Annotated in this window: 37 protein-coding genes, 2 tRNA genes and 1 pseudogene (2 of these 40 only partly in view); 21 read left to right on the top strand and 19 right to left on the bottom strand. The window is 52.5% G+C overall.

All coding sequences use genetic code 11. From position 1 onward, the window contains the following. Positions 1–457, bottom strand: partial view of a FadR/GntR family transcriptional regulator gene (locus E4Z61_RS04195; RefSeq protein WP_135321667.1) — the 5' portion only. The gene continues 269 nt to the left of window position 1, outside the view; the window shows 457 of its 726 coding nt (coding positions 1–457); the start codon lies at positions 455–457; its stop codon lies beyond the left edge, outside the window. A gap of 314 nt (positions 458–771) precedes the next feature. On the opposite strand from E4Z61_RS04195, the gene E4Z61_RS04200 reads away from it, so the two are divergent. The 4 genes from E4Z61_RS04200 (at position 772) to E4Z61_RS04215 (ending at position 5,875) form a co-directional block, all read left to right on the top strand. After that, positions 772–2,199 (top strand): gamma-aminobutyraldehyde dehydrogenase, encoded by a 1,428-nt coding sequence (locus tag E4Z61_RS04200; protein ID WP_135321668.1) that lies wholly within the window; start codon positions 772–774, stop codon positions 2,197–2,199. An 11-nt stretch (positions 2,200–2,210) separates the two neighbouring features. After that, positions 2,211–2,684, top strand: coding sequence for an ester cyclase (locus tag E4Z61_RS04205; RefSeq protein ID WP_135321669.1), 474 nt, complete (start codon positions 2,211–2,213; stop codon positions 2,682–2,684). Positions 2,685–2,767: 83 nt separating this feature from the next. Next, entirely contained in the window at positions 2,768–4,660 is a 1,893-nt protein-coding gene (locus E4Z61_RS04210) for an NAD(P)-binding protein (RefSeq protein WP_135321670.1), read from the top strand. A 3-nt stretch (positions 4,661–4,663) separates the two neighbouring features. Next, positions 4,664–5,875, top strand: coding sequence for a c-type cytochrome (locus E4Z61_RS04215; RefSeq protein WP_135321671.1), 1,212 nt, complete (start codon positions 4,664–4,666; stop codon positions 5,873–5,875). Positions 5,876–5,917: 42 nt separating this feature from the next. On the opposite strand, the gene pdxR is transcribed toward E4Z61_RS04215, so the two are convergent. Beyond that, entirely contained in the window at positions 5,918–7,393 is a 1,476-nt protein-coding gene (gene pdxR, locus E4Z61_RS04220; RefSeq protein WP_135321672.1) for a MocR-like pyridoxine biosynthesis transcription factor PdxR, read from the bottom strand. 107 nt (positions 7,394–7,500) lie between these two features. Between pdxR and puuE the strand changes: the two genes are divergently transcribed. The 4 genes from puuE to E4Z61_RS04240 all read left to right on the top strand — a co-directional run bounded on the left by puuE (position 7,501) and on the right by E4Z61_RS04240 (position 11,748). Continuing rightward, positions 7,501–8,766, top strand: a complete 1,266-nt coding sequence (gene puuE, locus E4Z61_RS04225) for a 4-aminobutyrate transaminase (protein ID WP_135321673.1) — start codon at positions 7,501–7,503, stop codon at positions 8,764–8,766. A 186-nt stretch (positions 8,767–8,952) separates the two neighbouring features. After that, a complete protein-coding gene (locus E4Z61_RS04230; protein WP_135321674.1) occupies positions 8,953–10,008 on the top strand; it encodes an ABC transporter substrate-binding protein in 1,056 nt (351 codons plus the stop codon). Positions 10,009–10,030: 22 nt separating this feature from the next. Further along, a complete protein-coding gene (locus E4Z61_RS04235) occupies positions 10,031–10,996 on the top strand; it encodes a FecCD family ABC transporter permease (protein ID WP_420808705.1) in 966 nt (321 codons plus the stop codon). Continuing rightward, positions 10,996–11,748 (top strand): ABC transporter ATP-binding protein, encoded by a 753-nt coding sequence (locus E4Z61_RS04240; protein ID WP_135324873.1) that lies wholly within the window; start codon positions 10,996–10,998, stop codon positions 11,746–11,748. Before E4Z61_RS04235 ends, E4Z61_RS04240 begins: the two co-directional genes overlap by 1 nt. On the opposite strand, the gene E4Z61_RS04245 is transcribed toward E4Z61_RS04240, so the two are convergent. Continuing rightward, positions 11,732–12,457: a substrate-binding domain-containing protein gene (locus E4Z61_RS04245; RefSeq protein WP_135321676.1), complete on the bottom strand. Its 726-nt coding sequence runs from the start codon at positions 12,455–12,457 to the stop codon at positions 11,732–11,734. The two genes, E4Z61_RS04240 and E4Z61_RS04245, sit on opposite strands and share 17 nt — an antisense overlap. Positions 12,458–12,746: 289 nt before the next feature. Further along, positions 12,747–14,312, bottom strand: coding sequence for an EAL domain-containing protein (locus E4Z61_RS04250; RefSeq protein WP_135321677.1), 1,566 nt, complete (start codon positions 14,310–14,312; stop codon positions 12,747–12,749). A gap of 468 nt (positions 14,313–14,780) precedes the next feature. Here E4Z61_RS04250 and E4Z61_RS24325 point away from each other — a divergent pair, with 468 nt between their 5' ends. The 5 genes from E4Z61_RS24325 (at position 14,781) to E4Z61_RS04275 (ending at position 36,151) form a co-directional block, all read left to right on the top strand. Then, a complete protein-coding gene (locus tag E4Z61_RS24325) occupies positions 14,781–15,071 on the top strand; it encodes a helix-turn-helix domain-containing protein (protein ID WP_420808706.1) in 291 nt (96 codons plus the stop codon). 99 nt (positions 15,072–15,170) lie between these two features. Then, a complete protein-coding gene (locus tag E4Z61_RS04260; protein WP_135321679.1) occupies positions 15,171–15,818 on the top strand; it encodes a response regulator transcription factor in 648 nt (215 codons plus the stop codon). A 169-nt stretch (positions 15,819–15,987) separates the two neighbouring features. Next, on the top strand, positions 15,988–34,824 hold the full coding sequence (locus E4Z61_RS04265; RefSeq protein WP_167817521.1) for an autotransporter-associated beta strand repeat-containing protein: 18,837 nt from the start codon (positions 15,988–15,990) through the stop codon (positions 34,822–34,824). Between the two features lie 235 nt (positions 34,825–35,059). Then, positions 35,060–35,638 (top strand): OmpH/Skp family outer membrane protein, encoded by a 579-nt coding sequence (locus tag E4Z61_RS04270; RefSeq protein WP_135321681.1) that lies wholly within the window; start codon positions 35,060–35,062, stop codon positions 35,636–35,638. Positions 35,639–35,695: 57 nt separating this feature from the next. Continuing rightward, on the top strand, positions 35,696–36,151 hold the full coding sequence (locus E4Z61_RS04275; protein WP_135321682.1) for an OmpH/Skp family outer membrane protein: 456 nt from the start codon (positions 35,696–35,698) through the stop codon (positions 36,149–36,151). Positions 36,152–36,405: 254 nt separating this feature from the next. On the opposite strand, the gene E4Z61_RS04280 is transcribed toward E4Z61_RS04275, so the two are convergent. From E4Z61_RS04280 to E4Z61_RS04295, 4 genes and pseudogenes are all read right to left on the bottom strand, one after another. Continuing rightward, a tRNA-Val gene (locus tag E4Z61_RS04280) sits at positions 36,406–36,482 on the bottom strand. 4 nt (positions 36,483–36,486) lie between these two features. Next, positions 36,487–36,563, bottom strand: a tRNA-Val gene (locus E4Z61_RS04285). A gap of 149 nt (positions 36,564–36,712) precedes the next feature. Next, positions 36,713–37,065, bottom strand: a pseudogene (locus E4Z61_RS24035) (site-specific integrase); the annotation flags it as partial. 361 nt (positions 37,066–37,426) lie between these two features. Next, positions 37,427–38,341, bottom strand: a complete 915-nt coding sequence (locus E4Z61_RS04295; protein ID WP_135321683.1) for a LysR family transcriptional regulator — start codon at positions 38,339–38,341, stop codon at positions 37,427–37,429. Positions 38,342–38,441: 100 nt separating this feature from the next. Between E4Z61_RS04295 and E4Z61_RS04300 the strand changes: the two genes are divergently transcribed. Both E4Z61_RS04300 and E4Z61_RS04305 read left to right on the top strand, forming a co-directional pair. Further along, complete coding sequence (locus E4Z61_RS04300) at positions 38,442–39,356, top strand: DMT family transporter (RefSeq protein WP_135321684.1); 915 nt, start codon at positions 38,442–38,444, stop codon at positions 39,354–39,356. A 233-nt stretch (positions 39,357–39,589) separates the two neighbouring features. Further along, complete coding sequence (locus E4Z61_RS04305; RefSeq protein ID WP_135321685.1) at positions 39,590–40,060, top strand: GNAT family N-acetyltransferase; 471 nt, start codon at positions 39,590–39,592, stop codon at positions 40,058–40,060. Positions 40,061–40,289: 229 nt separating this feature from the next. On the opposite strand, the gene E4Z61_RS04310 is transcribed toward E4Z61_RS04305, so the two are convergent. Beyond that, a complete protein-coding gene (locus E4Z61_RS04310; RefSeq protein WP_135321686.1) occupies positions 40,290–41,435 on the bottom strand; it encodes a multidrug effflux MFS transporter in 1,146 nt (381 codons plus the stop codon). A gap of 97 nt (positions 41,436–41,532) precedes the next feature. Between E4Z61_RS04310 and E4Z61_RS04315 the strand changes: the two genes are divergently transcribed. Both E4Z61_RS04315 and E4Z61_RS04320 read left to right on the top strand, forming a co-directional pair. Further along, positions 41,533–42,315, top strand: coding sequence for an AraC family transcriptional regulator (locus E4Z61_RS04315; protein WP_135321687.1), 783 nt, complete (start codon positions 41,533–41,535; stop codon positions 42,313–42,315). Between the two features lie 607 nt (positions 42,316–42,922). Next, on the top strand, positions 42,923–43,963 hold the full coding sequence (locus E4Z61_RS04320; protein ID WP_135321688.1) for a ParB/Srx family N-terminal domain-containing protein: 1,041 nt from the start codon (positions 42,923–42,925) through the stop codon (positions 43,961–43,963). A 78-nt stretch (positions 43,964–44,041) separates the two neighbouring features. Here the strand turns inward: E4Z61_RS04320 and E4Z61_RS04325 are convergent, their stop codons facing one another. After that, complete coding sequence (locus tag E4Z61_RS04325; protein ID WP_135321689.1) at positions 44,042–44,425, bottom strand: cupin domain-containing protein; 384 nt, start codon at positions 44,423–44,425, stop codon at positions 44,042–44,044. Positions 44,426–44,648: 223 nt separating this feature from the next. Here E4Z61_RS04325 and E4Z61_RS04330 point away from each other — a divergent pair, with 223 nt between their 5' ends. Next, entirely contained in the window at positions 44,649–44,834 is a 186-nt protein-coding gene (locus tag E4Z61_RS04330) for a hypothetical protein (protein WP_135321690.1), read from the top strand. On the opposite strand, the gene trpS is transcribed toward E4Z61_RS04330, so the two are convergent. From trpS to E4Z61_RS04350, 4 genes are all read right to left on the bottom strand, one after another. Continuing rightward, complete coding sequence (gene trpS / locus E4Z61_RS04335; protein WP_135321691.1) at positions 44,820–45,824, bottom strand: tryptophan--tRNA ligase; 1,005 nt, start codon at positions 45,822–45,824, stop codon at positions 44,820–44,822. The genes E4Z61_RS04330 and trpS overlap by 15 nt on opposite strands. 318 nt (positions 45,825–46,142) lie before the next feature. Beyond that, positions 46,143–47,927, bottom strand: coding sequence for a diguanylate cyclase (locus E4Z61_RS04340; RefSeq protein ID WP_135321692.1), 1,785 nt, complete (start codon positions 47,925–47,927; stop codon positions 46,143–46,145). Between the two features lie 118 nt (positions 47,928–48,045). Continuing rightward, positions 48,046–49,155: an AI-2E family transporter gene (locus E4Z61_RS04345; RefSeq protein WP_135321693.1), complete on the bottom strand. Its 1,110-nt coding sequence runs from the start codon at positions 49,153–49,155 to the stop codon at positions 48,046–48,048. Positions 49,156–49,288: 133 nt separating this feature from the next. Next, positions 49,289–50,179, bottom strand: coding sequence for an ABC transporter six-transmembrane domain-containing protein (locus E4Z61_RS04350; RefSeq protein ID WP_135321694.1), 891 nt, complete (start codon positions 50,177–50,179; stop codon positions 49,289–49,291). A 99-nt stretch (positions 50,180–50,278) separates the two neighbouring features. Here E4Z61_RS04350 and E4Z61_RS04355 point away from each other — a divergent pair, with 99 nt between their 5' ends. Beyond that, the gene (locus E4Z61_RS04355) at positions 50,279–50,851 is read left to right on the top strand and encodes a TetR/AcrR family transcriptional regulator (RefSeq protein WP_135321695.1); all 573 of its coding nucleotides are present in this window, start codon (positions 50,279–50,281) and stop codon (positions 50,849–50,851) included. A 16-nt stretch (positions 50,852–50,867) separates the two neighbouring features. Here E4Z61_RS04355 and E4Z61_RS04360 read toward each other — a convergent pair whose 3' ends face one another. From E4Z61_RS04360 to E4Z61_RS04375, 4 genes are all read right to left on the bottom strand, one after another. Next, positions 50,868–51,350, bottom strand: a complete 483-nt coding sequence (locus E4Z61_RS04360; RefSeq protein WP_135321696.1) for a glutathione peroxidase — start codon at positions 51,348–51,350, stop codon at positions 50,868–50,870. A 69-nt stretch (positions 51,351–51,419) separates the two neighbouring features. Beyond that, positions 51,420–53,384, bottom strand: coding sequence for a putative bifunctional diguanylate cyclase/phosphodiesterase (locus E4Z61_RS04365; protein WP_135321697.1), 1,965 nt, complete (start codon positions 53,382–53,384; stop codon positions 51,420–51,422). A 17-nt stretch (positions 53,385–53,401) separates the two neighbouring features. Beyond that, on the bottom strand, positions 53,402–53,896 hold the full coding sequence (locus E4Z61_RS04370) for a putative pterin-binding protein (protein ID WP_135321698.1): 495 nt from the start codon (positions 53,894–53,896) through the stop codon (positions 53,402–53,404). A 355-nt stretch (positions 53,897–54,251) separates the two neighbouring features. Further along, positions 54,252–54,560 (bottom strand): monooxygenase, encoded by a 309-nt coding sequence (locus tag E4Z61_RS04375; RefSeq protein WP_135321699.1) that lies wholly within the window; start codon positions 54,558–54,560, stop codon positions 54,252–54,254. A 143-nt stretch (positions 54,561–54,703) separates the two neighbouring features. On the opposite strand from E4Z61_RS04375, the gene E4Z61_RS04380 reads away from it, so the two are divergent. After that, on the top strand, positions 54,704–55,402 hold the full coding sequence (locus E4Z61_RS04380; RefSeq protein WP_135321700.1) for an RluA family pseudouridine synthase: 699 nt from the start codon (positions 54,704–54,706) through the stop codon (positions 55,400–55,402). 44 nt (positions 55,403–55,446) lie between these two features. On the opposite strand, the gene mdtK is transcribed toward E4Z61_RS04380, so the two are convergent. Next, positions 55,447–56,820: a multidrug efflux MATE transporter MdtK gene (gene mdtK, locus E4Z61_RS04385; protein ID WP_135321701.1), complete on the bottom strand. Its 1,374-nt coding sequence runs from the start codon at positions 56,818–56,820 to the stop codon at positions 55,447–55,449. Between the two features lie 217 nt (positions 56,821–57,037). Here mdtK and E4Z61_RS04390 point away from each other — a divergent pair, with 217 nt between their 5' ends. Further along, positions 57,038–57,671 carry the 5' portion of a riboflavin synthase subunit alpha gene (locus E4Z61_RS04390; RefSeq protein WP_135321702.1) on the top strand. The gene runs 14 nt beyond the window's last position, so only the first 634 of its 648 coding nucleotides appear in the window; it begins with the start codon at positions 57,038–57,040; its stop codon lies beyond the right edge, outside the window.

Below are 57,671 nucleotides of genomic sequence, written 5' to 3' on the forward strand. Positions count from 1 at the left end.
CGGCCTGGGTCATTAACTCTGGCGAATCAGCCTTTCTCAGCACCTCAACAAACTCGCGAAATTTGGCGATATCCGCGTTGGTCATACGACGAGAAGCCAGCCTGGCGCTATGGCTGATAATGGCGCAGTGCATTTCGCCTAAGTCGGAGAGGTAATCTGTACCGATTGATTTAAACGGGTGCAGGGCGCTATTTTTGCCATCAATGTTTTCGCAAACAAAGCTCCCGCCATTTCGACCTCGAACCGTATGGATAAGATTATTAGCCCGAAGCGTGTTGAGTGCTTCTCTGATTGTGATATGTGAGACACCCATCATCTTTGCGAGGTCGGTTTCGTTAGGCAGTTGCTCTTTTGGCTCGAGCAATCCCGTAATGATGGCGTTTGAAAGGCGCTGCACAATCTGGTCAGAACGACTGACCTGCCCGATAGGCGCAAATATGACTGCATGAGTAATCATAATCTTTTCTGCACTCAATTCCCTGAAACAACAACCCTTTCTAACACAAGCCCGCCAGGCAAGGAAGGTCAGAATAGTCGCGTTATTTTACATGCCTGCGCGCAATATCGTTGCCCAGACGGATGTGTGTTCCGATAGCGTGATTGTCTGCTGTGCACACCGCGTCAACGGCGATGAAAAACCCTATGCTTAAAATGTAAAATCTAAGTTAAAAATGCGAGGTTTATCATACTGTCAATGTTGCGTATTTGAAAAAATTTTACAATATATATATTACATAAGATTCTTTATGTATTAGTGGGCAGGAGACAGTCATGAAAACCCTGAAGCATTTTATCAACGGACAATATGTGGCGGGCAGCACTGAAGAGACTTTTGAACTGGTGAGCCCGGTAGAGGGGGAAACGTACGCTTTGTCGCCCAATGGGGGGAAAGCGGAAGTGGATCAGGCCTACTCGGCAGCCGCGGCAGCGTTCAATATCTGGAAAAAATCAACGCCCGCGCAGCGACAAAAGGCACTTCTGGCGCTGGCAGATGAAATCGAACGCAATGTAGAACGGTTGGTAAACGCCCAGAGTCAGGAGACCGGTCAGCTGCGCCATTTTATTGAGAAAGAGGAGATCGCGGCATCCTGCGATGCCATCCGCTTTTTTGCCGGTGCAGCGCGATGCCTTGAAGGGAAGGCCGCCGGTGAGTACTCCGCCGGGTTTACCTCAATCATTCGCCGTGAACCGCTGGGCATTGTGGGGCAAGTCACACCGTGGAATTACCCGTTTATGATGGCGGTGTGGAAGATTGCTCCCGCGCTGGCGGCAGGGAATACGGTGGTACTTAAACCGAGTGACACCACGCCGATCAGCACGCTGCTGCTGGCAGAGCTGGCCGCGCCGCTATTTCCGAGAGGGGCATTTAACGTGGTGCTGGGGAAAGCCAATACCGGTTCGCTGGTGGTATCAAACCCGGCAGCCTCGCTGGTTTCTATTACCGGCTCGGTACGCGCCGGCCTGCAGGTGGCGGCTTCGGCGGCGGCAAACCTGACCAAAGCCCACCTGGAGTTGGGGGGCAAAGCACCCGCCGTGGTGTTTGCCGACGCGAATATGGATAAGGCGATTGAGACGATCACCAACGCAGGTTTTTTCAATGCCGGGCAGGACTGTACGGCCGCCACGCGAATTCTCGTGGAGCAGTCCGTTTATGCCGAGTTCCTGGAAAAACTGATCCAGAAAACGAAGAGCATCAAATTTGGTCCTCCGCAGGACCAGGATGCGTTGTACGGCGCGTTGAACAGCAGAAATCAACTTGAGCAGGTGCAAGGCTTTATTGCGCGTTTACCCGCGCATGCAAAAATTGAAACCGGCGGAAGAGCAGGATCTGGGCCAGGTTTCTACTTTGAGCCGACGGTAATCTCCGGCCTGCATCAACACGACGAAGCCATTCAGCATGAAGTGTTTGGCCCGGTGATGACCATTCAACCGTTTTCTACAGACGAAGAAGCGTTACACAAGGCTAATGACGTGGAATATGGCCTGGCGGCGAGCGTCTGGACCAGCAACCACAGCCGCGCGCAGCGCTTTTGCATTGACCTCGATTTTGGCACGGTGTGGATCAACAACCATATTCCACTGTGCGCTGAAATGCCGCATGGCGGCTTCAAAAAATCCGGCTACGGTAAAGATCTCTCCTCCTATTCACTCGATGAGTACACCCGAGTGAAACATATCATGTGCGACATTTCTGAATAGAGGGTAAGACGATGAAAGCATTAAAAATAGCCGCGCTGTCTCTGGTGATGTTCTCGGGACTTAGCCTGGCAGACAGTTCGCCGCTGACTACCGTCAATGAGTATATGGCGGCATGGAATGCGCATAACGCGCCGCTTGCCGCGCAGTATCTGGCAGAGGACGCGGTCTATTACGATGCCGCCGCCGGGGAACCGATAACCGGCAGAGAAAAAGCCGAGAAAGAAGTGATCGGCGCGTTTATTAAAGCGGTTCCGGATCTCAGCTGGAAAATGATCGGCAAACCCGTCTATGACGAGGATACGGTGGCATTTCGCTGGGAGTTTTCGGGTAAAAATAGCGGCGAATGGGCAGGCAGTCCGCCGACAAATAATCCGATCAAATTTGAAGGCGTCAGCTATATTCATGTTAAAGCAGGGAAAATCACCTGGCAGGGTGATTATTATGATTCTAAAAAACTGGATGCAGAGTTAAAGCCAGTGAAGTAGTCGGCGGTCCCCCTTGATGAGAGGGGGAACCTCTCATTTGTGCTGTGTTTAGGGCAGTGTGTGCGTGACAAAAGGACAAGTTAATGGCAATTACCCGACGTGATTTTCTCAACGGTGTGGCGGTCACCATCGCCGCGGGGCTGACCCCTCTGGATCTGGTCAGAGCGGCAGGAAAGGGGCACGAATTTATTGATGGAAGTTATTATCCGCCTGGTTTGACGGGGTTACGGGGTAACCATCCCGGATCGTTTGAAATGGCGCATGCGCTGGGTCGTGAACATAAAAAATTTGATTTAGCTGCGCTTCCCGTTGAGGAAGACTATGACCTGGTGATCGTCGGCGGGGGGATCAGCGGGCTGGCTGCCGGGTGCTTCTGGCGTCAACTCGCCGGGCAAAGCAGCAGGATTCTGATCCTCGACAACCATGACGATTTTGGCGGTCACGCCAAACGTAACGAATTTAGCGTCGCGGGTAAAAAACTGATCGGCTATGGCGGCAGTGAGTCGTTCCAATCTCCGGCGCACAATTTCAGCCCGGAAGTGCAAACGCTGATGGAAACACTCGGCGTCAGCGCTACCAAGCTGAAAGAGAGTTTTGACGTCAACTTCTATCCAGACTTGCAGCTTAGTCGCGGTGTCTTTTTCGACCAAAAGAATTTTGGCGAGACGAAAATAGTCAGCGGCGATCCGGGGCGCGCAGTCTCCGACGATATTCCACCGAACCGGCTCAATGGTCGTCATATCGAAGATTTTATTAATGACTTTCCGTTGAGCGAGGGCGATCGAAAAGCGCTTATCGATCTGCACGTGCGCCCTGGCGATTACCTTCCGGGTATGACGGTCGAGGAGAAAATCGACTGGCTGGATACCCACAGCTACAGTGAGTTCCTGGCGACGAAAGTCGGTTTAAGCAAAATGGCACTGCTCTATTTCCAGCAGCGTTCCAACGATTTCTTTGCTATCGGCATTGAAGGTATTTCCTGTAGTGATGCACGGGCGTGTGCGTTGCCGGGCATGGAGGCATTAGGGTTACCGCCGCTGGACGGCGAATCGCTGGCCGATCTCGAAGAGCCATATGTTTATCACTTCCCCGACGGCAACGCGGGCCTGGCGCGAATAATGGTCAGATATATGCTGCCGGATGCCTTGCCGGGCACCACAATGGAAGATTCCGTTCTTGCCAGACTGCATTACGAAAAATTGGATCTGCCGGAAAATACCACGCGTTTGCGCCTGAACAGTACCGTGATAAATGCGGCCAACATGCCGGATGGCGTGGCCGTTACCTACCTGCGCGATGGTAAAATGCATCGTGTACGCGCGAAAAATGCCATCATGGCGGGCTATAACATGATGATCCCATACCTTGTGCCGGAAACGCCGGAGCAACAGCAGGCGGATCTCAAGTTGAACGTGAAGGCGCCGCTGGTGTACACCAATGTGGTGGTGAAAAACTGGCAGGCGTTCAAGCAACTCGGCGTGCATGAGTTTTATTCACCGGCCGCGCCGTACAGCCGGATTAAGCTCGACTATCCGGTAAGCATTGGTGGGTATCAGCACCCGGCGACCCCGGACGATCCGATGGTCATTCATATGGTTTATGTGCCGACGTATCCGGGCAGTAATTTACCGGCGAGGGAGCAATTCCGCCTCGGACGTGCCTATCTGCTGGGGACGACGTTTGCCGCGCATGAAGAGATGATCCGCGGCCAATTGCAGGAGATGTTTGGCTCGACAGGTTTTGATAATCAACGGGATATCTCCGCCATTACGGTTAACCGCTGGGCGCATGGCTATGCCTATTACGCCAATCCGCTGTTTGACGATATGGACAAAATGGACAAAGTCGTCGAGCGGGCGCGTAAGCCAATAGGCCGAATTGCGATAGCTAACTCTGATGCCGACTGGAGCGCTTATGCGCATGCGGCTATTGATCAGGCATGGCGTGCGGTTAACGAACTCAAGGATATGGGGTGATCTATGCGTAATGTAACCGTTCTTATCGCCTGCTTGTTTAGCGCGACGGTTTCCGCCGCGGAATCTAACGGTGAGTACATCGCCAGAATTTCAGACTGCGTAGCCTGTCACACCGCCAAGGGTGGGGACGCTATGGCAGGAGGGAAAAAGTTTCCCACGCCGGTGGGGGATATTTTCTCGACGAATATTACCCCGGACAAAACCCACGGCATTGGTAACTATTCTTACGAGGATTTTGAAAAAGCGGTGCGTCAGGGCATTGCCAAAGATGGCCATCCGCTATACCCGGCGATGCCATATCCGTCTTACGCGAAGCTCTCCGACGAGGATGTTCAGGCGTTGTATCGCTATTTTATGCATGATGTCACTCCGTCGACGGCAGCGAATAAAGAGAATGATATTCCGTGGCTTTTCTCTGCCCGCTGGCCGCTGCATATCTGGAACTGGTTATTTACCGATGCGCCAGCAACTGCTGCTGTCGACAGCAAAAAGACCGATGCCAATGCTGCGCTGATTCAGCGCGGCGCTTATCTGGTTGAGGGTCCGGGTCACTGCGGCTCCTGCCATACCCCGAGAGGGATGGCGATGAACGAGAAAGCCTACACCCATGCCGATGCGGAGTATCTGAGCGGTGCAATGATTGATGGCTGGTATGCGCCGTCTCTCAGGGGTTCCGGAATGTCTGAGCAGGAATTAACGTCGCTGTTACTGACCGGCAAAAGCAAGCATGCTGCGGTTTCGGGCTCGATGGCTGAAGTCGTCAGTGAGAGTACGCAATACCTGACGGATGAAGATGCCACGGCGATTGCACAGTATCTGCTGAGCCTGAAAAGTACCAAGCCGGAGCCGACGCGTGCGGCGGTCACTACGGCTTCCTGGTCGAATTCTCCGCAGGCAGGAAAAGTGGTCTACAACCGTTATTGCTCAACCTGTCACGGTCTGGAAGGCAAAGGTACGGATAACAACGCGCCTTCACTTATCAACAATCCGTTGGTGATGGTTGACGATCCGACCCCGCTGTTCAGAGTCATTTCGCAGGGCGCGGAAACGCCGACCACGCGGGGCAACGTGTCGTTTAAGATGCCGGCGTATAACGGATTGCTAACCGAGGGCGAGATGCGCGATGTGATCAACTATGTGCGCCATAGCTGGGGTGAAGGTAATGCCGAGGTTAGCCAGGAGGAGCTTGCCGGGCTAAAACCCGCCACACACTAAGCGTCATGCCGGATGCGGTGCTTGCACCGCATCCGGCAATGCTTACCCGCCGTTTGCGTGGATAATGTCTGCCAGCCGGGAAAATGCGGCGGCCATCTCATGTTCTTCAATGCTGGCAAAGCCCAGCAACAGGCCGCTGCGTTTCTCTTCATTAACGTAGTAACGTGAAAGTGGTCGTACCAATAACCCTTCCGTATTCGCCAGCTGCGCAATCGTGCTGTCGTCGACATGGGCTGGAAGCTGTAAAATCAGATGCAGCCCGGCGTTGCTGTTGAACGGTCCCAGATACGACTCTCCGAGTTGCGTCGCGATCAGTTCCACCAGCGTTTGGCGACGGCGGCTGTACAGCTGGCGCATTTTACGGATGTGCGCGGCGTAGTAGCCCTCGCGGATAAACTCCGCCAGCGCGGCCTGAATCAGAAGGTGTCCGCCGCGATAGAGGTCGTTATGGACTTTTTTCAGCGGTGCGGCGAGTGGTTTAGGCAGTACGACATACCCGAGTCGGAGGGCGGGATAGAGCGTTTTACTGAATGTACCGATGTAGATAACCGGACTCTCTTCTTCCAGTCCTTGCAGTGAAGGAATGGGTTGACCTGAAAAGCGAAACTCGCTGTCGTAGTCATCTTCTACTATCCAACTGTGCGTTTCACGTGCCCGAAACAGCAACTGCCGTCGACGATTCAGGCTCATCACCGACCCAAGCGGGTACTGATGTGACGGTGTCACAAAAATCAACTTCGGGGCGGTCTCAGATGCTACCGGAGGTACTATGCCTTGTTCATCAACCGCAATGGCCGAGAAGTTAACCGCGTTGATGCGCAGAATATTTTTGATTCCCCAGTAGCCCGGCTCTTCAATCCAGGCGTTATCGCCAGGGTTACACAGAGTGCGCGTCACTAAATCCAGCGCCTGGTGGATGCCTTCGGTGATCAGTATCTGGTCAGGAGAGCACCTGACGCCGCGCGCGGTACGTAGATAATCCGCCAGTGCTTCTTTCAGTTCACCGTCGCCACCCGCCGCATCATAGGTGAGAAATTCGGGGCGCAGTCGTCGTGCCAGTCGATCCTGAATTTTTTTAAGCGTGCGGTGGGGGAAATGTTGCACATCAGGAACGCCTGGAATAAACGCGCCCCATTGGCGCGGGCTGGCGCTGGCGTTACCGAGCAACTCAAGGCTCCGGGCAGACAGGCTGGTGCGGTCTTCCTGTGCAGGGGGCGTGGCTTGTATGTCGGGCCGCAGCTCGAGATTGTCCAGCACGCTGTCGGTGACAAATGTGCCGCTGCTGGTGCGTGCAGAAATATACCCTTCAGCCTGAAGTTGCTCATACACACGCAAAACGGTATTGCGCGATAACCCCAGTTCGCCCGCCAGATCGCGCGAAGGCGGCATGCGGGTGGCGGGTTTCAGGTTGCCTTCAAGAATGCAGCTGCAGATGGCGGCATACAAACGCCGGTGCAGTTTCTCGTCGGCTTGCTGGCTAAATGCATGCTTGATCACATCTCCGGCAAGTGAACGCATTTGGATCCTTAAAATAAAACGATTTGGCTCTCGATTAAAGTACCAGATGGCGTCTAAATTTAAAGGGTAATTCAACCCTGAATGTGTTTATGGACAAGGTGTAGAGAATGAACAATAAAAACCTGCAACAACGTCGTCTGGATGCTACCCCGCGTGGCGTAGGCGTAATGTGTGACTTTTTCGCCCAGTCGGCAGAAAACAGCACCATTACCGATATCGAAGGCAATCAGTATATTGATTTTGCTGCCGGGATTGCTGTACTGAATACCGGACACCGTCACCCTCGTATGGTGCAGGCAGTTGAAGCGCAACTTCAGGCCTTCACCCACACGGCGTATCAGATTGTCCCGTACGAAAGTTATGTCTCGCTGGCTGAGAAAATCAATGCGGCCGCGCCGATTGACGGTTTGCGTAAAACCACGTTCTTCACGACCGGCGCAGAAGCCGTAGAAAACGCGGTGAAAATTGCCCGCGCTCACACCGGTCGTCCTGGCGTGATTGCTTTTGGCGGCGGTTTCCATGGTCGTACATACATGACGATGGCGCTGACCGGTAAGGTCGCACCGTATAAAAAGGGATTCGGGCCGTTCCCGGGCTCCGTTTACCATGCGCCGTATCCTTCTGCGTTGCAGGGCATAACCACTGCAGATTCGGTAAAAGCTATCGAGCGCCTGTTTAAAGCCGATATCGATCCGGGCCAGGTCGCCGCGATTATCTTTGAACCCGTCCAGGGAGAAGGGGGCTTTGTTGTGGCTCCGCCTGAGTTCGTCGCCGCCATTCGCCGTATCTGCGATGAGCACGGTATTGTGATGATTGCTGATGAAGTCCAGAGCGGTTTTGCCCGCACCGGTGAACTGTTTGCCATGGACCATTACGCCCACAAAGCGGATCTGATGACCATGGCGAAAAGCCTGGCAGGCGGCATGCCGCTGTCCGGCGTGGTCGGTAAGGCCGAAATAATGGATGCCCCTGCGCCGGGAGGATTGGGCGGTACCTACGCCGGGAACCCGTTAGCCGTGGCGGCTGCCCATGCGGTACTCGATATTATTCATGATGAACAACTGTGCCAGCGGGCCGCGGCACTGGGTGAACAACTGCGCGCCGCGTTGACCGATGCTCGTGCGTGGTGTCCTGAACTGGCCGAAGTGCGTGGATTGGGGTCGATGATTGCCGCTGAGTTTTGCGATGCCACCACGGGTGAGCCTTCTGCAGCTATGGCGCAACGCGTGCAGAAGAAAGCCCTTGAGCAGGGGCTGCTGCTGTTAACCTGCGGCCAGTACGGCAACGTGATCCGTTTCCTGTACCCGCTAACTATTCCGCAAGATCAGTTTGTAAAAGCGCTGGATATTATTAAATCTGTCACGAAATCGTGAGAGTGAGCGCATAACATCAATTCGGGCCGACGGTCACTCGCATCGTCGGCTTTTCTTTTCCCGCCTGTTTTTCAGCGTAAATTGATCTTCCCCGGTAGATTGATCGGATTTATTGGAAATGCGTTGCCAGCTACATCGTTATATAATTAAATGCATATCGTTTTTCCTCCTTTCCAGATGGTATCTATGTTAACTCTTCGTTCTTTTATGCTGGTATGCGCCAGCATGTTCTTCGCGTTTTCAGCGCAGGCAGATCGCACGGTAACCGATCAGCTTGGTCGACAGGTTACGATTCCAGACCACGTCGACAAGGTGGTGGTGCTGCAACACCAGACGCTGAATATTCTGGTTCAACTGGACGCTGCGCAGGATATTGTCGGTGTGATGTCGAGCTGGAAAAAACAGCTCGGGCCTGAGTTCGCCCGCTTTATGCCGACGATTGTCGCATTGCCGACACCGGGCGATCTGACCAGCGTGAACATCGAAAGCCTGCTGGCGATTCACCCGCAGGTGGTGTTTGTTGCCAACTATGCGCCCGCCGAAATGCTCCAACAGATTCAGAATGCGGGTATCCCGGTGGTGGCTATCTCATTGCGCCAGGATGTCGCCGGGCAGCAGAACAAAATGAACCCGACCATGGTTGATGAAGAGCAGGCCTATAACGACGGGTTAAAGCAGGGGATTCGCCTGATTGCCGATGTAGTCGGACGCAAACCGCAGGCTGAAACGCTAATCAACTATGTGTTTACGGCGCGGGAAAAATTCAATGCGCCGGTGGCCGCGATCCCACAGGCGCAAAAAGTCCGTATCTATATGGCGAATCCCGATCTCATGACCTATGGCTCCGGGAAGTATACGGGACTGATGATGCAGCATGCCGGCGGGTTAAACGTGGCGGCGGCAAGCGTTAAAGGTGCACGACAGGTTTCGCTGGAACAGGTATTAGCGTGGGATCCGCAGGTTATTTTTGTCCAGGATCGCTACCCACAGGTAGTGACGGAGATCCTAAACGATCCCAACTGGCAGGGTATTGACGCGGTGAAAAATCATCGCGTCTGGCTGATGCCGGAATACGCCAAAGCTTGGGGATATCCGATGCCTGAAGCGCTGGCGATTGGTGAACTCTGGATGGCGAAAAAACTCTATCCGAATGCCTATGAAAATGTCGATGTTGATGCTCAGGCACAGGATTACTACTCGCGTTTTTATCGCGTAAATTGGCAGTCTGATGCCGGTAAGTGATCGCGCTTTCCCCCTGCAATCGATGCTCATTGCTTTGGTACTACTGATGGGCGTTGGATCGCTGTGTGTTGGGCAATATCCGCTGTCGCTGCGCGATGTGTTTTATCAGTTGAGCCATTATGCAGATACGCAGAGTATGGCGCACCAGATTGTCTGGACCGTCAGACTCCCGCGTATTCTGATAGCGTTGCTGGCGGGCGGCGCGCTGGGATTATGCGGGGCTACACTACAAGGGGTCTTTCATAACCCGTTGGTGGATCCGCACATTATCGGGGTGACCTCCGGTTCAGCATTTGGCGGCACGCTGGCGATTTTGCTTGGGCTGGATCCTTTCCTGATGATGGGGTCCACGTTCTTCTTTGGTCTGGCGGCATTAATTTTGGTGTACACCATTGCCGCGTTGCAGGGGCTGGAGAACACGCTTGTACTGATTCTCTCGGGTATTATTTTGAGCGGTTTTTTTGCCGCGCTGGTGAGTCTGATTCAATACCAGGCCGATACCGAAGAGACGTTGCCTAACATTGTGTTCTGGTTGCTGGGCAGTTTTGCGACCGCCAACTGGCATAAAGTGTGGCTGCTGGCGGTTCCGGTTGGCATTGCGGCCACGGTGTTGTACCGGTTGCGCTGGCGAATCAACCTGTTATCGCTCAACGATAAAGATGCCAAAGCGCTCGGGGTCGCGGTCGTTCCTCTGCGGCGCAGTGTGTTGGTGTGCTGCGCATTTCTTGTTGCGGCGCAGGTCTCTGTCAGCGGCAGTATCGCCTGGGTTGGTCTGGTGATCCCGCATCTGGCGCGTCTGTTGGTGGGCGTTGATCACCGCCGTTTGCTGCCCTGTGCCTTCTGGCTGGGCGGTGGCTTTATGATTGCGGTTGATGATATTGCCCGTACGCTGCTGCATGCCGAAATTCCGTTAGGGATCATCACCGCATTGCTCGGTGCGCCACTGTTTGCCTTTTTGCTTATCCAATCCAGCCGCCGGGGGAAATGATGACAGGTGCAGCACTTAACGTAAATCAACTGGAGTATGGCTACCAAAGGCCGTTGTTCGCACCGCTCACGTTGCGTTGTGAGAAAGGCGATATCTGGGCTGTGCTCGGGCGTAACGGTTTGGGGAAGAGCACGCTTCTGGACACGTTGACCGGTACGCTACCGTCGCTTGGCGGGAGTATACGCAGTGACGGTGGAATCGGTATTGTGGCGCAGTATACGCACCTACCGTTTCCCTATACCGTAAGCGACGTCGTGCTGATGGGGCGCGCGCAGCATGTGAAGTTGTTTGCTCAACCCGGCCAGCAGGATAAAACGCGGGCGTCGCAGGCGCTGGAGCAGCTCAACATTGCGCATCTTGCGTCCTGTACCTTTAGTTCGCTTTCCGGTGGGCAGCAACAGTTGGTGATGATCGCCCGGGCGCTGGTTACGGATTGCCAGACGCTGCTGCTTGATGAGCCCTGTTCCGCGCTGGATTTAGCCAATCAGCAGGTAGTGCTGCAGCTTATTAGCGATCTGGCATCTCATCAGGGATGCAGCATCCTTTTTTCGACTCACGATCCTCTACATGCGTTACAGATAGCCAGTCATACGCTGTTGCTCTTGCCGCAGGGGAGATGGCTGGCGGGGCCAACGCAGGATATTCTGACAGAAGATAATTTGTTCCAGGCGTATGGTTTACCGCTGCGAAAATTCAGCGTGGAATCCCACCGCACGCCGTTCATCGCGCCGTTGTTTACGATCCGCCGTTAATCGGTTCGAAACCGGCTGCGGTTAAAAATTCTTGTCCGTCGCGCCCGAGAATAAAATCAACAAGCGCCATGACGTTTTTAGACGCATCGAGCACCGCCAACTGATATTCACAGTGAACGTTATATTCTGTCGGAATCGTAACGCAGCGAATACCGGGCTGCCCGGCAAGCATTTTTGCATAGTGTGCGTAGCCAATAAACAGATCCGCCAACCCCTGGCGAATAATCCATGCGCTTGCCAGTTCACCTTTTGGTATGCTGAGCGTGTCGCGGCCGCCGACCAGCGGAATGGCGCGTTCGCGCAGGCGTTCTCCAAGGCCGGGCTCGAGTACATCCAGGTTGTCGAAAAATGCCCAGGTATAATCCCCTGAAGGGTCGCAGCCGGGGGTTGAGGTCCCAATACGCAGGGTTGGATCGCGTAATAATTCCAGCCATTCACCGGTTTTGTGGGTGGCGAGGCTGAGTTGATTCCAGCAAAAGGTCTGCGCGGACATCGCCTGACCACTTGCCAGCAACTGCTGCGGGTGCGCCCGATTGGCCGAGGCAAATAATGCGCAAGGTTCACCTGCTTCTATTCGTTCGCGTAATAATCCGGCCGGGCCGTATTCAACGGAAACATTTATTCCGCTAAGACGCGTGAACTGGTTTATCAATGGGGTAAAGGCCAGTCGTAAACTGCCAGCAGCGAATAATGTGATCGAGAGTGGCATAGTGTCTTGGTCCTTCATAACAATAAAACGCCGGAACATCAGATGAACGCCAAATGTTTAAAGTAATTGATTATTACAAATGAGGGGCGGATAAAAATAAATAATAGTGTAATCATCAATAGTGCATGTAGGCTATCACACAATCACGTCCTTAGTAGTACCATAATATTGGTGGGGATAGAAGCGACACGGTGAGTTATGACGATGTTATGGGACTACCGTGAATACAACGTTATTGATGAATACTTAAGGGTATTTGAATTTGCATTTGTTGTTTTCGGTGAATTAACTATTGTTTAATATTATATTGTTCAATTTTCCGCAACAGTGTTGCAATAAAATCATTTACAGATATGGGTTTACTGTATAAGTAGCCTTGCAGGTAATCAACGCCACAACTTTGCAGATATGAGGCCTGAAATTTATCTTCCACACCTTCAGCCACCAACGAGAGGTTCAGGCGCGCAGCAAGATCGATGATGTTATCAACGATATGGCGTGAAGGAGGGTCGGTTTCAATCATACTTACGAAACTCTTGTCGATCTTAAGAAAGTCGATTTTCAATTTCTGCAGGTATCTTAAGTTCGAATTGCCCGTACCGAAATCATCAATCGCAATGATCACTCCCAGGTTATGAAGTTCTGCGAACAGTTTACGGGCAACGTCGTCAGCAACCAGTAACTCTTGCTCAGTCAGTTCCAGTATCAGCGTAATAGGATAGCCGTCGAAAGCGCCAATAAAATCCCGACAATCATCCACCAAAGTGAAATCACTGCAATGTCTGGCACTGATATTAAAAGCAAAATGGAAATCCTTAGGCAGTAGATGCTTCAGTGGTACAAATTGTTCGCGAATTTGCATCATCAGCGCTCGCGTCATAGGTACAAGAAGGTCGCACTTTTCTGCTATCGGTATAAATATATCCGGAGAAATGATGCCATGACGTGGATGCTGCCAGCGCATAAGGATTTCACATCCAGTCCAGCGTTCATCTTGTGCATCTACGACAGGTTGTATAAACGGGATGAACTGCCGCTCTGCGAGCGCGCGCAGTAATTTTTGCCGGGGAAGTGTGGCTTGCTTTGTTTTCTTAAATACCCAGCAACCAAGAACCAGACTAAAAAAAGCCCATGTAATGACATTCGGTAATGAATAACGCCTGATATTTTCCGCATAATCAGTTAAAGACATGCTAGTAATAACCCGAAAGGGGTGTTTGGTTGATGCCTGTTCTATGTTTTTGGATATGTCAAAAAACCGGCTTTCATCAACCGAGGCAGATTTATACTGCCAGTTGTTTGTACCAATAACGACATTTAAAGGTGAATTGATACCCAACTCGTCAAGTTCTGCAACCAAATGATGACCAGAGAGTTTTATCTCAATGACATCGTTACCGAAAACTTCCTGGTAAACAATGTGAGGTTGTTCCTGCTGCGAAGCATCGTCTTTAATCAGATAAAACTGATTTTTTGATTTGCTATCAAAATCAATGTGCTCTTTACCTGGAATAAGAAGCGTGGAGCAATAAATACGATTTCCATGAGCAAGTTCAATACTGCTTATTTCTGATGAAGTTTCGATCAGCATTCTGAGTTTCTTTATGACATTCCTGCACGGCTTCCCCAGACTATCAGTGGCTGTTGAGGCTATCTGGCGTGTGGTGTCGAAGGAGCGATCAATGGATTGTTGAGCATTTTGAACCTCTTTTTTAGAATCCTGGGTGACGTTTTTAAACGTGATCCAAAGCGTAATACCAATCCCAAAAGTGAGAAATAAAAGACTGGCTGCGATTGCACGCGTCAGACAGGTTTTAAGCGGACGAACGTTTAATGCATTTTGCAATATTATCATTTTCGGCGATCAGCACAGTGGTAAATTAATTTCATCTGCAATGCTCTGTTTTAAAAGATATTGCTGGAGGTGTTGCGCTAGTGTTTGAGGAATGACATTGATGCCAGGTGTTGCATTGGGTTGAAAAAAATAAGAACGTCATGATAGAGAGGTTTTATGAACGGCGATATTTATTTTTAATTAAAATTTTTCAAATGATGACATTAAATTCAATATTTGAAAGGTTGTTAACATTTGGTTTGGGTTTGGCAGCTAATATAAAAAACTAGTTATCATTTGTTTGAGTGGTTTTTTATGCTGCTTGATTTGATTATGGTGATTATTAATACCAATTTTGTGTTATTTGCTGATTTTTTGTGTTAATTCATGGTTTGGGTGTGCGTATTGAATAGTGAATTAAATATCTATACTTTAAGTGCTATTGGTAGCTAAAAAAGCAAAATTGGATGGCTGGTAAATATGAGTTCAATGGATTGTAGTTTTAAATATCGTCGTCTTTTGGAGGTCGATTTTCGATCGATAATTGTTTTTATTGCATTTGTTGAAACAGGAAGCTTATACAGTGCATCATTGATTCTGGGCTGCTCTCCATCGTCAGTGAGTATCCATCTGAAGCGAGTCAGGCATTACTTTAATGAACCCTTATTCATTCGGGAGGGGCGAAATCTTGAACCTACTGAATATGCTATTAATTTAAGCCAACAACTGAAAACCCTATTCATCACTTTCGACACATTTGTTACGGAAAGCAAAGATTAATTTTAATTAAATATTGATAAATCCCAAACTATCCATCAAGAAATTATATCATCTTGAGCTTTTTATTTTTTAATTTAGAACCAGTGGATCCGAGGAAATATGCAATCTTTGTTTTTTCCTTTTAATCGTGTGTTAGTTATGGACAGTGTTTATTTAAGTGCTGTAGGAATTTGCGCACTTGTTGATAACTATTCCGGCCAGGCAGTGAGTTTTAGAGTATCCACGTTTTCTGCATTAAAAACACAGCTTAAGGTGAGTGTTGCTGCGGGAGAACAGGTTCTGGTCATTACTGAACTGGTGAGCGGCAGCGAACCTCTGTATGAAGGCTTGCAATTTCTGGACAACATTAAAGAGGGTGTACAGGCAGGCCATTATAAAGTGGTGGTCTGTACGGCATTGTCTGATCCTTTTTTATTATCCGCTGTAATTGAGCGTGAACCCCATGTCATCGTGCATCGCGATGAATCGTTGGATGTGCTAATCCGCCTGATATCTCTAACTAAAAACAAGAAGAATCTCACCATTCTTAGCCCTCTGATATTAGACAAAATCGAAAAGATCAGAGGAATCAGACTCACACAGCGAGAGCTGGAGTGGTTAGTTATCCAGACGGAAAAAATGGGGCTGATAGAAACAGCCCGGCGGATGGGTATTCATTACAAAACCGCTGCGACCTACCGTAAAAAAATATCTAAACGCATGAATATTAATATCCGTGAAATGGATTCGATGCTGGCAAAGCTTTGAATAAATAAGTATCCGTTTTAAATGCTTGGATAATTGAAAATTATGCTGGCATTGATCCTCAACTGAATGAGAACACCCGTACTGGGGCTGGAATAAAACAAAGAAATCGATGAGTTGGCTGAGCAATTAGCAGAAAGCAAACGGTTTTTTATTTATTAGTGAGCTAATGATGAATAAAGTATTTAAAATTGTCTGGAATGCTGGCCTCCAGTGCTGGGTGGTTGTCTCTGAGATTGCAAAATCCCATGGTAAAACGAAAAGCGAACGTCGCCTGGCCAAAAGAGCCGGGAAGGCGGCCATGGGGGTATTGGGGGGCATGGCGTTGCTGAGTGCGGCCAATGCTTCCACATTAATCTGGTCACCGACAGGACAAAGTTCTGGTGGGAGTGGTACCTGGGATACGTCCAGCAGCGCCTGGTATAACGGTACCATTACAATGCCGTGGAACAACGCCGCAGGTGACAGCGCCTGGTTTGGTGCCCCGGGTGGCACCGTCACGCTTGCAGGGCTGATCCGAGTACAGGATTTGAGCTTCACCACCGATGGCTATATCCTCACTGGTGGGACGCTGGATACCTTTTCATCACAGTCTTTAGTGAATGTAAGCAGCGGCGCAACAGCAACGATTGACTCTCTTATTAGCGGCAGCGGAATGCTGGCGTTAACCGGTGGCGGCAAGCTGACCCTGACCGGTGCCAACACCTATGCCGGCGGAACGTCTGTTTCAGGTGGCAGTGTACTGGAAGTTTCCAGCGACAATAACCTCGGCGCGGCTGCCGGGGTTCTGACATTGGGTAACCCGTCAACCATGGGCACGTTGAACATCACGGGCGCCTTTAACGGAACCCGCAATGTGACCCTTAATCTGGGGGGCGGTAACATCAATGTCTCCCCCGGTGTGACCGCGACTTTTAATGGTGTGGTCTCGGGTAGTGGCGCGCTGAATCTGACGGGCACTGGCACAACGGTGCTGAATGGCGCAAACACCTGGACGGGTACGACGACCATTGGCAGCGGTGGCACTCTGCAGGTAGGAACTGGCGGTACCACGGGAACACTGGGTACGGGGGCGACGGTCAACAACGGCGTGTTAGCCTTTAACCGCAGCAATGCCTATACCTACGGTGGCGCGATTTCAGGGACTGGCTCACTGCAAAATATTGGCAGCGGGACCACCACCCTGAGCGGGGCTAATACCTTCACCGGTGGGGTGCTTGTTTCAGCAGGCAAACTGGTGTTGACGAATGCCAACAACAGCGTCAGTGGTTCGACGATTGCCTCTGGCGCCACGTTGGAACTGAATGGTGGGGCGAGTTCAATCTCGGGTAACATCGCAAACAACGGTGCGTTGATCTTTAGTCGGGGTGCTGCCTATACGTTTGCCGGTATCATCTCGGGAACCGGTACTGTCAACCAGAATGCAGGCAACTGGATTACGCTTACCGGAGCAAACACTTACAGTGGCGGTACGTTTATCGGTGGCAACGGTGGGATCATTGTCAATAATGACAACAACCTCGGCGCTGCGTCAGGTAGCATCACGTTCAATAACGGGACGGGTTACTTTCAGGCTCCCTCAGCATTCGCGACGTCGCGCACCATTACCGTCAACAGTGGTGCGACCGGTTTCTTTAGTTCTTCAAGTGGAACCATTACGTTAGCCTCTCCGATTGTTGGTGCTGGCAGCTTTGGTGTAAATGGCGGCACGGTGATCCTCACCGGGACCAACAACACCTATAGCGGCACGACAAACATCAATGGTGGCACCTTACAAATAAACGATGAGAGTAACCTGAGCAGTAACGCGGCGGGTGGAATAACCTATACCGGTGGCGGTTTTTTGCGTGTGATGTCGAGTGGTGCGCTGACACGCAATATAGCTATGAATGCTAATGGTAACTTCGATGCTTACAATGGCTCGGTTATCACTTTAAATGGCACCGTATCTGGTGGCGGCAGGCTCTATTTCTATGGCGGAGGAACGCCTGGCGGTACAGTGCTGCTGACCGGTAATAATACCCATACCGGCGGAATCGGCTTCTGGACCGGAAGTCGGGTCGTTGTCGCGAGCGACAGTAATATGGGGGCGGCAACGGGGCTCCTGCAGTTTAACGGCGGTACGCTTGCCACTACGGCCACCTTTGCCTCAGGGCGCGCGGTCGATCTCAATGGTGCTGGTGCCATTGATGTTGCGTCAGCTACCACGTTGACCATGAATGGTGTGGTTTCAGGCGGCGGAAGATTGACCAAGGCGAATACAGGAACGCTGGTCTTAAGTGGCGCAAACACCTGGACCGGTGGGACCACGATTAGCGGCGGTACATTGCAGATTGGCAACGGCGGGACATCAGGTTCGTTTGGAACCGGGAACGTGACCAACAACGGCACCCTCGCATTTAACCGCAGTGACATTAACTCGTATAACAACGTCATTTCCGGCACAGGTGCGGTAGTACAGTCTGGCAATGGCTCCACAACGCTTTCGGCAAATAACACGTATACCGGTGCAACGACTGTTTCAGCGGGGACACTGTACGTCAACGGCAACCAGTCCTCGGCGACCGGGCTGACGACGGTATCCTCTGGGGCAACGTTGGGCGGGAACGGCACCATCGGCGGCAGCGTCACGGTGGCCGATGGCGGTACCTTAACGCCGGGAGCTTCCGCGGATGCTACCGGCACGCTCACGATCAGAGGCAATCTGGCACTCTCCTCAGGTGCCGTTCTCAATTACAACCTCGGTCAGGCCGGCACGGTGGGCGGGTCGCTTAATGACCTGACCGTGGTGAATGGCAACCTGACGCTGGCGGGAACCCTCAACGTGACCACCTCGACGGGAGGCACCTTTGATGCAGGTGTCTACCGCATTATCAGTTATGCCGGATCGCTGACCAACAACGGGATGGTGCTGGGGTCGCTGCCCGCGGGCGCGAATGCAACGCTGCAGACCTCCGTCGCCGGTCAGGTTAACCTGATCAATAACTATGCCGGTACCATCTTCTGGGACGGCGCGACGGGTCATGACAACAGTATTATTGATGGCGGGTCGGGTATCTGGAATACCGGTGTCGGTGCGAACAGCAACTGGACGGACGGTTCAGGTGTTGCAAATGGCGCGTACAGCACCAATTTTGCGGTATTCCAGGGTTCGCCGGGTACGGTCACTGTCGATAATAGCCAGGGGCAGGTTGCGGTTACCGGTATGCAGTTCATGGCGGATGGCTACCGAATCAGTGGTGATTCAATTGAACTGAACGAAACCACAGCAGGCAGTGGGTTTAGTACGCTCAGGGTCGGCGACGGAACTGCCGTCGGGAGTGGCTACACCGCAACCATCGACGCTATTCTGGGGGGCTTTACCGGGCTTTCCAAAACGGATCTGGGCACGTTGATTCTGACCGGTGCCAATACCTACACGGGCGGCACTAACATTTCCGGCGGTACGCTGCAACTCGGCGACGGCACCACCAATGGTTCCGTCCTGGGGAATATCGCGAATGCCGGCACGCTGGCGCTTAAGCCTGCCAGTGGCACTTCAATGGCCGTATCCGGTGTCGTCTCCGGGTCTGGGTCGCTGAAGATGATCGGCACCGGTACTGCTGTGCTGACCGGGACAAACACTTACACGGGCGGCACCACGATTTCATCCGGTACCCTGCAAATTGGCGACGGCACCACCAATGGTACATTGCCAGGTAATGTGGTGAACAACGCTGCGCTGGTGTTTATGCCGAAAACGGCGACGACCCTCAATTATGGCGGCGTTATCTCCGGCACCGGTACTGTGACGCAAAACGGCCCGGGTACCGCGGTGTTTACGGGTGCCAATACCTATACCGGCGGCACCATAATCTCTTCGGGTGTGCTGCAGCTGGGTGACGGGACGAGCAATAACGATGGCTCGATCGCCGGTAGTGTGACCAACAATGGCACACTGGCCTTCAGGTTTAATGGCAGCAAGACCGTCTCAAACGTGATTTCCGGCAGCGGAAATGTGTCGCAGCTGTCAGGCACCACTACTCTCAGTGGGGTGAATACCTATACTGGTGGCACGACGCTGAATGGAGGCCTTTTATTTGTATCTAATGATAACAATCTCGGGGATATCTCCGGCAGACTGACTTTTAATGGCGGTATTTTACAAACGACCGGCAACATTGCTCGCGATATTGTGATTACCGCTAACGGGGGAAGAGTTTACAACACCAATGGGAGTACCCTCAGCGGCAATATTTCCGGGACAGGGGCACTTGAGTTCCAGAGCGGAACAACCTACATAACGGGGAATAATACCAGCAGTGGTGGGATTATCCTGAGCGAGTATGGAACGGTTGTCATTAACTCTGCCAATGCGGTGGGCACAGGTAAAATAACCGGTCGTTCTCAAGATGCTGTTTATGGTGGTGGTGGGAATCTCCGAACGACGGCAACAATGACCTTGGCTAATGACGTCGATTTTGGCTTTACTTCGTTTTACGGCAGCGGTAGTCAGCAGTCTGTAGGTTTTATCACGGATGCCGGAACGACATTGACCATGACGGGTAACTTCAACTGGGTTGGTGGTTACAGACCGGCGAACGGTATCTCTAAGAGTGGTGCTGGCACAATGGTATTAGCCAATGCCAGTTTTCAGGACGGAGGTTATCCAGTCCGGGTTTACGCGGGAACGTTGATTGTCGGTGACGGAGGAACGCGCGGTACGGTTGGCGCCGCATCTGTGCAAATATCCAGTGGTGCAGCATTAAAGTTCAATCGAAGTAATACCTATGTCTATAGCGGCTCGATGAGTGGAGCAGGATCATTTGAGCAGATAGGCAGCGGTACCTTGGTATTGACGGGTGACAATACACAGACTGGAGGCTCAACCATTACATCCGGTACCGTGCAACTGGGCAACGGCGGTAACTCTGGGTGGATTTCCGGTAATATCACCAACAACGGTACGCTGGCGTTTAACCGCAGCGATAACGTGACATGGTCAAACCTTATCTCCGGCACGGGCTCCCTGAGTAAGTTAGGGACAAATACGCTGACGCTGACTGGGACCCAGGCCTATACCGGTGGCACCACAATCAATGCAGGTATCTTACAACTGGGTGATGGCACGACCGATGGTTCCATTATCGGAAACGTCAACATGGCAGGGGGCGCACTGGCATTTAACGCCAGCAACGGCTCTATGACCGATCAAAACGCCCTCATTTCGGGTGCGGGTGGTGTCACAAAACTGGGTTTAGGCACGACCATTCTGAAAGGGGCGAACACCTATACCGGCGCCACCACGGTGTCGGCGGGCACGCTGTATATTGATGGTAATCAGTCGGCTGCAACCGGGGCGACAACCGTTGCGAACGGCGCAACGCTGGGCGGTACCGGGACTATCGGCGGCAATGTCACTATTGCGAACGGTGCGACTCTGATGCCAGGGAGTGAAAACGGTACCGGCGGCACGCTGACCATCAATGGCAACCTGGCGCTCAATGATCTTTCAATCCTGAATTACCAGTTCGGTAAAGTGAATGGCGTAGCGGAAAATACCCGTACTGACGTCAACGGTAACCTGACGCTGGATGGACGCCTGAATGTCTCTACTCCGGCTGGCGGAACCTTCTCAGCCGGTGTCTATCGCGTCTTTAACTACAACGGTACATTGACCAACAATGGCCTGGTGTTGGGGACGGTTCCTGCGGGGACAACGCTTGCCCTGCAAAGTACTGTACCTGGTCAGGTGAACCTGATTAACAGTACCGGACAACTGCTGGCCTTCTGGGACGGCATGAACTCGGCTAACTATAACCAGGGGAGCGGAGAAGGTGGCACAGGAACCTGGCGTTTGCTGGGGCAGACATCCTGGGCCGACGTTTCTGGGTCAAGTAACTCGGCCTACGGCAATAGATCCTTTGCGGTATTTGGCGGTACGGCGGGTACTGTTACTGTCGATAACGCGTTTGGTCAGGTTGAGACCTCGGGAATGCAGTTTACGACCACTGGCTATGTGCTTAATGGCGGTGTTATCGCTTTAGTGAACTCCCCGGTGGATGGCAGTACGCCTGAGCTGCGTGTGGGTGATGGATCGGATGCCAGCAGAAATATGACTGCGACGATCGCTTCCGTCCTGCAGGGGGCGACTTCTGTCACCAAGACCGATCTGGGGACACTGGTACTGACAGGGAACAACACCTGGACCGGCGGAACGCGAGTCAACGGCGGCGTGCTGCAGGTCTCAAGCGATGCTAACCTGGGGGCAACCTCCGGGGCGCTTAGCTTTGACGGCGGTACGCTGGCAACGACAACCAGTTTCAACACGGCCCGTACAACCACACTCAATACGGGTGGCGGCACCCTGGATACGGCAGCCGGTACGACGCTGACAATGAGCGGTATTATTGGCGGTACGGGTTCTCTCACCAAGACAAATAGCGGAACACTGCTGCTTACCGGAACCAACACCTGGACCGGTGGCACAGCAATTAACGGCGGCATTGTGCAGGTATCAGCCGATGCGAATCTGGGTGCAGCGACAGGACCGCTCAGTTTTGACGGCGGTACGCTGGCGACCACGACCAGTTTCAACACGGGCCGGGCAACCACCCTTAATGCGGGTGGTGGTACCCTTGATACTGCAGCCGGTACGACCTTAACAATGAGCGGCGTGGTGAGTGGCAGCGGCGCGCTGACTAAGACCAATACCGGTACGCTTACGTTGACGAACAGCAATACCTGGAGCGGTGGCACCACCATCTCGGGGGGCTCGCTGCAACTGGGTAATGGCGGCACCGGCGGCTCCCTCACCGGAAATGTGACCAACAATGGCACGCTGGCCTTTAACCGCAGCGACACATCAACCTTGGCCGGGGTGATATCTGGCAGCGGCGTAGTGAACCAGATCGGCACAGGTAAAACGATCCTGAGCGGCATCAACACGTACAGCGGTGGTACCACTATCTCTGCAGGCACCCTGGTGGCGCAGAATGGCGCAGCGCTGGGCACCGGGGCGGTGGCCAACAACGCGGCTCTGCAGCTGGATTTTGCGGCGGATGGCACGCTGGCGAATGTGCTGAGTGGTAACGGAGCGCTGACCAAGACCGGCAGCGGTATCGCCACCCTGACCGCTACGGGTTCGGCTCAGGGGGCGGTGACGGTCAGCGGCGGTACGCTGGCCTTCGGTCAGAGCGGTGCCTTTAACGCCGCCAGCATGAATGTCGCGAGTGGCGGGGCTATCACGGTCAATCCGATCTCAAATATCGTGCTGAGTGGAGCCTATACTCAGTCGGCGGGTGCCACATTCAATGGTGTCGCCGATACACAAGCTAAAACGGCAGTGACTGCGGCGACGGCCAGTCTGAATGGCACACTGAACATCACTGGCTTTGGGATTGCGGCGCCGGTGACGGCCAGCGGGCTCACCGGTACACAATACACCGTTGTCCACACTACCAATGGCATCACCGGCGACTTCAGCAGCGTGAACCTCAACGGTGCGGCGAGCACCGTGGACTACCTGCGTCTGGCAGGCCGCGTCAGCGGCAACGACTATAACGTGGGCTACGGGCTGAGCTGGCTGGAAGGTCAGGCGTACGGCACCGGCAGCTTCACGCTGGCCGGGGCTTCCGATGTCTTTAACGTGGACGTGGCGCTGGGCAACCAGGCGGCGGGCACCTACACCAGCGGCTGGGACGGCAAAACGCTGACCAAGGCCGGGGCGGGTAGCCTGACGCTGTCGTCGGTCAACACCTACACCGGCGACACGCTGGTGAACGGCGGCACGCTGAAAGCCGGGATCGCTAATGCCTTTGCGCAGAGCGCGAAAGTGACAGTGGCATCCGGTGCGACGCTGGATCTGAACAACTTCGACCAGACGGCGCGTAACCTGTCGGGTGCAGGTAACATGACGCTGGGCAGCGCGATGCTGACGGAGAATGCGGTCAGTGATTCGACCTTCAGCGGGACGCTGAGCGGAACGGGCGGGCTGACCAAAACTGGCAGCGGCGTCTTTACGCTGAGCGGCAGCAATACGTACAGCGGCGGTACCACCATCTCTGTCGGTACCCTGGTGGCGCAGAACGGCGCGGCGCTGGGTTCCGGCGCGGTGACCAACAACGCTGCCCTGCAGCTGGATTTTGCGGCGAACGGCACGCTGGCGAATGTGCTGAGCGGCAGCGGAACGCTGACCAAAACCGGCAGCGGCACCACCACCCTGACCGGCGCGGGATCGACGCAGGGCGCGGTAACGGTCAGCGGCGGTACGCTGGCCTTCGGTCAGAGCGGCGCGTTCAATGCGGCGAGCCTGACCACGGCAGCCGGTGCCGGCACCCAGGTGGCGGCAACCAGCAATCTGATGCTGGGCGGGGCGCTGACCCAGGCGGCGGGCTCGACGCTGACGGTGGCAAAAGGTACCCAGCCGGCGGTCACTGCCCGGACGGCGAACCTGGACGGCACGCTGAGCCTGAGCGGTTACGGCACGGCCGCCCCGGCCAGCGCCAGCGGGATAGCCGGTACCCAGTACACAGTCATTCACACCACCAATGGTATCAGCGGTGACTTCAGCAGCGTGAACCTTAACGGTGCGGCGAGCGCGGTGGACTACCTGCGTCTGGCGGGTCGCGTCAGCGGCAACGACTACAACGTGGGCTACGGGCTGAGCTGGCTGGAAGGTCAGGCGTACGGCACCGGCAGCTTCACGCTGGCGAATGCCAGTGATGCTTTCAACGTGGACGTGGCGCTGGGCGACCAGGCGGCAGGTACTTATGCCAGCGGCTGGGACGGCAAAACGCTGACCAAGGCCGGGGCGGGTACCCTGACGCTGTCGTCGGTCAATACCTACACCGGCGACACGCTGGTGAACGGCGGCACGCTGAAAGCCGGGATCGCCAATGCCTTTGCGCAGAGCGCGAACGTGGCGGTGGCATCCGGTGCGACGCTGGAACTGAACAACTTCAACCAGACGGCACATAACCTGTCAGGCGCAGGTAACGTGACGCTGGGCAGCGCGATGCTGACGGAGAATGCGGTCAGCGACACCACTTTCAGCGGTACGCTGAGCGGAACGGGCGGGCTGACCAAAACCGGCAGCGGCGTCTTTACCCTGAGCGGCAACAACACATACAGCGGTGGTACCACTGTTTCCGCCGGCACGCTGGTGGCGAAGAACGGCGCGGCGCTGGGCACCGGCGCGGTGGCCAACAACGCGGCCCTGCAGCTGGACTTTGCGGCGAACGGCACGCTGGCGAATGTGCTGAGCGGCAGCGGTTCGCTGACCAAAACCGGCAGCGGCACCACCACCCTGACCGGCGCGGGTTCGACGCAGGGCGCGGTAACGGTCAGCGGCGGTACGCTGGCCTTCGGTCAGAGCGGCGCGTTCAATGCGGCCAGCCTGACCACGGCAGCCGGTGCCGGTACCCAGGTGGCGGCAACCAGTAATCTGATGCTGAGCGGGGCGCTGACCCAGGCGGCAGGCTCGACGCTGACGGTGGCAAAAGGCACCCAGCCTGCTGTTACCGCTCAGACGGCGAACCTTAATGGCACGCTGAGCCTGAGCGGCTACGGCACGGCCGCCCCGGCCAGCGCCAGCGGAATAGCCGGTACCCAGTACACGGTCATTCACACCACTAATGGCATCAGCGGCGACTTCAGCAGCGTGAACCTCAACGGTGCGGCGAGCACCGTGGACTACCTGCGTCTGGCAGGCCGCGTCAGCGGCAACGACTATAACGTGGGCTACGGGCTGAGCTGGCTGGAAGGTCAGGCGTACGGCACCGGCAGCTTCACGCTGGCCGGGGCTTCCGATGTCTTTAACGTGGACGTGGCGCTGGGCAACCAGGCGGCGGGCACCTACACCAGCGGCTGGGACGGCAAAACGCTGACCAAGGCCGGGGCGGGTAGCCTGACGCTGTCGTCGGTCAACACCTACACCGGCGACACGCTGGTGAACGGCGGCACGCTGAAAGCCGGGATCGCTAATGCCTTTGCGCAGAGCGCGAAAGTGACAGTGGCATCCGGTGCGACGCTGGATCTGAACAACTTCGACCAGACGGCGCGTAACCTGTCGGGTGCAGGTAACATGACGCTGGGCAGCGCGATGCTGACGGAGAATGCGGTCAGTGATTCGACCTTCAGCGGGACGCTGAGCGGAACGGGCGGGCTGACCAAAACTGGCAGCGGCGTCTTTACGCTGAGCGGCAGCAATACGTACAGCGGCGGTACCACCATCTCTGCCGGTACCCTGGTGGCGCAGAACGGCGCGGCGCTGGGTTCCGGCGCGGTGACCAACAACGCTGCCCTGCAGCTGGACTTTGCGGCGAACGGCACGTTGGCTAATGTGCTGAGCGGCAGCGGTTCGCTGACCAAAACCGGCAGCGGCACCACCACCCTGACCGGCGCGGGATCGACTCAGGGCGCGGTAACGGTCAGCGGCGGTACGCTGGCCTTCGGTCAGAGCGGCGCGTTCAATGCGGCGAGCCTGACCACGGCAGCCGGTGCCGGCACCCAGGTGGCGGCAACCAGCAATCTGATGCTGGGCGGGGCGCTGACCCAGGCGGCGGGCTCGACGCTGACGGTGGCAAAAGGTACCCAGCCGGCGGTCACTGCCCGGACGGCGAACCTGGACGGCACGCTGAGCCTGAGCGGTTACGGCACGGCCGCCCCGGCCAGCGCCAGCGGGATAGCCGGTACCCAGTACACAGTCATTCACACCACCAATGGTATCAGCGGTGACTTCAGCAGCGTGAACCTTAACGGTGCGGCGAGCGCGGTGGACTACCTGCGTCTGGCGGGTCGCGTCAGCGGCAACGACTACAACGTGGGCTACGGGCTGAGCTGGCTGGAAGGTCAGGCGTACGGCACCGGCAGCTTCACGCTGGCCGGGGCTTCCGATGTCTTCAACGTGGACGTGGCGCTGGGCGACCAGGCGGCAGGTACTTATGCCAGCGGCTGGGACGGCAAAACGCTGACCAAGGCCGGGGCGGGCACCCTGACGCTGTCGTCGGTCAACACCTACACCGGCGACACGCTGGTGAACGGCGGCACGCTGAAAGCCGGGATCGCCAATGCCTTTGCGCAGAGCGCAAACGTGGCGGTGGCATCCGGCGCGACGCTGGATCTGAATAACTTCAACCAGACGGCACATAATCTGTCAGGGGCAGGAAACGTGACTCTGGGCAGCGCGATGCTGACGGAGAATGCGGTCAGCGACACCACTTTCAGCGGTACGCTGAGCGGGACGGGCGGGCTGACCAAAACCGGCAGCGGCGTCTTTACCCTGAGCGGCAACAACACATACAGCGGCGGTACCACTGTTTCCGCCGGTACGTTGCAACTGGGTGACGGAGGCACGAGTGGCGCCATCACGGGTAACGTGACCAACAATGGCACGCTGGCCTTTAACCGCAGTGATGCGACGACGTTCGCTGGCGTGATTTCAGGCAGCGGCCATGTCACGCAGGTGGGTACTGGTAAAACCATTTTCACTGGCACCCATACCTACAGCGGCGGCACGACGGTTTCAGCCGGTACCCTGCAACTGGGTAATGGCGGGACGACCGGCAGCGTACAGGGGGGGATTGATATTGCTTCCGGTGCGACGCTGGCGGTGGACTGGGGTGCAGATTACACGGTGAACAACACGCTGACCGGCAGTGGTCTGGTGGCGATCAAGGCAGCCGGTAATGACGTTAATTTTGCCTCAGCGGCAACGGGCGCAGGCTTTAACGGTGTCGTTGACCTGCAAAATGCAGCGTTCAGTCTCGGTGGTGTGAACACCGGCGCGCTGGCGGCGGCGACTCTGCGCCTTGGCAGCGGCAGTGTGACCACGGTGGCGGACGGTACGCAGTCCATTGGCGGACTGGCCTTTGACGGGGGTAAAGCGATTTTCAATGCCACGGTACCGGCGCAGATCGATGCCACCAGTCTGGTGCGGGCGAATCTGCTGGATGCGAGCGGTGCTGGCGTTGTGCAGGCGACATTACCGGTACCTTACGTGTTGCCGATGCCTGTGCCATCAACGGAACTGTCGCTGCTTGAGCAGGACGATGTGAATCTGGGCACCCGTCTGGTCGCCGCCAGTACGGCGGTGGGTAGCGCAGGTGCGCTGGAATTGCAGGATCAGAACGGCAATGTTATCAGCGCCTCCCAGCAGATCGATGTCCAGCAGGGCGGGAACCTGGTGGCGCTCGGAACCTACGATTATCGTCTGACGACGGGCACGCTCCAGGACGGGCTGTATGTCTCTTACGGGCTGAAACAGCTGGATCTGCAGGCCGGTCAGACCCTGACGCTGGCACAAAACAGCGGAGCCACTGGCTTGTCAGCAGATATGTCGGCGAAGCTCACTGGCAGCGGTAACCTGCGGGTTGATGCGGGTACGGGCGTACTGTCTTTGTCCAACACAACCAACAACTTTACCGGCGACACAACGGTGGCGACCGGAACGCTGCAGGCCGGTGCCCGCGATGTGATTGCGACTTCCGCGAACGTGACGGTGAACGCTGGCGCAACGCTGGATACCCACGGTTACCACCAGTCACTGACCAACCTGACAGGTGCAGGTACGGTGACCAACGGTACGACAACGGCGACAACGCTGACACTGAAAGACACGGCCACGAGCGTCTTTGCGGGAACCCTCACCGGCGCGCAACTGGTGCTGGTACAGGCAAGCGGTACGCAGATCCTGACGGGAAGCAACACATACGGCGGTGGTACGGCGATCAACCCGGCTGCGACGCTGCAACTGGGTAATGGCGGTACCAGCGGCTCCATCACCGGGAATGTGACCAACAATGGCACGCTGGCCTTTAACCGCAGCGATACGGCGACCTTTAGCGGCGTGATTTCCGGTATCGGGATGGTGAATCAGATGGGCACGGGCAGAACCATACTGACCGGCGCCAACAGCTACAGTGGCGGCACGACGATCTCCGCCGGAACGCTGCAACTGGGTAATGGCGGGACCAGCGGTTCCCTCACCGGAAATGTGACCAACAATGGCACGCTGGCCTTCAACCGTAGCGATACATTAACCCTGGCTGGGGTGATATCAGGCAGCGGTGTGGTGAATCAGATCGGTACAGGTAAAACGATCCTGAACGGCACCAACACGTACAGCGGTGGTACCAGCATCTCTGCCGGTACTCTGGTGGCGCAGAACGGCGCGGCGCTGGGTACCGGAGCGGTGGCGAACAATGCTGCTCTGCAGCTGGACTTTGCGGCGAACGGCACGTTGGCTAATGTGCTGAGCGGCAGCGGTTCGCTGACCAAAACCGGCAGCGGCACCACCACCCTGACCGGCGCGGGATCGACTCAGGGCGCGGTAACGGTCAGCGGCGGTACGCTGGCCTTCGGTCAGAGCGGCGCGTTCAATGCGGCGAGCCTGACCACGGCAGCCGGTGCCGGCACCCAGGTGGCGGCAACCAGCAATCTGATGCTGGGCGGGGCGCTGACCCAGGCGGCGGGCTCGACGCTGACGGTGGCAAAAGGTACCCAGCCGGCGGTCACTGCCCGGACGGCGAACCTGGACGGCACGCTGAGCCTGAGCGGTTACGGCACGGCCGCCCCGGCCAGCGCCAGCGGGATAGCCGGTACCCAGTACACAGTCATTCACACCACCAATGGTATCAGCGGTGACTTCAGCAGCGTGAACCTTAACGGTGCGGCGAGCGCGGTGGACTACCTGCGTCTGGCGGGTCGCGTCAGCGGCAACGACTACAACGTGGGCTACGGGCTGAGCTGGCTGGAAGGTCAGGCGTACGGCACCGGCAGCTTCACGCTGGCCGGGGCTTCCGATGTCTTCAACGTGGACGTGGCGCTGGGCGACCAGGCGGCAGGTACTTATGCCAGCGGCTGGGACGGCAAAACGCTGACCAAGGCCGGGGCGGGCACCCTGACGCTGTCGTCGGTCAACACCTACACCGGCGACACGCTGGTGAACGGCGGCACGCTGAAAGCCGGGATCGCCAATGCCTTTGCGCAGAGCGCAAACGTGGCGGTGGCATCCGGCGCGACGCTGGATCTGAATAACTTCAACCAGACGGCACATAATCTGTCAGGGGCAGGAAACGTGACTCTGGGCAGCGCGATGCTGACGGAGAATGCGGTCAGCGACACCACTTTCAGCGGTACGCTGAGCGGGACGGGCGGGCTGACCAAAACCGGCAGCGGCGTCTTTACCCTGAGCGGCAACAACACATACAGCGGCGGTACCACTGTTTCCGCCGGTACGTTGCAACTGGGTGACGGAGGCACGAGTGGCGCCATCACGGGTAACGTGACCAACAATGGCACGCTGGCCTTTAACCGCAGTGATGCGACGATGTTTGCTGGCGTGATCGCAGGCAGCGGCCGCGTCACGCAGGTGGGAACGGGAACGACACTGTTTACCGGTGCCCATACCTACAGCGGCGGCACGACGGTTTCTGCCGGTACTCTGCAACTGGGGAATGGCGGAACGACCGGCAGCGTACAGGGGGTGATTGATATTGCTTCCGGTGCGACGCTGGCGGTGGACTGGGGTGCGGATTACACGGTGAACAACACGCTGACCGGCAGTGGTCTGGTGGCAATCAAGGCAGCCGGTAATGACGTCAACTTTGCCTCAGCGGCAACGGGCGCAGGCTTTAACGGTGTCGTTGATCTGCAGAACGCCACGTTCACCCTTGGTGGTGTGAACACCGGCGCGCTGGCGGCGGCGACTCTGCGCCTTGGAAGCGGCAGCGTCACCACGGTGGCGGACGGTACGCAGTCTATTGGTAGTCTGGTCTTTAACAGCGGTAAAGCCATTTTCAATGCCACGGTACCGGCGCAGGTTGATGCCACCAGTCTGGTGCAGGCGAATCTGCTGGATACTAGCGGCACGGGTACCGTACAGGTCACATTACCGACGCCTTATGTGTTGCCGACGCCGGCACCTTCGACGGATCTGTCGCTGCTTGAGCAGGACGATGTGAATCTGGGTACCCGTCTGGTCGCGGCCAGTACGGCGATTGGTAGCGCAGGTGCGCTGGAATTGCAGGATCAGAACGGTAATGCCATCACGGCGGCGCAGCAGATTAATATCCAGCAGGGCGGGAACCTGGTGGCGCTCGGAACCTACGATTATCGTTTGAGCACGGGGGCAAATCAGGACGGGCTGTATGTCTCTTACGGGCTGAAACAGCTGGATCTGCAGGCCGGTCAGACCCTGACGCTGGCACAAAACAGCGGAGCCACTGGCGCTTCGGCAGATATGTCGGCGAAGATCACCGGCAGCGGTAGTCTGCAGGTTGATGCCGGTACCGGGATCGTGTCGTTGTCCAACACGACCAATGACTTTACCGGCGACACCACGGTGGCAATCGGGGCGCTGCAGGCAGGCGCACTGGATGTGATTGCGACTTCCGCGAACGTGACGGTGAATGCCGGCGCAACGCTGGACACGAACGGTTATTACCAGTCGCTGACCAACCTGTCTGGCGACGGTACGGTGACCAATGGCACGGCGACCGATACGATCCTGACCCTGAACGACACGGCAACGAGTGTTTTTGCAGGCGATATTACGGGTGCGCAGCTGGCACTGGTACAGGCAAGCGGTACGCAGGTGCTGGCGGGAAGCAACACATACGGCGGCGGCACGACAATCAATACCGGCGCTACGCTGCAACTGGGTAATGGCGGAACCCGCGGTTCTATCGCGGGGAATGTGACCAACGACGGCACGCTGGCCTTTAACCGCAGCGATACGGCGACCTTTAACGGTGTGATTTCCGGGACCGGGAGGGTTGATCAGACGGGTACGGGCAGAACCATACTGACCGGCGTCAACAGCTACAGCGGCGGCAGCACGATCTCTGCCGGTACGCTGCAGTTGAATGACAGCCAGGCGGCGGGGACTGGTGCGATCAGCGTCAATACCACAGCGGGTGATGTGGGCACAGGACTTGATCTGGCCTTCAGTGATGCCAGCGACTTTAGCAATCTGCTTATTGGCGAAGGAACGACCACGGTGAGTGGTGCTCAGGCGACGATAACGGGGGCTAATGCAGGGTATACCGGTAACTGGCGTGTCACCGATACGGGGACACTGGCCGTCGCAACTGACGCGGTGAGCAGTACCGATAATCTTGGTACGGGCGGGGTGGATATTGCTGCTGACGGTATTGTTAATCTCCTGACGCAGGGGGAGTTCAGCTTTAATAATGCCCTCACGGGTGCTGGTACGCTCAATGCCTCTGGTCATGGCCAGGCATTCTCCTTCGGCAGTGGTGTGGGCTCCGCCTTCACGGGGATGGCGGTACTGACAGACAATACGTTTGCGCTTTCCGGGGATAACACGACTGCGCTGACGCACGGCAAGCTGTCTGTGGGAACCGGCAACGTCACCACCGTGGGAGATGGTAACCAGCAGATCGGTGGCTTGATCATCAATGACGGTACGGTTGTGTTTAATGCCACGGCGCCTGATGAGATTCTGGCGACCAGTTTGATCACTGCCGATACCCTTGACATCAGTCATACCGGTACGGTGTACATTAATGCCCCTGCATCATATGTTCCGCATGCCCGTGATACGGACAATTCGTTGAATCTTCTGATGCAGGATGAAGGCAACACTGGTGTACAACTGGTTAAATCCACGTCGGTAACAGGGAGCGGCGGCGCGATTCAGTTGCTCAATAAGGATGGCAGCAAGATCACGGCTGAACGGACGATTGATATTAATCAGAATGGCGATGTCGTCGCGCTGGGAACCTATGACTATCGTCTGACCTCGGGCGCGAATGCTGACGGATTGTATGTGAATTATGGTCTGACCGAGTTGGATCTTCAGGCGGATAAAACGCTGACGCTGGCACAGGACACAGGGGCAATCAATGCTTCTGCGGATATGTCAGCCAAAGTGACCGGCAGCGGTAACCTGGTCATTGAGGCCGGTGCTGGTGTGGTGTCGCTGTCTAACGCGACCAACGATTACACCGGTGAGACAAAAGTCAGTACGGGGACGCTGCGCTCAGATGTGGATAATGCACTGGGTAAAACCAGCCTGCTCTCGCTGGCGAACACAGCAGGTTTTGACCTGAACGGTAAAACCCAGACAGTCGGGAAACTGAACGGTGACGCGGGCTCGCTGTTAAATGTGAACGGTGGCACGTTAGCGCTCAGCAATGGCGGCGTGTCTGCGGGCTCGTTGACCGGCGCCGGTAAGCTCTCTGTTCTGGGGGGAACCTTGGATGTGCGCGGTGCTAACACCGGTCTGAGCGTGGTGAGCCAAATCAGTAAAGGTGCAACGGCCAGCCTGAATAATGTGGCGGGTCTGGGCAGCGGCAATATTATTACTGACGGAACACTGGCGCTGAATGGTGCTGTCGGCACGATGACGAACAACATCAGCGGGACCGGCGAACTGGTTAAACAGGGCGCGGGTGAGGTGGTTCTGACCGGGCAGACTGGCTGGACGGGCAACACGCATATTGACGGCGGTGAGCTGGTTCTGGATGGTTCCCGTGGTGGCGCGCAACTGGTCAGCAATGTGATTGCAAAAGACAATACGTCATTGTCACTGCGTAACGGTGCGTCACTGACCGGGTGGATTGATCCGACAGATGTCAGCATTGATTCTGCCAGCCGCTGGAACATGACCGCAGATTCACTGGTCGATGATGTGAAGCTTGCCGGTACCATTAACTTTGCAGCACCGTCCACGCAGTCGATGACGGCAGGACGTACCCTGACGACCACCAATTGGCAAGGACAGGACGGTACGGTGGTGATGAATACCGCACTGGGAGGAGATACTTCCGTCACGGATAAGATTGTCATCAGCGGCAATACCAGTGGTAACACGTTCGTGAAAGTGAACAATGTGGGTGGCCGTGGTGCTCAGACTATCGAAGGCATCCAGGTGGTGAAAGTCGGTGGTCAGTCCGACGGCACCTTCACCAAATCAGGGCGTATTGTCGCCGGGATTTATGACTACAGTCTGGTGAAGAAGGGCGCTGACTGGTACCTGACCAGCCTGGATACCTCGACGAAGGATAAAAAAGGCACGTCAGGGATTCGTCCGGAATCTGCCAGCTATACTGCCAACCTGGCGGCGGCGAATACGATGTTTGTTCACCGGTTGCACGATCGTGAGGGGGAAACGCAGTATACGGACGTCCTGACCGGCGAGCAGAAAGTGACCAGTATGTGGCTGCGTCAGGTTGGCGGACATAACCGTTGGAGTTCCAGTGTCGGTCAGGTTGACACACAAAGTAACCGTTATGTGACGCAGCTGGGCGGTGAAGTGGCGCAGTGGAGCCCTGATGGTGTACAGCGCCTACACGTTGGGGTGATGGCAGGCTACGGCCGCAACAGCAGTAACTCTCGTTCAAACGCCACTGGCTACCGTTCAGATGGCTCCGTCAACGGGTACAGCACCGGGCTTTATGCTACCTGGTATCAGAATGATGAGACCAAACAGGGAATGTATGTGGACAGCTGGGCTCAGTACGGCTGGTTTGACAATACGGTGAAAGGCGAGAAGGTACAGTCTGAATCGTATAAGTCAAAAGGGATTACCGCGTCACTGGAGCTGGGATATACGCATAAACTGGGTGATTTTACCGGAAGTCAGGGAACAGAGGGTGAGTGGTTTATCCAGCCTCAGGCACAGGCGGTATGGATGGGGGTCACGGCGGATGATCATTATGAAAGTAATGGTACCCGTGTGACGGGCGAAGGCGACGGCAATGTTCAGACGCGTCTTGGCGTTCGTACCTTCCTGAAAAGTCACAACAAACTGGATGAAGGTAAAAACCGTAACTTCAAGCCGTATGTGGAGATCAACTGGATCCACAACACGCAAAGCTTCGGTTCGCACATGGGTGATGCCACATTGTCTCAGGATGGTGCCCGGAATGTGGGTGAGGTGAAGGCCGGTGTTGAAGGTCAGCTTAATTCACGTCTGAGCGTCTGGGGGAATGTGGGTGTTCAGGTCGGGGATAAAGGATACAGTGATACTTCAGCCACGCTGGGTGTGAAATATAATTTCTAGCGGTAACAGGACGTGGAAGTCAGTGTTTAAAATACACTGACCTCCATGAGTGTAAATAATTTCTAAACTGTTTAGATATTTTCAATTATTAACGACATTGGTTTTATTTTTACGAAAATAGATCAGTGACACTGTTTTGTTTTTTTAAGGAGCAGAGTATAACTGTCAACAGTTTCTAATGTTTTTTTTGCTATTGTTATTTCCGTAAACTAAATATCTTGAGAGAGAAAGAAGTATGAAAAACATAAAGTTAAGCAGCCTGAAATATATTTCCGCTGTTTGCGTAATGGTTATTGGTTTAAGCGGTTGTGACCAGTTAGGATTGAACCAATCGAAAGTTGTTTATGTAGATATTGCGAAGGTGCTTAACGAGTCATCCATTGGTAAACAGGAAGCTCAACATAATCAAGATATTAAAGATGTATTACTCAAAGCAGAAAGTGATGCAAAAGAAAAATACGCGGCGATGTCAGAAAAACAACAACAGCAAAGCCGTGCCGCTGATAATTTGACGCTTAATCAGGTATGGGTAGCGGAACAGCAGCATAGTCGTGAGGTCAGCCTCAAGGCGATCACCGAGGAAGCCGAAATCTATCGTGTCAGCCACAAAATGGATTATGTCATGGTCAGCACCTCATTGTTGGCAGCAAAAGAGGGGGCAGATATCACCAGTGACCTGATTAAACAACTGGAGAAGAAAAAAGTTAATTATGGTGACTTGCCGAAAATCAGCGTTGCCGATAGCCAGGATAAGAACGTGAAGTCTGATGATGTCCCTCAGGAGGATAAATCAGCGGTTTCAGGTGCACATTAATTAATACCCGGTGCCTGCATTTTTTATATTTATGTTTTGATATTTATAGGTGAGTTTATGTTTAACAAAATTGCATATGTCAATTTAGTCCGCGTTCTTAATGAGTCTACAGTCGGCCAGTCCGAGTTGGTGCGTCTGCAGGAAGTCAAAGAAATCCTGGTAAACGCTGAACAGGCGGCGCAGGGGGCATACCTGGGTATGTCGGATGAAGAAAAAGAGAGAAATCGCGCGGTGGATATCGCGAATATCAACCAGTCATGGGTGATGGAACAACAGAATGCGCGTGCAGCCAGCATCAGAGCCATTCTTAAAGAGGTAGAAGACTACCGGAATAGCAATGAGTTAGGCATGATACTGAACAGCGAATATGTAATTGCTGCACAACAACAATATGATGTGACGGATGACATGATATTACATGTGAAAGACATCACCGTTGAATATGGTGATTTGCCCAGCTTCACTGTGACCCGGAAAGAAGACAGTAACGAAGAGAATGAAACTGAAGCATAACGCGTAATGGCGGGTGCTTCTGATCATTAATCACGTTTTTAAAGTGAATTTATCACACTGAGGTGCAGAGGCATCTCAGTGTTTCTTGCTTTTTGAAATCATAAAATCTGTCGATAAATCATCTAATTCAGAAACAAAGAATATAAATGCTTGATAGATTGAGAGAAAATTAAAGCGAAGTGTTGATTAAATATTGAAAAAAGAAAGGGAAAAACGAATAGTCAAAATCTGCACCATTTCACGAGGCTGTGAAATGGTGCGTCCGAGTGGACTCGAACCACCGACCCCCACCATGTCAAGGTGGTGCTCTAACCAACTGAGCTACGGACGCAGAATGGTGCGTTCAATTGGACTCGAACCAACGACCCCCACCATGTCAAGGTGGTGCTCTAACCAACTGAGCTATGAACGCAACGTTGTAGGTGACAACGGGGACGAATATTAGCGGCACAGACCGAATGAGGCAAGAGGGAAATGGCTTTTTTCTGCATGTTTTCACGCAATTGCAGAGTAATTAAGCAAGTTGATTATATTTTGTTGATTTTACAGCGTGTTTTTTACTCAGGCTGCGCGCTGGGGGCAGAATGAGGGCATTTTGGTTGGCATCCTACTGTTCAGCATGCTTACCTGATCCGCATTCATTTCGCTAATCCACTTCGAATAAACCTCATAAACCATCTTTGCATTCTCATGCCCCATCTGATTGGCAATGAACGATGGGTTAGCTCCTGATGACAGCAGCCAGCATGTGTATGTATGGCGCGATCGATATCTTCCCAAGCGAGCGCACAGGGCTCACCGTGACGCATATCAGTGTGAATCGCCACAATCCATGTGAGTGCAAACCGGCGGGGCAGAGCATTGATGAAAGCCTGATCTTCATGAAGTAGCAGCGGATCGGGATCCCTTTGAGAGGCATGTTCTTTCGCTCAGACGGGTTTTAACTACCCATTCTTCATTGAAGACGATATCTGGCATGGTCTGTATCTCGTGTTTGTCCGCCGAACGTGTACAAAAGCCCAGCGCGCTGGATATGGTCTTATCCGGCGGAGTTTAATCAGGCTGGTGGCGGTAGGACGGGATAGTAGTGGTTAACTGTTATCTGAGAAAATTGATGTAAAAAAAAGCCTGCACGGGCACGGACTCGAACAGGCACAAAGAAGAGATTTTGAACTTATTATAATGAGGCACAAAAATAAGATAGCTACATCTCACCATCTATTAATTGCGGCCATACCATTGAAAAACTTAAGCGTAACCATATTTTTTTCAAACTTAGTTCTTCCCCTCCAGTCTCACAATCAGCGAACGTAGAAAATCCCTTAATCGCTCTGCTGGAATTGACAGTAGTTGTCCGGCGTTGGTGACCACGCCAACGTCCATGTAGGTGATGCAGTCCTCAATAGTCCGCCGAATGACGCGCTGACCGTTTAGCGACCAGGGACGATAAACCAGATCGGATAAGATGGTAATTCCATTCCCCTGGGCAACCAGACTACGAACCGCTTCAAAGGAGTTACTGCGAAAATGGATGTTGGGCTGATAACCTGCCTGTTGCCAGACATTAGTGATCACCGTGGGATATTGATCGGTTTCGAGCATCAAAAAGGGCAGCTTCTCGATATCGCGCAGGTGGATAACTGACTGACTCAACAAAGCATGTCCTGGGGCGATCCACAACTGGCGCAGCGATCGAATAATGGTTTCCACCTCAAGGTCACTGTCGCGCTTAATGTTCGACGTGAGCAGTAGGCAAAAATCAACCTTCTGCTGGCGCAGAGCGATCAGCAGGTCAGGAGCTGTGGCCTCGAAATAGTCGATTTCCAGTAAGGGAAATCGATTTTCAATGTCACATAGCATCTCCGGTAACAGATATGCCGAGAGCGTCTGGGCTATCCCTATCCGAACTTTTCCGGCCGTCGCTTCCGGCTGGCGATGCAAATCTTCCAGGGCGATGTGGCTGCTGCTGATGATCGTGCGGGCATGCGTCAGAAAGCGTTCTCCAGCCAAGGTGAGCCGGATACCTTTTGGCAGTCGCAGAAAGAGCTGTGCATTAAGTGCTTCTTCCAGATTACGCAATGCAACCGTCATGGAGGACTGTGAAACGTGACAACGGCTGGCGGCTTTAGACACTTGCAATGTTTCTGCTAAAGCGATGTAAAATTCAAGTTGCCGTAGGGTAAATTTCATAGTTTAAAACGATACCATCTGAGCAAAACTTTATATTAGCATCTCCATTTCCTTCGAGGTAATGTTCCGGGAACAAAACTGTATTATTGAGGGTGTGGTTATGCCTTATTTATTGCTTACTCTCGCCGCGTGTTTTTGGGGTGGGAATTATGTTGTAGGACATCTGTTAGTCACTCTTGTAGACCCTATTTTATTATCCTCAGCTCGCTGGATATTCACTGCCGTGTTGCTGGTAGCGCTCTATCACAGGCAGATTCGTGGGCAATGGAACTCTATGCAGCGTTCTTTCCACATAATCACATTCCTGGCTTTGTTTGGGCAGGTATTATTTCCGCTGACTCTTTACATTGGTTTGCAATACACATCTTCGCTTAATGCTGCCATTTATTTATCTACGACTCCGGCATTGGTTTTATTAATCAATAAAACGATTTTCAATGAAAAAATTACAGCCCAGAATATCTTCGGGGTTATTATCAGTTCTTTCGGTGTGGTTTGCCTGGTGATGCAGGGTGATTTATGGCACCTGGATACCCTTAAACATCTCAATCGTGGCGATCTGTGGACGATGGGCTCGGCTGCAAGCTGGGCAGTATATTGCGCGTTTCTGCGTATTAAACCTAGTGAAGTGGGAGGAAATGCGTTTGTGGCCGTTAGCGCGATGATAGGTGCTATAGTGCTTCTTCCAATATTGATTTTTTCTATGGCAAAAAATGGCATTCCTCCGCTTGCCGAATTTAGTCACAGCGGTTTAGTTATTGGTCTGCTGTACCTGATTATTTTTCCGTCGTGGCTCTCGTATTTGTTGTGGAATAAAGGCATTCAGGCGATTGGCGCGACGCGTGGAGAAGTGTTTTCTCATTTCATCCCGCTGAGTGGTGGTTTATTCAGCGTGTTGTTTCTCAGTGAACCATTACATTTATATCATCTGGTCAGCGCGTTACTGATTATCTGCGGTATTGCACTCTGCTCAGGCAAATCAGCAAAAAGAGCAACCAACGCTATTGTGTCATAAACCAAACGCACTTCGATAAAAGTCACTTCCGCTTCAGGCTCAGAGCTGGCAGAACCGTTGATTGTCAGCTCTGTAATGAACGAAGGGCGAAGTTGCGCAGTTGTTTTCACATCTGATGAAGGCATTACTTAAAGGGTGGTGGGGTAGTCAACGGGGAGCAGGTCAGAGAAGAGGACGCCCTGCTTCACAAAAAAATGGTATTGTTCTACAAACAACTCTCCTAACGAGGTTTTATGAAAATCAGAAGGTTCAGTAATGGGGATGAAACTGCGTTATTCAGAGTCTTTTTATCATCTGTACATACCATCGCATCACACTACTACACACATGAACAAATAGAGGCCTGGGCTCCACGAGATATCGACCCGGAACAATGGGCCAATCATATGAAGGAGCTGCGCCCCTTTGTTGTTGAAGTGGATGGTGAAATAGCTGGATATGCAGATGTTCAGCCAAATGGGTACATTGACCATTTCTTTGTCTCGGGAACCTACCCTAGACAGGGAGTTGGGACACTACTGATGAATTACATTCATGAAGAAGCTAGACAACTTGGAATTGGTGAACTTACTTCAAATGTAAGTAAGGCTGCGGAAGAGTTTTTTCTACGACACGGCTTTCATGTAGTGGAACGAGGTTTTCCTGTCCGCCGCGGCGTGACACTACAAAATGCACTAATGCGGAAATATTTGGCGAAACAATAGAAAACTGGCTGAAGGGAAGTATTGAAATGTTGTTTAACTATACTTGGCACAGTGGACTGGTTAGCGTTCTCAAAGCTTGAATTTTAGTTCCCTATGTCACGCGGTTTTGCTTGTTGCCGGATATCAACTCTTGAACAAACATCAGTGCTGTTACCCGTAAATTCAACACAACGCGGCAAACAAATTTGCGAGTCAAGGCGTCGGCTATTAAGAGCCTGGCTAACTATCATCACATAGTGGCTAATTCTGATACGCGAAGGGGTTTACATAACCAGGCTGTTAGCGCGCAGGCTGTGAGAACAAGCCCCAACTGTTGTACCAGACCAGCGACTCCCAGCATCACACCTAGCAGTAAATAGTAGGTCAATCCGAATAATGCTCCAGCAGTTCCTGCCTGCTCCCGATAGTGACGTAGAGCATTGCTCAGTATATTAGGTATCGCAATCCCATAGGCGACGACAACTCCGGTAACAGGCATTAAAATCCATGGCGAACTCTGTAAGCTCCATGCGACAAGACTGGATAACAGGGCCAAACTACAAGCATGACGAACCAATTGCACAGGTTCCAAGCCTGTGGCCAGTAACTTCCGGTTCAGAAGACTTCCAGATAGCGAGGCAACCGCCAGTAGTAATCCCGTCCACCCAAATGCTCTGGCTCCCCAACCCAACTGCTCGAAAAGAAAAGGTGCCAGGCTGTAATAACTGAAGATCATCGCATTGAACAGTGAAACCAGCATTGCATTTCGCCAAAGCGAACTGTCACACGCCATGCGGACAGCCAGACAGCCCATACGAGGTGTGATTGTATTTAACGGCCGTGTTTCCGGCAGCATAAAGGCAGTAAGTACCAGCAGCAATATCGCCAGCAACGACAGTGCAATAAATACCCCAATATGACCGTAAATACTCACAATCCAGCCCCCGCTCACCAAACCAAACACCGGACTGACTGCCAGTGCAGCCCCCATGATAGAAAATACGCGAGCCAGGTTCGTGGATTCATAACTGTCCCGTAACATAGTCTGCACCACGACAGATCCTGCAGCAGCGCCCAGAGCTGACAACATGCGAGCCAATAACAACATATTAAAATCTGTAGCAACTATTGCCATCACGGCTCCTGACCCATAGCAGGTCAGGCCAAACATCATGGCAAGACGTCTACCAATGCGATCACTCAACCAACCCCATAGTGCTACACCAATAGCAAAGGCGACAAAGTAAACTGAAAGTGTCTGAGCGGTACGTTCACTGCTCACGTTGAATGTAAGAGCAATGTTTGGTAACGCCGGGCTGTAGATCGTTTCCACGAGTTGCGGAAACATGATCAGCAGAGTTAGCAACCACAGTGGTGGCCGGTTAATAGTATTCATAGCGATGCTTCAATAATGAGGGAATAGATACCATTATTGCGGAAAGGAAGTGGTCACATTACAATCATAAGGACTAAATATATAAAATATCGGACAAATGGCTAAAATTAATCCGGATCAATTTTTTGACGCAGATAGCTTCGATACCCCAGTAATCGGTATTGCAGCCGATCTGGGGCTGCATGATTCTGGTCGACACAGCCACCGTCGCCATCAATTGCTATTTTCTGCTGCGGGTTGTATCACTATTGAGCTGGAAAAAACCTTATGCCTACTTCCGCCGCGTCGTGCTGCCTGGATCCCCGCAGGCACTGTTCATCGTGCCATGATGCGTGGCGTTATGGCTTACCGCTCGCTGTATTTTTCAACTACGTTGCCATTTCCTGATATGCCATTACAGGTCGTAGCTGTAAATCCTCTCTTTTACGAAGTCATTGAACGGATGGCATTTTGGTCATGGGACATGCCTGCGAGTCAACAGACCAGCCTGATCACCGTATTTAGTGAAGAGCTACACACAGCGCGTAGTGAGAACTGGAGTTTACAGTTTCCCTCAGATCCGCGTCTGTGCTCATGGCTGGACAGCGTGCGCAGGGGCGAATTACCTCCACGACTGAGCCAACTGGCGCATCGAGTTGGTGCATGCGAGCGCACGATTAGTCGAATTTTTATCAGAGATACGGGGATGAATTATCAGAGCTGGCGACAACAATGGCGATTGTTGAAGGCAATGGAATTGGTTGCTGATGGAGCTAATATAAATCAAATTGCGCAGCAACTGGAATTTGTCAGCGACAGTGCATTCATCGCATTTTTCCGTCAGCATACAGGTATAACACCAAAACATTATTCAAATAAGGCGCGAACCGGAGGTAAGTAGAACACGTTCAATATTAAATAATGACTCACTTCTATTTTACATTACGTACTTTCCATCTAAACAAGACCGTTTCGTTAAGAGGTAAGTACTGTCCGATTTAAAAGAAACCTTAGCATGGAATATTTCCGTTTTCCAGGCAGCCCCAAAGGCAACTTCCGCTTCTGGCACATAGCAGTCATAAGAGGGGGGCACTGTTTTTTACGTGAGATTTGATTAGTTGAAGGTCATAAGTACGGATGATCAAATCGGTGATGAGAATGTCATGTGCAAAAGGCAGGCATACAACAACTCGAAGACTGAACAATGTGCGATGGCTCGAAATGGGCTGCGGGAGTATGTACATGGATCTGCGCGGTTATGGCGCGGTTTTACCATACTTGAGGGCGTGATTTTGGGGGCAAATTTGGGGACATTTTTAGGAGCAGGGACATAAAAAGGGACATGCAGCGTGTTTTTTACTCAGGTTGTGCGCTGGGGCATAATGGGGCGCTCTTGTACCCACAATCTTGAGTCAGTGATGCGAGCGTGATACCCAAAGACTCAGGGTAACTCGCTGAACTATTGTGAAGTGGTTAGAATAAAGACATGTTTCTCAGGGATGATGATAATGGCTGAATATTGGTGGAAAGACCTGTTTGTTCGCGATAATTATTGGCAAGGCCTTGAGCTAACGCTCCAGGAAAGCCCGAAAAAAACGCAGGCACTGGAAATGCTCAGTGGGCGTAATGGACGAATGGCACTGCAGGCCGGCGCAGAGACACTATTCTGGGCGTCGATGCTGGAAGACCATTCGGGGGCCTGGGTGGTATTTAATACAGATCATTCGGGTAGTCAGGGATTATTGCCCGCAGTGACATCTGAAAATATCGAACAGATAAAAGGCAAAGGGGAAGAAGTCTGGACCCGCGAATGGTGTCGTTACTTTTTGCGTCAATTGATGCAGGCACCCGTGCCACTGTTGTCACCTCGCCGCTGGCTGCTAAGTCCGATGGTTCTGAGCCCACGTTCATCGCCTCGTCCATTGCACTCGTCTGTGCCTGTAAAAGAGTGGCGCTTTGATTCACCTGAAAGTGTTGGCAACGTAGGCTACCGCTGGACGCTGTATGGTGAAGATTTTCCAGATCTTGTGCATCCGCATAAGGTCAGGTTGGCCGACTGGTGGTGGGGAAATGATCTTCTGCTAGGGCGATATCCGATCAACGCGGATGCCGGAAGATTGAAATGGTGGCGTAAAAAATGTCGCGAAGGGACGTTGCCGCCAATACTGCTCAGATATATCGGCGGATTGGGATCGTTTGTGATTCTGGATGGGCATTACCGTTTACATGCGGCGATAACTGAAGAGATCCCACCCTCATTTTTGGTGATAAGTGAGCTGAATGAACGCGTAATCTCTGGCGATCCTGTGCACCAGGAACGAATCCTTCGGGCGCTGGAAAAGCAACTGCGCAATAACACCGAAGCGGGTATTCATGCCATCAACCAGACACTGATTAATCTCTACGACACACGTTACTTCTACTCCTCAACCCATAGTCGGGCTATTCTGGGGGAGGGGGTGCGTTGGGCTCAGGAATTGGATGGTTTTTTGCAAAAACATCATCTGGAAGAGTATCGAGAAAAAATAGTTAATCGGGTTAACGGTTAATAGCGTCAGGTTGTAAAACGTCTTTGATAACTTGCTCTGCAAGTCCCGAATGTCGCGAGCATCCGGGGCTTTTTGGCATCATGGCGAGTCGTTACAGTCGGTATCTTTATGTCTGGCCCAGTCGACCATGCCCTGGAAGTCGACAATGATCACCGACTCATCCCCGACGACCCAGGCATCATGCCCTGGAGGGATGCGTGACAGATCTCCGGGGCGGCAATCAAATTCACTGCCATCGTCCATTTTTATTCGCAGCACTCCGGCAACGTGATATTGAAAATGCGGGGCTTCACAACTCTTTGTTCCCGCTATCGATTGGATCGATGTTGCCCATCGCCAGCCGGGCTCCAACACTGCACGTCCGACGATCGCACCGCCGATATTGAGCAGTTCTAACCGTCCATTCGCAAACTCGCGAACCTCGTCCGGAATATCGAATGATTTCACATCTGCTTTGTCCATTGCGCACCTCCTTAGCTTGATTTCGCGCATGGCTGCACTTCAATTATATCAGTCTGGTTGTTTTTTGTTCTATTTCGGCTCGGCGAACTTTGTTGTAGAAGGCTCATATTCAATATGGCAACAGGACGTGCGAGCAGACCGGGTTTAAGCTGTGCCCGGATTAGCGTAAAATATTGGCCTTCTGCCGTCACGATACTGACTAACTCAACCAAGTGAATTTTTGATGAAAAACAACCATGCGCTCTCCCTGATGTGTTTTCAGATGCTGGAATCTGGTGCAAATCGCCGTACGGTGAAAAGGGCCCTGACATCCCGTCGCGTAAAGGGACGCCAGGCTGTGGTACTGCTCTGCAAGCAAGAGATGGCGCTGCTGAGAAGCGGAAAATTGCGCTTGTCAGAAAACGGGTAAGCCCAGCCCGTGCTTCACTTCCCTTAATGTCTTCTGCGTGACGTCGTGCGCCCGCTCACTCCCTTTTTGCAACAGCGCCATCAACATGCCTTTATCCTGAATGTAGGTTGCACGACGTTCGCGCATGGGCGCAATGAGTTCTTGTAAACAAAGCTCCAGCTCGTTTTTGCAGGTTTTATCCCCTAATCCACCTTGCTGGTAGTTTGCTTTCATCTCTGCGACTTTTGTTTTATTCGTGTGAAATGCGTCCAGATAGGTGAACACCATGTTGCCGGTGATCTGCCCTGGATCGGTTACTTTCAAATGGTGAGGATCGGTGTACATTGCGCTGACTGCGCGATGAATGCTCTCTTCGCTGGCCGAAAGGAGTAACGTATTGCCGAGCGATTTCGACATTTTGGCGTTACCGTCGATACCCGGGAGGCGGCTGGTTTCGCTCAGCATGGCTTTACAATGGTGTAACACAGGCGTGGGCAACAGACTGTTAATTTTATGTACGATTTCATTCGTTTGTTCAATCATCGGCAACTGATCGTCGCCAACGGGAACCACTTTCGCTTTGAAGGCAGTAATATCTGCCGCCTGGCTGATGGGATAAACCAGAAAACCGACCGGCAGCGAACGAGCAAAGCCTTTCTGCACAATTTCATTTTTCACCGTAGGGTTGCGCTCCACGCGCGCCACAGTAACGATGTTCATATAAAGTGCCGTTAGCTCAGCAAGGGCCGGCAGTGCAGACTGTAAACAGATTGTCGTGAGTGACGGATCAATTCCTGCGGCGAGATAATCGGCGAGAACTTCGGGGATGTTGTCGCGTATTTTTTGCGGATTGCTGCCGTTATCGGTGAGACCCTGAAGATCAGCGACCAGCACAAACTGTTGATAATCGTGTTGCAGGGCAACGCGCTGGCGCAGCGAGCCAACAAAGTGGCCGAGATGCAGCGGACCGGTTGGACGATCGCCAGTAAGAATAATGGTTTTGTTGTTCATGTAAGACTCCTTAAGTAGCAAACCGAAAGGGGCCTTTGAAATGCAAATAACCGCCTTTCGGCGGTTATTTAAAATGAGGAAAACACATTCAAGCCGCCTTCAAGAAGGCAGCCACCACAGGTTGTGATTAAAACTGTTTACATTGTGTTTTGTATTCATTTGATGAACATATCATGGTGTGGTGAAGAGGTAAAGCCATGTCAGCCTTGAACGCCTGCTGCTCAGATGTCGTGGCAACCATGCCACGACAACGCGCAACTTCGTATTTTTTATGCTGCTGTGTGCAGTAACATCCGAGACGAACCATCGTGTCAGCGTTTAACTCGCTTCCAGCATACCAAAGCTCACAATACGCGAACGGCCCAACTCTTTTGCGCGATACAGAGCCACGTCTGCGGCACGCAGCAGGTTATCGCTCTGGGCGTGCTGCGGGTAGCTGGCCACACCAATAGACACATCAATATGGCTGATGTCCGATGCCCCAAAGCGCAGCGTGAGCTCGTGTACGCCGTTGTAGATGTCCGTCGCCACGTAGCTAGCTTCTTCTTCACCCATGCCGCTGAGCAGTACCAGAAACTCTTCGCCACCGTAGCGGAAGGCCATACCACTGTCGCGCACGGCGCGCTGAATAATGGCGGCAACGCCCTTGATCACACCGTCGCCCGCTTCGTGACCGAAACGGTCGTTGATATCTTTGAAGTGATCGATATCAATCATCAGGCAACTGATCGGTTCGTGATTATGTATCGCCTGACCCATCTGGGTGCGTAAGGAGTCGTCCAGATGATGACGATTGCGCAGGCCGGTCAGTGGATCGTAGAGCGCTTTTTCCAGTAACGCATCGCGCAGACGCTGGTTGGCTAGTGCCAGGCCGAGCGCTTCTGCCATCAGCTCAAGATACGCACGGGAAGGCGCGGTGTCATCGCTGAGATTCTGAAATGAGAGCAGGCCGATAGCCTCACCCTGAGCAATCAGCGGAACGCACAGCGTGTGATCCAGGCATGATTCCGGCAGATGGTAACAGGCGATATCCGGCTCGCCGTGGACCGGGGGATGACTCTGCCCGCGACGCACGGCCCAGCATTCATCCGGGTGGAATGCGTCCGCTTTTCCCTGCGGTGAAAGCCATTTGGCGACACAGCGCATTTGCCACGGGTCCCGGTCAAGAATGTAAAGCCGTCCAGCGACGCCGGGGGCGATATTCGGCGCGAACAGTTGTGCAACATTGATCACGTCAGCAAAGTTCTCGCAGCCTTGTAAACGCTGAGTCATCCGCGCCAGCAGTTCACGTATCGCCCAGTCGGCATCACGCTCTTTTTCCAGCCGCTGTCGTACCAGGCCGTTCTCGCGGAAAATGCGGATAGCCTGCGCCATATCGCCGATTTCATCAATCTGGTTAAAGTTAGGTGTTTCAACAGCGTAATCCTGCGAGGCGAGTCGGTGAACGACGTCACTCAGGCGTACAACGGGGCGCAGCACGCGGCGTTTTAAAATAAAGCCGAGGACGAACAAAAACAGCAGAGCCGTTAGCCCGACCATAACTTCGGACAGCGTGCGCAGCATGCGGGACGTCTGCGTGGCGTCCTCAATGGCGTTGCGTACGCGACTGTCGAGCATCTGGCGGAAATGGTCTATCTTGTCCTGCGCCCGCTCAAGTTCCTGTTCATACGGTTTGCCGAAGAGCAGGGTGATAGCTTGAGCCTGTTCCCCACGCGAGAGGCTTGCGAGTGCGGTCTCTTGTTCGTTCTGGAGCGCATCAACAATTTGCAATCCTTCGTGCAACAGTGCCAATTCTTCACCCGTTGCACCAGTGTCTTTCAGTTTCGTCAGCCGGTGCTCAACGGCTTTCAGCGAGGCTTCTTTTTGTTGATAGGATTGAAGCGCGTCAGGATCTTTACTGACAACGTACAGGCGTGCCAGATCGGACAGCGACCAGGCATCGATTTCCACTTCTTCGGTTAGTTGATCGAATGTATAGCGCTGCTCTACGGCCTGGCGTTCGGTGTTATCGGCGCTGGACGCCATCAGCATGATCACGCCAGAAGCGATAGTCAGGCATACCGTCGCGCTGTAGGCCCAGTTTGTTATTGTGGCTATTCGCACCTGTTTGTTCCTTTTGCGACGATTAATGAATGTGCATGATTGAAATTATAGGGAATGTATGATTTTGCGCGAAAATAAAAAAGGCGACCTGCAGTCGCCCTTTGTTATCGTCATGCCTTTATAAATCTGGAGGATTTTTTCCCTCTTCCATGAAAGCTTTATCTATCTCTTCCACATTACCGGCATGATCGCGCCCGGAAAACAGGTTCCAGCTGGCAAGAAACAGCGCTGCAATCAACGGTCCAATCACAAACCCATTGATGCCATAAATCTCCATTCCACCGAGGGTGCTAATCAAAATCAGGTAATCCGGCATTTTGGTGTCTTTACCCACCAGCAATGGGCGCAGAATGTTGTCCACCAGACCAACGATAATCACGAAGAATCCGACGATAAACAGTCCCTGCCACACCTGCTGCGTGGCAAAAAGGAAAATCGCTGCCGGCACCCAGACAATAGCCGAACCCACAGCAGGCACCAGCGAGAGAAATGCCATCAGTGCGCCCCATAGCACGCTACCGTCAATATCCACAATGGCAAAAGCAATACCGCCGAGCGTGCCCTGAACCACCGCGACCACCGCTGTACCTTTTACCGTGGCCCGCGTAACACCAACAAATTTGGCAAACAAGTGCTGTTTGGCGAAATCGGTAAGTGGTAAGGAATCCAGAATCTGACGTACCAAGTACGGCCCGTCTTTCAGCAGGAAGAACAACAGATACAGCATGATGCCAAAGCTGATGGCAAAACCGAATGTCCCTTTACCGATCAGGAACGCGCTACCGGCGAGATACTGTCCTCCCTGTAATGCGATGTCGGAAAGTTTTTGCTGGATCTGCGCAACGTTATCCAGATTGTGATCCGTAAGGAACCCTCTGGCCCAGTCAGGAAGGTACGACAGGATCGCGGTGACCACTTCCGGAAACTGCGTGTTGTTCTGTTGCAGCTTGGTGTACACCACGTTCAGTTCAATCGCCAGCGACGACAGGATCACCATCAGAGGGATAAAGACAATCAGGCAGATAATGCCGATGGTAATAAGCGATGCCAGCCCGTTGCGATCGCCCAGCGCGCTGCGCAGTTTGTTTTTCACCGGATTAAAAATGGTGGTTAATATCGCGGCCCACAAAATGGCGGAAAAGTAGGGGGACAGCACATCAAAGAATGCCCAGGTAACAAGGGCGAGGATGAAAATGAAGAAACCTTTGGTCAGTCCGTTAAAGCGCATCAGGGGATCCTGTAAATAAGAAGCAGTCCCGACTATAGAACTGTTGAGGGGATTTACCAACCTGCAACTGTTGTGGTGTCAGGACGCGTTGAGCTAAACGGACGTTGTTTCGCTGTGCGTAGGCCGCAGTGTATTAATGTCCGGTATTGACTCTTTTACCAATATCTTTGAGTTGGGAATACTTTTCCAACAGCTGTGGAGCGTCATCAAGGCTCATGGCAAACATCCACATATACGTCATAACCGAGTATATGTGACCAGCATCAGCACCTCCGCCCAGCGTCATGATGAGGATCGTCATACCAAATAACAGGGCAACCACGATGCCAATGGACAGATAGCCAAGCGCTTCACGGTCGGACAGACAAATACGCAGCCGGGACAATAGACGGTAATGCCTGCCGAGCGGAGAGGGAGACGCGTTGTTCACCATGGCTATCTCTTTTTCAAGCCGATTATTCAGACGCAAGAAAAGCGCTTCGTTCTTTCGCGTATAACCACTCAGGAACAGTGAAAAGAATGCAAGAATGGCAATGCAGGCAATTCCCGTCCAGAACTCAATAGCCAGCAGCATTATTGCGGCCCCCAGAATAGAAGCGATAGATGTGATCAGCGCAGGCAGATGCTTTTCAAAAAAATCGACGAACTCCCGGGAAAGCGCGACTCGTGCAGCAATGGTAGACGTATTCTGATTGTCCCGACGTTGCGCAAGAATAACGGGAACGGCCAGCTCAGCATAGATCCGGGTAAATGTTCGGGTATCAACACTGCGGCGGGCAGCCCCAATGGCCCACATAATAAATACCACAACGGCATAAAAAACAGCGTGTAAGGCATTACCCGCAATAATCGCATTAATAGCAAATCCAGCCATTAGCGGGTACAACAGGTACGTCAGGTTCTCGGCAACCACGAGAAGAAAAGTGACCAGGAGTTTTTTACTGTGACGGCGGGCCAGGGATTTAAGTGTGCCAACCGCACTGTATACGGTCGCAGATTTTTCGTGATTATTCAGGCTTATCATTATTTGTGATTCTGTTAAAATTAATAATTGAGCGGTTGCTCAATTATTGAATGATGAGTGTATTTGAGCAATTGCTCAAAGTCAATGCAGGTTGGGCTGATGAAAAAAAAGACAGAAGAACTGAAAACACGGATTCTGGATGGCGCAGTGGCGCTGTTTATTGAAAAAGGGATAGAAAAGGTGACGACTCGGGAGTTAACTGAACATCTCGGTCTTTCGCGCAGCCACATCTATCACTACTTTAAGGATTGGCAGTCACTGTGTCTCGCCGCGCTGGGGCGATACATGGAGAAAGAGCTGGAAGAGTTAACCGAGTCTTTAACCGGTCGTGAATCCCACGAAAAGTTGAGCGTGATTATCAAATATTATCTTCCTGAAGGTCCGGATGCCGTCTGGCAGCTTTATGATTCCTTGTGGCGCCTCGCGAGTCATGACGTGGCCTATGCCGAGCTTGCAGATCGCAATATGAATTGCTGGATGGAAATGATAGTCGGGATAATTCGTGAAGGCGTAGAGATGAAAGCGTTCCGGGCGGTTGATGCTGAACGTGTCACGCGCCAGTTCGTTGCCATGCTTAACGGCTACTCAGAGAACCTTATTATTCACCCTTCACCGGAAAAATGTCAGTTGGCCAACGACGATTTACACGACTTTATCGGGCATATGTTGTAAACCAGTCCGCATATTCTTAGATTTCAAGCGCAGCAAGAATTGCGCTTTCCATTTTCTCTGGCGTGGTGAACGGTGCAAAACGCTTGAGCGGTTTACCGTCGCGCCCGATTAGAAACTTAGTGAAGTTCCACTTGATTCGCCCACCCAGCACGCCGGGCAATTCGTGTTTCAGGTAACGAAACACTGGGTGCGTAGCTGCGCCATTAACCTCAACTTTCTCGAACATCGGGAAGCTTACTCCGTAGTTGATGTGACAGGTCTGCGCGATTTCCTCTGTGCCGCCGGGTTCCTGATTACCGAACTGGTTGCAGGGGAAGCCAAGTACCACCAGACCCTGTGGGGCGTATTTCTTGTAGAGTGCTTCCAGGCCTGCGTATTGTGGCGTGAAGCCACAATGGCTGGCGGTATTCACCACCAGAACCAGTTTACCAGCGTAGTCGGCCATAGAGATGGGCAGGCCACGCAGACTGGTGGCGGTAAGTTGATGAAAGTGGGTCATATTGGGATCCTCAGAGCAGTATCTGTTTGACGTCGAAGGCACTGATGGCATGAGCCTGGTAGCAGGCCTTCATGGCATCGCGCCTCTGCTGTTTATTCGTACGATTTGACCGTATCTTATTTCCCCATCGACGCAGGGTTGTGGTTTACCAAACAGATACCCTTGTGCGAAATCGCAGCCGAGTGCCTGAAGACTTTCCAGTTGTTCCTGCGTTTCAACACCTTCTGCAACCGCCTTCATGTTAAGGGATTTCGCCATACCGGTGATGAGTTTTATGATATTAAGGGCGTCTTCCTGCGTAGAGATCGAATGCACAAAGGACTTGTCTATTTTGATTTTATCGAAGGCAAGCCTACTCAGTCGTGAAAGGGAAGAGTATCCAGTACCAAAATCATCGATGGAGATTTTTACGCCCTGAGATCTGAGCTTGTTAAGTGTATTCAGCGGCGTAGTGCTCTCAGTAAAGAGAGAGGATTCAGTCACTTCCAGTTCAAGACGGTCAGCCGGAAGTCCTGTCTCTTTCAGAATGGACAGGACTATTCCGGCGAAGGCTTTGCTGCTTAGCTGGACAGGAGAAACATTGACTGAAATCTTAACCGGAACCGCCCAGGAAGCCGCTTCCCTGCAGGCAATTTCGAGCACAGATTTCCCCATTTCGTTAATCATTCCTGTTTTTTCAGCAACAGGAATAAAGGTGTCCGGCGACAAGAGGCCCTTTAGGGGATGTATCCAACGAATAAGGGCTTCATAGCTGTAAATTTCCCGGCTGAAAGAATCGACAATAGGCTGGTAATAAACCACGAATTCTTTATTCACTAACGCCATTGCCATATCATGCTCAAGGGTTCTGCTTTCTTGCAGCTTGTCTAACATTCGTTGCCGGAAGACTTTTATCTTACCAGAGCCTTCACTTTTGGCTTCATAAAGTGCCAGATCGGCAAATTTATAAAGATAGTCGGATCGGCGTTCAGTTTCCGAGATAACAATGCCAACACAGGTGGTTATGTTTATAATCGTGTTATAAATGGTGTAGGGCTGGTTGATAAAATTACATATTTTTTGGGCTCGCGAAACAGCATGACTTTCTGTCAGACCACTCGAGAGAAACGCAAACTCATCGCCACCTAAGCGGTAAAGCGTATCTGAAGCAAGGCTCATCGAAATCAGGCGATGGGATATCTGGCGTAATAACATATCACCGGCATCATGGCCATACGTATCATTTACCTCCTTGAATCGATCTAAATCAAACAACATCACAGTCACAGAGTTGTTATTCTTTTCTGCTATCTCGATTGTTTTATTTAAATTCCCCCAGAAAAACTGGCGGTTATTCATCTCGGTAAGAGAGTCATGGTAGACATCATATTCCAGTTTTGCATTCTGGACTTGCAATTTCTCTTTGGATTTCTGGAGTGCTTCAGCAAGATTCTTAACCTGAAGATGCGCCCGCAGAATATTTCTGTTCTGATAAAAAATCAGAACACCCAGTATTGCACTCAGTATTATCAGCAGTACAGACGTCGCTGAGTAAATATAATACAGAGTTTGAATTTTGATGTTAGCGTTATTAATCGAGTTAACATCTTTGTTTAACGCACCGGATGAAAGACGACCCAGTGGCGAATCCAGCGTATGCATTGTTTTCAGGTATGTCTGGAGTTCTGAACGGTTCATTTTCTCTAAGTGAACATCCAGATAATTAAGGGTCTTTTCAAGTTTTACAGCCAGCTCACGATGCGCTTTATTGCTTTCTATAAAACGCCCTAAATCACCTTCTTTCATTACATCACTCTGGCTGAGCATAATGTCGAGACGCAGGCGTACATCATCGAGCTTCATCGTATCATCGATAGTGTAAAGACCAAGCCATGACTCGAATCGGTAATATTCAGATACCATTTGTGCAGCAGACCATGAATCGGTGTAATGAGTCAGTTTCTGTAACTCTTGTTGCCTTTCATGCACAAGGAAAGAGATATATCCGGTAGATATAAAAAGAAAAAATATAATTCCAGCCAGTATTCTGTTCATGATGTTCCTCTGAACGTCTACTCAATATCCATTCTATTGACCTGCCATGCCGATCGTGAATAATAAATCTGATTATTCAGTTCAGGTATGCTGTCATAGGGATAAACAATAAATAACGGGCCTTTATCACGGATGCGCATATATTTTCCGTTGATTTTTAAAGCAAGGATAACATTGTATTTCTTAAAATCATTGAGTGGGATAACAGTGGTGTAGTCATTGAGTGCGGTGACCTTTACGACAGTACCGTTAGCCCCAACATAATCCATCAGTTTTTGCAATGGAATACCCGTAAAGGTAGTGCGTCCATTGTACCAGGGAGAGGTTGTCTGGAAGGTGACCATGCCCAGTTTTTCAAGGCTGGCGATATCAAAAACGGCTTTCCCGTCTTCATTTGTATTTTCTATATTACCAGAAAGGGTTAAAAGGACTTTACCGGCAGGTTTGGAAACTTCACCCGCCCAGACCTGGGTGGAGACCACAAAGCTTAACAACATGACAATTAAACGCATTCTAACCTCACCAGACTACCGGATGTAAAAGAATTATAATTTAGATATCATGCTATTTATATATGCTGCCTGGTAATTATTGATGTAATAAGTACCTCCATACTTTAATTCATTAAAATCAATGAGTTAGTTTTACCTTGTTTTTTAATTATAATAGAAAAAGGTACGGCTATTATTTGAATTACGCTAAATTTTATTGTGTTTGTACAAAAACAAACCACCTGTTTAACCCGTGTGAATTAACACGCACGAATATAAGGGTTTATTTTTTGCAGGCACAGGGCTGCTGTTACAACCCTGACCATCTTAGACTTCAATCGTGTGCTGTGTAGCAAATCATCGAGACCTGGCTTTGTTACTCAACCTGTCCGTGGTTAATGCGCGTTAACGGCTCGTTGACATCGAAGATTTTGAAATTTACGTTTTCCACGCCCAGCAGCTTCAGACGGGCGGTATGCTTTTTGACATATGCCAGCGCGGTTTCTTTGTTTTGGAACAGATAGATGCCGCCGGCTTCCTGATTTTCTTCGTTTTCTGTCCAGATTTTCCAGATGAAACCGGGCTCCTGGTTAATGGACTCAGCTAGGTCGACAAGCTGACGTGACATCTCTGCACCAAACGGACCCTGAAAATCAAAGTGCAACTGCAATAGTGTGTTCGACATAACTCCTCCATGGAAAACGCTGATGTGGGTAAGCCTCTATCTTATTTTTAATTTATTGCACAATAAACTGCAAAGTCTCGCTAATTCGCCAGTTGGATGAAAATTCGTTATGATCCGCTCCCGCACTCTATCCTGGCAGCCTGATGTCTACCATTATTGATACCTTTATCGCTCCGCCGTGCCATGACGAGATAGAGATCCTCTATCAGGACGATCACCTGCTCCTCATCAACAAGCCCACAGGGCTGCTGAGTCTGTCGGGGAAAAATCCACAAAACCTGGATTCGGTACATCACCGGCTGGTTCAAATTTACCCCGGCTGTACACTGGTTCATCGGCTGGATTTTGGTACGTCCGGGCTGATGGTGATTGCTCGCAACAAGGCGATCAATGCCGCGCTGTGCCAGCAGTTCAGCCAGCGTGCTGTCACCAAGGTGTATAGCGCTTTGCTATGCGGACATCTGGACAATGATGAAGGGATGATAGACGCCGCCATTGCCAAAGATCCGGCGCTGTTCCCGCTGATGTCGATATGCGCCGTCAAGGGTAAGCCCGCACGATCCCGCTATCGGGTCGTCGAGCGCGTGCATCACTCGCTGGAAGACGGGACGTTACTGCCGTTAACGCGGGTACAGCTTTTCCCCGAAACTGGTCGCACCCATCAGTTACGTATTCACTGTCAGTATCTGGGACACGCTATCTGGGGGTGCGATCTGTATGGTGGTCGTTTATTGCCTGGCACTGAACTGACGCCGCGACTGATGTTGCACGCCAGCGAGTTGCATTTTAAACATCCCGTCAGCGAAAAGTGGATTAACGCGCAGAATGCCAGTCCGTTCTGAACACGTTAGAGAGAATAGCCGCCGGACGGCGGCTAATGTGGGGGTTATCGCGCAGCGCGTTGTAAAATGATAGCGGACGGCTGGCGTTGCAGGTAGCGCATACGCAGCATCATAAGGACTGCGGCAGAGGTCAGACCGATAATAAAGCCTATCCAGAAACCAGCGGGTCCCATGCGGTCAACCACCAAGTCGGTCAGCGCAAGAATGTACCCACTCGGCAAACCCAGAACCCAATATGCTGTCAGGGTGATAAAGAAAATGGAGCGCGTATCTTTATACCCACGCAGGATACCGCTGCCAATAACCTGAATCGAGTCTGATATCTGATACACGGCGGCCAGCAACATGAGCTGTGCCGCCAGCGTCACGACTTCAGGATTATTGTTGTAGAGTAGGGCGATTTGCTCACGCAATGTCACGGTAAAGACTGCGGTCATCACCGCCATGCAAACACCGACGCCTAACCCCGTTCTTGCCGCAGTTTGCGCGTCAAGCGTTGAACCTTGGCCCAAACGATAACCGACGCGAATAGTCACGGCGGCTGCCAGCGACATCGGCAGGACGAACATTAACGAGCTAAAGTTCAGCGCGATCTGGTGTCCGGCGACGTCAACGATCCCCAGTGGGGAGACCAGCAATGCCACCACGGCAAATAACGTCACTTCAAAGAATAACGCCAGAGCAATCGGTAAGCCCAGTTGGATTAGGCGCTTCATTACTGCGGTATCTGGCTTCTGGAAGCCAGTTACGTTGCGAATGTCACGCATCGAACGCGCACGTTTGACGTAGGAAAGCATGGCGATAAACATCACCCAGTACACCGCAGCGGTGGCTACGCCGCAGCCTACGCCGCCGAGTTCTGGCATGCCAAAGTGACCATAGATGAAAATGTAGTTAACAGGAATGTTCACCAACAGACCAAGAAAACCCATCACCATCGCCGGTTTGGTTTTGGCCAGACCTTCACACTGGTTACGGGCAACCTGGAAGAATAAATAGCCCGGCGCGCCCCACAACAGCGCGCGCAAATAACCTACGGCTTTATCGGCCAGCGCCGGATCGATGTTATGCATGGAGCGGATAATGTACCCCGCGTTCCACAGTACCACCATGATCAGCACGGAAACGCTGCCCGCCAGCCAGAAACCCTGGCGTATTTGATGGGCAATGCGATCGCGGCGACCAGAGCCATTAAGTTGCGCAATAACCGGCGTCAGAGCCAGCAGGAGACCGTGACCAAAAAGAATGGCCGGGAGCCAGATGGAGGTCCCGATAGCAACGGCGGCCATGTCCGTCGCACTGTATCCGCCCGCCATGACGGTATCGACGAACCCCATTGCGGTTTGGGCGATTTGCGCAAGAATCACCGGAATTGCCAGAGCTAATAACTGACGCGCTTCAATTACATACTTTTGCACGTTTACACCATTATATTGTTGTTATTTGAGAGACTAAAAAAGCCGCCTTATAGGGCAGCAAGAAGAAAATACAGGGGAAATTGCAGTCTATTGTAGCGAGGAATACGTAATTCTCCAGTGAAAAAACAGGTGGGGGCGGTGCATTGCTGGCAACCGCAATTTTCACCTGCTATTGTGCTCAGCAGAGATGTCTTAATTACGTTCAGGAGTTAGAGGTATGTTTACGGGTATTGTGCAGGGCACCGCGAAACTGGTGTCTGTTGATGAAAAACCAAATTTTCGCACGCATGTAGTGGAGTTACCTGAATACATGCTGGATGGGCTGGAGACGGGCGCATCGGTGGCACACAATGGTTGTTGTCTGACGATAACCGAAATTAACGGCAACCAGATAAGCTTTGATCTGATGAAAGAAACGCTGCGTATTACCAATCTGGGCGACCTGAAGGTCGGGGATTTGGTCAACGTTGAGCGTGCGGCTAAATTCAGCGATGAGATTGGCGGACACTTAATGTCGGGTCATATTATGACCACCGCCGAGGTGTCGAAAATTCTGACCTCCGAGAATAATCGGCAGATATGGTTCAAGGTCCAGGATACGTCGCTGATGAAATACATCCTGTATAAAGGATTTATCGGTATTGATGGCATCAGCCTGACGGTCGGTGAAGTGACGCCGACGCGCTTTTGCGTGCATCTGATCCCGGAAACGCTGGAGCGTACGACGCTTGGCAAGAAAAAGCTGGGCGCACGGGTTAATATCGAAATCGACCCGCAAACGCAGGCGGTTGTGGATACCGTTGAGCGCGTGCTGGCCGCGCGAGAAAGCGCGATCAGCAACATCACCGGTG

It is taken from the genome of Citrobacter tructae (genome assembly GCF_004684345.1).
In the GTDB taxonomy this organism is placed as follows: Bacteria; Pseudomonadota; Gammaproteobacteria; order Enterobacterales; family Enterobacteriaceae; genus Citrobacter; species Citrobacter tructae.

What these genes read in the sequence shown, in the direction of transcription:
- E4Z61_RS04200 (WP_135321668.1), top strand. Translation starts at nt 772, where the DNA reads ATGAAAACCCTGAAGCATTTTATCAACGGACAATATGTGGCGGGCAGC.
- E4Z61_RS04205 (WP_135321669.1), top strand. Translation starts at nt 2,211, where the DNA reads ATGAAAGCATTAAAAATAGCCGCGCTGTCTCTGGTGATGTTCTCGGGA.
- E4Z61_RS04210 (WP_135321670.1), top strand. Translation starts at nt 2,768, where the DNA reads ATGGCAATTACCCGACGTGATTTTCTCAACGGTGTGGCGGTCACCATC.
- E4Z61_RS04215 (WP_135321671.1), top strand. Translation starts at nt 4,664, where the DNA reads ATGCGTAATGTAACCGTTCTTATCGCCTGCTTGTTTAGCGCGACGGTT.
- pdxR (WP_135321672.1), bottom strand. Translation starts at nt 7,393, where the DNA reads ATGCGTTCACTTGCCGGAGATGTGATCAAGCATGCATTTAGCCAGCAA.
- puuE (WP_135321673.1), top strand. Translation starts at nt 7,501, where the DNA reads ATGAACAATAAAAACCTGCAACAACGTCGTCTGGATGCTACCCCGCGT.
- E4Z61_RS04230 (WP_135321674.1), top strand. Translation starts at nt 8,953, where the DNA reads ATGTTAACTCTTCGTTCTTTTATGCTGGTATGCGCCAGCATGTTCTTC.
- E4Z61_RS04235 (WP_420808705.1), top strand. Translation starts at nt 10,031, where the DNA reads ATGCTCATTGCTTTGGTACTACTGATGGGCGTTGGATCGCTGTGTGTT.
- E4Z61_RS04240 (WP_135324873.1), top strand. Translation starts at nt 10,996, where the DNA reads ATGACAGGTGCAGCACTTAACGTAAATCAACTGGAGTATGGCTACCAA.
- E4Z61_RS04245 (WP_135321676.1), bottom strand. Translation starts at nt 12,457, where the DNA reads ATGCCACTCTCGATCACATTATTCGCTGCTGGCAGTTTACGACTGGCC.
- E4Z61_RS04250 (WP_135321677.1), bottom strand. Translation starts at nt 14,312, where the DNA reads ATGATAATATTGCAAAATGCATTAAACGTTCGTCCGCTTAAAACCTGT.
- E4Z61_RS24325 (WP_420808706.1), top strand. Translation starts at nt 14,781, where the DNA reads ATGGATTGTAGTTTTAAATATCGTCGTCTTTTGGAGGTCGATTTTCGA.
- E4Z61_RS04260 (WP_135321679.1), top strand. Translation starts at nt 15,171, where the DNA reads ATGCAATCTTTGTTTTTTCCTTTTAATCGTGTGTTAGTTATGGACAGT.
- E4Z61_RS04265 (WP_167817521.1), top strand. Translation starts at nt 15,988, where the DNA reads ATGAATAAAGTATTTAAAATTGTCTGGAATGCTGGCCTCCAGTGCTGG.
- E4Z61_RS04270 (WP_135321681.1), top strand. Translation starts at nt 35,060, where the DNA reads ATGAAAAACATAAAGTTAAGCAGCCTGAAATATATTTCCGCTGTTTGC.
- E4Z61_RS04275 (WP_135321682.1), top strand. Translation starts at nt 35,696, where the DNA reads ATGTTTAACAAAATTGCATATGTCAATTTAGTCCGCGTTCTTAATGAG.
- E4Z61_RS04295 (WP_135321683.1), bottom strand. Translation starts at nt 38,341, where the DNA reads ATGAAATTTACCCTACGGCAACTTGAATTTTACATCGCTTTAGCAGAA.
- E4Z61_RS04300 (WP_135321684.1), top strand. Translation starts at nt 38,442, where the DNA reads ATGCCTTATTTATTGCTTACTCTCGCCGCGTGTTTTTGGGGTGGGAAT.
- E4Z61_RS04305 (WP_135321685.1), top strand. Translation starts at nt 39,590, where the DNA reads ATGAAAATCAGAAGGTTCAGTAATGGGGATGAAACTGCGTTATTCAGA.
- E4Z61_RS04310 (WP_135321686.1), bottom strand. Translation starts at nt 41,435, where the DNA reads ATGAATACTATTAACCGGCCACCACTGTGGTTGCTAACTCTGCTGATC.
- E4Z61_RS04315 (WP_135321687.1), top strand. Translation starts at nt 41,533, where the DNA reads ATGGCTAAAATTAATCCGGATCAATTTTTTGACGCAGATAGCTTCGAT.
- E4Z61_RS04320 (WP_135321688.1), top strand. Translation starts at nt 42,923, where the DNA reads ATGGCTGAATATTGGTGGAAAGACCTGTTTGTTCGCGATAATTATTGG.
- E4Z61_RS04325 (WP_135321689.1), bottom strand. Translation starts at nt 44,425, where the DNA reads ATGGACAAAGCAGATGTGAAATCATTCGATATTCCGGACGAGGTTCGC.
- E4Z61_RS04330 (WP_135321690.1), top strand. Translation starts at nt 44,649, where the DNA reads ATGAAAAACAACCATGCGCTCTCCCTGATGTGTTTTCAGATGCTGGAA.
- trpS (WP_135321691.1), bottom strand. Translation starts at nt 45,824, where the DNA reads ATGAACAACAAAACCATTATTCTTACTGGCGATCGTCCAACCGGTCCG.
- E4Z61_RS04345 (WP_135321693.1), bottom strand. Translation starts at nt 49,155, where the DNA reads ATGCGCTTTAACGGACTGACCAAAGGTTTCTTCATTTTCATCCTCGCC.
- E4Z61_RS04350 (WP_135321694.1), bottom strand. Translation starts at nt 50,179, where the DNA reads ATGATAAGCCTGAATAATCACGAAAAATCTGCGACCGTATACAGTGCG.
- E4Z61_RS04355 (WP_135321695.1), top strand. Translation starts at nt 50,279, where the DNA reads ATGAAAAAAAAGACAGAAGAACTGAAAACACGGATTCTGGATGGCGCA.
- E4Z61_RS04360 (WP_135321696.1), bottom strand. Translation starts at nt 51,350, where the DNA reads ATGACCCACTTTCATCAACTTACCGCCACCAGTCTGCGTGGCCTGCCC.
- E4Z61_RS04365 (WP_135321697.1), bottom strand. Translation starts at nt 53,384, where the DNA reads ATGAACAGAATACTGGCTGGAATTATATTTTTTCTTTTTATATCTACC.
- E4Z61_RS04370 (WP_135321698.1), bottom strand. Translation starts at nt 53,896, where the DNA reads ATGCGTTTAATTGTCATGTTGTTAAGCTTTGTGGTCTCCACCCAGGTC.
- E4Z61_RS04375 (WP_135321699.1), bottom strand. Translation starts at nt 54,560, where the DNA reads ATGTCGAACACACTATTGCAGTTGCACTTTGATTTTCAGGGTCCGTTT.
- E4Z61_RS04380 (WP_135321700.1), top strand. Translation starts at nt 54,704, where the DNA reads ATGTCTACCATTATTGATACCTTTATCGCTCCGCCGTGCCATGACGAG.